This is a genomic window from Bacillus sp. CD3-5, from assembly GCF_006349665.1.
In the GTDB taxonomy this organism is placed as follows: Bacteria; Bacillota; Bacilli; order Bacillales; family Bacillaceae_G; genus Bacillus_A; species Bacillus_A paranthracis.
This window is the reverse complement of sequence record NZ_VEPX01000001.1, coordinates 461,372-519,042: the sequence shown is the minus strand read 5'-3', so window position 1 is coordinate 519,042 and position 57,671 is coordinate 461,372. Positions and strand designations below refer to the sequence as shown.

At 34.5% G+C, this 57,671-nt stretch carries 54 protein-coding genes and 3 pseudogenes (2 of these 57 running past the window's edge); 10 read left to right on the top strand and 47 right to left on the bottom strand.

The window, feature by feature from the left end:
• The 4 genes from FH036_RS02645 to FH036_RS02630 all read right to left on the bottom strand — a co-directional run.
• Positions 1 to 835, bottom strand: partial view of an RtcB family protein gene (locus FH036_RS02645; protein WP_139895288.1) — the 5' portion only. Its footprint begins 353 nt before the window's first position; only the first 835 of its 1,188 coding nucleotides appear in the window; its start codon is at positions 833 to 835; its stop codon lies off the left edge, out of view.
• A 274-nt stretch (positions 836 to 1,109) separates the two neighbouring features.
• Entirely contained in the window at positions 1,110 to 2,141 is a 1,032-nt protein-coding gene (gene desA / locus FH036_RS02640) for a Delta(5) desaturase DesA (RefSeq protein ID WP_000171515.1), read from the bottom strand.
• A gap of 272 nt (positions 2,142 to 2,413) precedes the next feature.
• Entirely contained in the window at positions 2,414 to 4,798 is a 2,385-nt protein-coding gene (locus FH036_RS02635) for an immune inhibitor A domain-containing protein (protein WP_044792880.1), read from the bottom strand.
• A 259-nt stretch (positions 4,799 to 5,057) separates the two neighbouring features.
• Entirely contained in the window at positions 5,058 to 6,731 is a 1,674-nt protein-coding gene (locus FH036_RS02630) for an alkaline phosphatase (RefSeq protein ID WP_044792881.1), read from the bottom strand.
• A 267-nt stretch (positions 6,732 to 6,998) separates the two neighbouring features.
• Here FH036_RS02630 and FH036_RS02625 point away from each other — a divergent pair, with 267 nt between their 5' ends.
• Both FH036_RS02625 and FH036_RS02620 read left to right on the top strand, forming a co-directional pair.
• A complete protein-coding gene (locus tag FH036_RS02625) occupies positions 6,999 to 7,481 on the top strand; it encodes a DUF2975 domain-containing protein (RefSeq protein ID WP_044792882.1) in 483 nt (160 codons plus the stop codon).
• 10 nt (positions 7,482 to 7,491) lie between these two features.
• Complete coding sequence (locus tag FH036_RS02620) at positions 7,492 to 7,707, top strand: helix-turn-helix domain-containing protein (protein ID WP_000974619.1); 216 nt, start codon at positions 7,492 to 7,494, stop codon at positions 7,705 to 7,707.
• A 40-nt stretch (positions 7,708 to 7,747) separates the two neighbouring features.
• Here the strand turns inward: FH036_RS02620 and FH036_RS02615 are convergent, their stop codons facing one another.
• The 8 genes from FH036_RS02615 to FH036_RS02580 all read right to left on the bottom strand — a co-directional run bounded on the left by FH036_RS02615 (position 7,748) and on the right by FH036_RS02580 (position 13,052).
• A complete protein-coding gene (locus FH036_RS02615; protein WP_000845972.1) occupies positions 7,748 to 8,059 on the bottom strand; it encodes a hypothetical protein in 312 nt (103 codons plus the stop codon).
• Between the two features lie 102 nt (positions 8,060 to 8,161).
• Positions 8,162 to 8,548, bottom strand: a complete 387-nt coding sequence (locus FH036_RS02610) for a DUF3887 domain-containing protein (protein WP_139895287.1) — start codon at positions 8,546 to 8,548, stop codon at positions 8,162 to 8,164.
• Entirely contained in the window at positions 8,545 to 9,228 is a 684-nt protein-coding gene (locus tag FH036_RS02605; protein ID WP_001013700.1) for a YhfC family intramembrane metalloprotease, read from the bottom strand. The genes FH036_RS02610 and FH036_RS02605 overlap by 4 nt, the downstream gene beginning before the upstream one ends.
• Before the next feature lie 89 nt (positions 9,229 to 9,317).
• Positions 9,318 to 10,634, bottom strand: a complete 1,317-nt coding sequence (locus tag FH036_RS02600) for a GHKL domain-containing protein (RefSeq protein ID WP_139895286.1) — start codon at positions 10,632 to 10,634, stop codon at positions 9,318 to 9,320.
• Entirely contained in the window at positions 10,634 to 11,368 is a 735-nt protein-coding gene (locus FH036_RS02595) for a LytR/AlgR family response regulator transcription factor (RefSeq protein ID WP_000021638.1), read from the bottom strand. The genes FH036_RS02600 and FH036_RS02595 overlap by 1 nt, the downstream gene beginning before the upstream one ends.
• 162 nt (positions 11,369 to 11,530) lie before the next feature.
• The gene (locus FH036_RS02590) at positions 11,531 to 12,112 is read right to left on the bottom strand and encodes a kinase (protein ID WP_139895285.1); all 582 of its coding nucleotides are present in this window, start codon (positions 12,110 to 12,112) and stop codon (positions 11,531 to 11,533) included.
• On the bottom strand, positions 12,112 to 12,654 hold the full coding sequence (locus FH036_RS02585) for a GNAT family N-acetyltransferase (RefSeq protein ID WP_139895284.1): 543 nt from the start codon (positions 12,652 to 12,654) through the stop codon (positions 12,112 to 12,114). Before FH036_RS02585 ends, FH036_RS02590 begins: the two co-directional genes overlap by 1 nt.
• Before the next feature lie 14 nt (positions 12,655 to 12,668).
• A complete protein-coding gene (locus FH036_RS02580; protein WP_139895283.1) occupies positions 12,669 to 13,052 on the bottom strand; it encodes a VOC family protein in 384 nt (127 codons plus the stop codon).
• A gap of 283 nt (positions 13,053 to 13,335) precedes the next feature.
• Between FH036_RS02580 and FH036_RS02575 the strand changes: the two genes are divergently transcribed.
• On the top strand, positions 13,336 to 13,581 hold the full coding sequence (locus FH036_RS02575) for a DNA alkylation repair protein (protein WP_098228209.1): 246 nt from the start codon (positions 13,336 to 13,338) through the stop codon (positions 13,579 to 13,581).
• 333 nt (positions 13,582 to 13,914) lie between these two features.
• On the opposite strand, the gene FH036_RS02570 is transcribed toward FH036_RS02575, so the two are convergent.
• Together FH036_RS02570 and FH036_RS02565 are read right to left on the bottom strand one after the other, a co-directional pair.
• Entirely contained in the window at positions 13,915 to 14,451 is a 537-nt protein-coding gene (locus FH036_RS02570; protein ID WP_139895282.1) for a DUF2812 domain-containing protein, read from the bottom strand.
• 7 nt (positions 14,452 to 14,458) lie between these two features.
• Positions 14,459 to 14,776 carry a PadR family transcriptional regulator gene (locus FH036_RS02565; protein WP_001092638.1) on the bottom strand — a complete coding sequence of 106 codons (318 nt, stop codon included), beginning with the start codon at positions 14,774 to 14,776 and terminating at the stop codon, positions 14,459 to 14,461.
• A gap of 206 nt (positions 14,777 to 14,982) precedes the next feature.
• On the opposite strand from FH036_RS02565, the gene FH036_RS02560 reads away from it, so the two are divergent.
• The 3 genes from FH036_RS02560 to FH036_RS02550 are packed head-to-tail and all read left to right on the top strand — an operon-like array spanning position 14,983 to position 18,156.
• Positions 14,983 to 15,912, top strand: coding sequence for an AAA family ATPase (locus FH036_RS02560; protein WP_000608763.1), 930 nt, complete (start codon positions 14,983 to 14,985; stop codon positions 15,910 to 15,912).
• Positions 15,909 to 17,072 (top strand): DUF58 domain-containing protein, encoded by a 1,164-nt coding sequence (locus tag FH036_RS02555; protein WP_001014361.1) that lies wholly within the window; start codon positions 15,909 to 15,911, stop codon positions 17,070 to 17,072. The genes FH036_RS02560 and FH036_RS02555 overlap by 4 nt, the downstream gene beginning before the upstream one ends.
• Positions 17,047 to 18,156 (top strand): DUF4018 domain-containing protein, encoded by a 1,110-nt coding sequence (locus FH036_RS02550; protein ID WP_139895281.1) that lies wholly within the window; start codon positions 17,047 to 17,049, stop codon positions 18,154 to 18,156. Before FH036_RS02555 ends, FH036_RS02550 begins: the two co-directional genes overlap by 26 nt.
• Before the next feature lie 56 nt (positions 18,157 to 18,212).
• On the opposite strand, the gene FH036_RS02545 is transcribed toward FH036_RS02550, so the two are convergent.
• The gene (locus FH036_RS02545; protein ID WP_001186943.1) at positions 18,213 to 19,670 is read right to left on the bottom strand and encodes an MFS transporter; all 1,458 of its coding nucleotides are present in this window, start codon (positions 19,668 to 19,670) and stop codon (positions 18,213 to 18,215) included.
• 403 nt (positions 19,671 to 20,073) lie between these two features.
• On the opposite strand from FH036_RS02545, the gene FH036_RS02540 reads away from it, so the two are divergent.
• Positions 20,074 to 20,334 carry a hypothetical protein gene (locus FH036_RS02540; protein ID WP_000889732.1) on the top strand — a complete coding sequence of 87 codons (261 nt, stop codon included), beginning with the start codon at positions 20,074 to 20,076 and terminating at the stop codon, positions 20,332 to 20,334.
• 87 nt (positions 20,335 to 20,421) lie between these two features.
• A complete protein-coding gene (locus FH036_RS02535; RefSeq protein WP_000335276.1) occupies positions 20,422 to 21,909 on the top strand; it encodes a glycosyltransferase in 1,488 nt (495 codons plus the stop codon).
• A 133-nt stretch (positions 21,910 to 22,042) separates the two neighbouring features.
• Here the strand turns inward: FH036_RS02535 and FH036_RS02530 are convergent, their stop codons facing one another.
• From FH036_RS02530 to FH036_RS02510, 5 genes are all read right to left on the bottom strand, one after another.
• Positions 22,043 to 22,285 carry a hypothetical protein gene (locus FH036_RS02530; RefSeq protein ID WP_000752185.1) on the bottom strand — a complete coding sequence of 81 codons (243 nt, stop codon included), beginning with the start codon at positions 22,283 to 22,285 and terminating at the stop codon, positions 22,043 to 22,045.
• A 324-nt stretch (positions 22,286 to 22,609) separates the two neighbouring features.
• Positions 22,610 to 25,000, bottom strand: coding sequence for a glycosyltransferase (locus tag FH036_RS02525; RefSeq protein WP_257469508.1), 2,391 nt, complete (start codon positions 24,998 to 25,000; stop codon positions 22,610 to 22,612).
• Entirely contained in the window at positions 24,984 to 26,501 is a 1,518-nt protein-coding gene (locus FH036_RS02520) for a glycosyltransferase family 2 protein (RefSeq protein WP_070806354.1), read from the bottom strand. The genes FH036_RS02525 and FH036_RS02520 overlap by 17 nt, the downstream gene beginning before the upstream one ends.
• A 485-nt stretch (positions 26,502 to 26,986) precedes the next feature.
• Positions 26,987 to 28,009, bottom strand: coding sequence for a hypothetical protein (locus FH036_RS02515; protein ID WP_000429618.1), 1,023 nt, complete (start codon positions 28,007 to 28,009; stop codon positions 26,987 to 26,989).
• A 297-nt stretch (positions 28,010 to 28,306) separates the two neighbouring features.
• Positions 28,307 to 29,524, bottom strand: coding sequence for an aspartate aminotransferase family protein (locus FH036_RS02510; RefSeq protein WP_139895279.1), 1,218 nt, complete (start codon positions 29,522 to 29,524; stop codon positions 28,307 to 28,309).
• Positions 29,525 to 29,796: 272 nt separating this feature from the next.
• Here FH036_RS02510 and FH036_RS02505 point away from each other — a divergent pair, with 272 nt between their 5' ends.
• The gene (locus FH036_RS02505) at positions 29,797 to 31,176 is read left to right on the top strand and encodes a catalase (RefSeq protein WP_001002148.1); all 1,380 of its coding nucleotides are present in this window, start codon (positions 29,797 to 29,799) and stop codon (positions 31,174 to 31,176) included.
• Between the two features lie 100 nt (positions 31,177 to 31,276).
• On the opposite strand, the pseudogene FH036_RS27330 reads toward FH036_RS02505, so the two are convergent.
• The 11 genes and pseudogenes from FH036_RS27330 to FH036_RS02440 form a co-directional block, all read right to left on the bottom strand.
• A pseudogene (locus FH036_RS27330) lies at positions 31,277 to 31,803 on the bottom strand (hypothetical protein).
• 113 nt (positions 31,804 to 31,916) lie between these two features.
• Entirely contained in the window at positions 31,917 to 33,671 is a 1,755-nt protein-coding gene (locus FH036_RS02490; RefSeq protein ID WP_139895276.1) for an adenine deaminase C-terminal domain-containing protein, read from the bottom strand.
• 297 nt (positions 33,672 to 33,968) lie between these two features.
• Positions 33,969 to 35,135, bottom strand: coding sequence for a serine hydrolase domain-containing protein (locus FH036_RS02485; protein ID WP_000710642.1), 1,167 nt, complete (start codon positions 35,133 to 35,135; stop codon positions 33,969 to 33,971).
• 202 nt (positions 35,136 to 35,337) lie between these two features.
• A complete protein-coding gene (locus tag FH036_RS02480; protein ID WP_000805741.1) occupies positions 35,338 to 35,844 on the bottom strand; it encodes a DUF3902 family protein in 507 nt (168 codons plus the stop codon).
• A 268-nt stretch (positions 35,845 to 36,112) separates the two neighbouring features.
• Positions 36,113 to 36,838 (bottom strand): hypothetical protein, encoded by a 726-nt coding sequence (locus FH036_RS02475; protein ID WP_001284488.1) that lies wholly within the window; start codon positions 36,836 to 36,838, stop codon positions 36,113 to 36,115.
• Between the two features lie 15 nt (positions 36,839 to 36,853).
• Positions 36,854 to 37,918, bottom strand: a complete 1,065-nt coding sequence (locus FH036_RS02470) for a DUF58 domain-containing protein (RefSeq protein ID WP_139895275.1) — start codon at positions 37,916 to 37,918, stop codon at positions 36,854 to 36,856.
• Between the two features lie 41 nt (positions 37,919 to 37,959).
• Positions 37,960 to 38,893 (bottom strand): annotated as a pseudogene (locus tag FH036_RS02465) (AAA family ATPase).
• A 148-nt stretch (positions 38,894 to 39,041) separates the two neighbouring features.
• Complete coding sequence (locus FH036_RS02460) at positions 39,042 to 39,335, bottom strand: putative quinol monooxygenase (protein ID WP_087964528.1); 294 nt, start codon at positions 39,333 to 39,335, stop codon at positions 39,042 to 39,044.
• Positions 39,336 to 39,373: 38 nt separating this feature from the next.
• Positions 39,374 to 40,012: a nitroreductase family protein gene (locus FH036_RS02455; protein WP_042875223.1), complete on the bottom strand. Its 639-nt coding sequence runs from the start codon at positions 40,010 to 40,012 to the stop codon at positions 39,374 to 39,376.
• 18 nt (positions 40,013 to 40,030) lie between these two features.
• Positions 40,031 to 40,459 carry a MarR family winged helix-turn-helix transcriptional regulator gene (locus tag FH036_RS02450; RefSeq protein WP_000204175.1) on the bottom strand — a complete coding sequence of 143 codons (429 nt, stop codon included), beginning with the start codon at positions 40,457 to 40,459 and terminating at the stop codon, positions 40,031 to 40,033.
• A gap of 389 nt (positions 40,460 to 40,848) precedes the next feature.
• On the bottom strand, positions 40,849 to 41,928 hold the full coding sequence (locus tag FH036_RS02440; RefSeq protein ID WP_139895274.1) for an RNA-guided endonuclease InsQ/TnpB family protein: 1,080 nt from the start codon (positions 41,926 to 41,928) through the stop codon (positions 40,849 to 40,851).
• A gap of 341 nt (positions 41,929 to 42,269) precedes the next feature.
• On the opposite strand from FH036_RS02440, the pseudogene FH036_RS27605 reads away from it, so the two are divergent.
• Positions 42,270 to 42,494, top strand: a pseudogene (locus FH036_RS27605) (GTP-binding protein); the annotation flags it as partial.
• A gap of 300 nt (positions 42,495 to 42,794) precedes the next feature.
• Here FH036_RS27605 and FH036_RS02425 read toward each other — a convergent pair.
• The 16 genes from FH036_RS02425 to FH036_RS02350 all read right to left on the bottom strand — a co-directional run.
• A complete protein-coding gene (locus FH036_RS02425; RefSeq protein ID WP_139895273.1) occupies positions 42,795 to 43,907 on the bottom strand; it encodes a cupin domain-containing protein in 1,113 nt (370 codons plus the stop codon).
• A 14-nt stretch (positions 43,908 to 43,921) separates the two neighbouring features.
• On the bottom strand, positions 43,922 to 44,422 hold the full coding sequence (locus FH036_RS02420; protein ID WP_044792918.1) for a DinB family protein: 501 nt from the start codon (positions 44,420 to 44,422) through the stop codon (positions 43,922 to 43,924).
• Entirely contained in the window at positions 44,419 to 45,363 is a 945-nt protein-coding gene (locus FH036_RS02415) for a fumarylacetoacetate hydrolase family protein (protein ID WP_044792920.1), read from the bottom strand. Before FH036_RS02415 ends, FH036_RS02420 begins: the two co-directional genes overlap by 4 nt.
• 75 nt (positions 45,364 to 45,438) lie before the next feature.
• Positions 45,439 to 45,996 (bottom strand): hypothetical protein, encoded by a 558-nt coding sequence (locus tag FH036_RS02410; RefSeq protein ID WP_044792922.1) that lies wholly within the window; start codon positions 45,994 to 45,996, stop codon positions 45,439 to 45,441.
• Positions 45,997 to 46,041: 45 nt separating this feature from the next.
• Positions 46,042 to 47,271, bottom strand: a complete 1,230-nt coding sequence (locus FH036_RS02405) for an FAD-dependent oxidoreductase (RefSeq protein ID WP_044792924.1) — start codon at positions 47,269 to 47,271, stop codon at positions 46,042 to 46,044.
• A 40-nt stretch (positions 47,272 to 47,311) separates the two neighbouring features.
• The gene (locus FH036_RS02400; protein ID WP_044792926.1) at positions 47,312 to 47,728 is read right to left on the bottom strand and encodes an acyl-CoA thioesterase; all 417 of its coding nucleotides are present in this window, start codon (positions 47,726 to 47,728) and stop codon (positions 47,312 to 47,314) included.
• 20 nt (positions 47,729 to 47,748) lie between these two features.
• A complete protein-coding gene (locus tag FH036_RS02395) occupies positions 47,749 to 49,305 on the bottom strand; it encodes a class I adenylate-forming enzyme family protein (RefSeq protein ID WP_044792927.1) in 1,557 nt (518 codons plus the stop codon).
• A 111-nt stretch (positions 49,306 to 49,416) separates the two neighbouring features.
• The gene (locus tag FH036_RS02390) at positions 49,417 to 50,595 is read right to left on the bottom strand and encodes an acetyl-CoA C-acetyltransferase (RefSeq protein ID WP_139895272.1); all 1,179 of its coding nucleotides are present in this window, start codon (positions 50,593 to 50,595) and stop codon (positions 49,417 to 49,419) included.
• A gap of 15 nt (positions 50,596 to 50,610) precedes the next feature.
• Positions 50,611 to 51,390, bottom strand: coding sequence for an enoyl-CoA hydratase/isomerase family protein (locus FH036_RS02385; protein ID WP_044792930.1), 780 nt, complete (start codon positions 51,388 to 51,390; stop codon positions 50,611 to 50,613).
• Between the two features lie 18 nt (positions 51,391 to 51,408).
• Positions 51,409 to 52,263, bottom strand: coding sequence for a 3-hydroxyacyl-CoA dehydrogenase family protein (locus FH036_RS02380; protein ID WP_044792932.1), 855 nt, complete (start codon positions 52,261 to 52,263; stop codon positions 51,409 to 51,411).
• Between the two features lie 246 nt (positions 52,264 to 52,509).
• On the bottom strand, positions 52,510 to 53,895 hold the full coding sequence (locus FH036_RS02375) for a glycoside hydrolase family 1 protein (RefSeq protein WP_139895271.1): 1,386 nt from the start codon (positions 53,893 to 53,895) through the stop codon (positions 52,510 to 52,512).
• 43 nt (positions 53,896 to 53,938) lie between these two features.
• A complete protein-coding gene (locus FH036_RS02370; protein WP_000437094.1) occupies positions 53,939 to 54,259 on the bottom strand; it encodes a PTS sugar transporter subunit IIA in 321 nt (106 codons plus the stop codon).
• Positions 54,260 to 54,373: 114 nt separating this feature from the next.
• The gene (locus FH036_RS02365; RefSeq protein ID WP_044792936.1) at positions 54,374 to 55,672 is read right to left on the bottom strand and encodes a PTS sugar transporter subunit IIC; all 1,299 of its coding nucleotides are present in this window, start codon (positions 55,670 to 55,672) and stop codon (positions 54,374 to 54,376) included.
• 33 nt (positions 55,673 to 55,705) lie between these two features.
• Positions 55,706 to 56,488, bottom strand: a complete 783-nt coding sequence (locus FH036_RS02360) for a histidine phosphatase family protein (protein ID WP_044792938.1) — start codon at positions 56,486 to 56,488, stop codon at positions 55,706 to 55,708.
• Positions 56,489 to 56,589: 101 nt separating this feature from the next.
• Entirely contained in the window at positions 56,590 to 56,892 is a 303-nt protein-coding gene (locus tag FH036_RS02355; protein ID WP_044792939.1) for a PTS sugar transporter subunit IIB, read from the bottom strand.
• Between the two features lie 226 nt (positions 56,893 to 57,118).
• Positions 57,119 to 57,671, bottom strand: partial view of a MerR family transcriptional regulator gene (locus tag FH036_RS02350; RefSeq protein ID WP_044792940.1) — the 3' portion only. 269 nt of this gene lie beyond the right edge of the window; the window shows 553 of its 822 coding nt (coding positions 270-822); its start codon lies beyond the right edge, outside the window — the gene reads right to left on this strand; it ends in the stop codon at positions 57,119 to 57,121.

The following is a 57,671-nucleotide window of genomic DNA, read 5'->3' as shown; positions in this document are numbered from 1 at the left end:
TTTCTATGTCTATATAGTTATGTATTGTAGTAAATTGATCGGTTACTTTCCAGTCCATTTTCGTAACAATTTCATCAATCATTGCTTTACGATTTAACCCAGCATACTTTTGAGCAATATTCATGTCATTCATATAATCTTTGAATCCCTGTCCTTCTAAATAAGCTAGTTCTTTACGAATCTTTGGCTTCTGAATTCCACGTAAAGTTTCTTGTATTTCTTTTGCTCTACCCTCTTCAGTTAATCTCTTAATAATCTCATCTTTCATTGATGTAACATCAATGAGTTGTTCATATGCGAAGTTTTGGTAATACTCTGCTATTTGTTTACCTAAATTACGAGAACCACTATGAATGACAATATATACATTCCCTTTATCGTCTTCATTTAGTTCGATGAAATGATTCCCTCCTCCAAGAGTACCTATACTTTTTTGAGCGCGTTGTAATGTAAATGGTGCTCTCACCCCATCAAAATCAATCATTTTTGAGAATCGATGTTCTTTATCTCGTATACGAAAACCACTTGGAACGAATTTACGAATTATTTCGTCTAAATAATCGAAATTAATTTCTTCTTTTTTCTTAGCAATTACAACAACTTCCATACCACACCCAATATCTACCCCTACAAGATTAGGAACGATTTTATCTTGTATTGTCATTGTTGTCCCAATCGTACACCCTGCTCCCGCATGTGTATCTGGCATAATACGAATTTGACTATCCTTTACAAATTCTTGGTTACAAAGATCAATAATCTGCCCTGTCGCAGTCTCATCAACGTTATTCGTAAATACTTTCGCTTCATTGTATTTTCCTTGTAACTTCAACATCTTTCATTTCCCCTTCCTTTTGAAAGAATTATTTTATTACGTTGTTTCTGTTCTCATCATTACTCTCATCCACCTTTTGCTTTCCATTATATATGTATGATATCCTTCAAAATAATAAAAAATAATGATGTTTTATCTTATTTACATAATATGATTATCGTATCCTTGAATTTATACCTACATATGAGTATTCCACGTCCTCAATATCCGTTATATATAACAAAAACTCCCCTTAAATCGAAAATGATTAAGGGGAGTTTAATAGCCGATGAAATTATAATTCCGATTTCACCCGAACAGAAACATTATTTTTAATTATATTTTTTACATCTTTAAAGCTAACAAAATTGTTACTTTTCTCATCCCAAAGACGGAAACGTAGTGATTGTAAGCTTGTAGCAAGTGTAATTGTTGGTACATTTTTTAACGGAAGCGTATTATTGTGTGCCTCTTCTAGCTTATAATTAGGTACTCTTGGGCTTAAATGGTGAACATGATGGAATCCAATATTACCAGTTAAGAATTGCAAGATTTTTGGAAGTTTATAAAATGAACTTCCTTCTACTGCCGCTTTTACATATTCCCAATCTTTATCCTCTTCAAAATAAGAATCCTCAAAAGTGTGCTGTACATAAAACAGCCAAATCCCTACTGAACCTGCTATTAAGAATATCGTACCGTGTACGAACAGAAACGATTGCCACCCTATTGCCCAGCAAAGTATTGCTACTACAGCAACGATAATAATATTCGTCAAATACGTATTCATACGTTCTTTCTGTCTTGCACCTTTTCGGTTAAATCTATTTTTAAGCAAGAAAACATAAATCGGACCTAATCCAAACATAACGAATGGATTGCGATATAAACGATATGCTAAACGAAGTCTAAATGGTGCAGCTACATATTCATCGACTGTAAGCGTCCAAATATCTCCTGTACCTCGCTTATCTAAATTACCACTTGTAGCGTGATGAATCGCATGCTCATGCCCCCATTGATCAAATGGGAATAACGTTAACACACCCATACATGTACCTACTATTCTATTTGCACGTCGACTTTTAAAGAATGAATAATGGGTACAATCATGAAAAATTATGAAAATTCGCGTCATAAAACCAGCAGCTAACAAAGATGGAACTAATGCTAACAGATAAGAAACAGACAAACTTTTATAAGCGAGATACCATAAAACAACAAATGGCACGACTGTGTTAATAAGTTGCCACACACTTTTTTTAATTGTTGATTTTTCATATGGAGCAACTTGTTTTTTTAAATTTTTAGTATTTTCTAATGTCATTTTACTAATTCCTTTCCTTTTTGTTGCTAATTCATATTATAGCATACTATTAGTATCAGGTGTTAAAAGTAGATGTAATAAATATTATATACTATAAAAATCTCTTTTTTCTTACTCAATACTTACAAATTACTTACTCCCCAAATAGCGCTATAATTGGACAAATGGAGCGTTTTATTTATAAAATGAACTTCTACAAACTTTTTCACAAGCAGAAAAGAGCTGCCATAAGTCAGTTTCACCGGCTTATGGCAGCTCCTCTTCATTTTATTTTATCGATGGATCCAAACTGCACCTGCAGACTTGTCTTCAGCTTGACCTACTACTTCAAACTTCAATCCTAGTTTAGGTAACTTACGTCCCGCATCTGGAATAACGCTGTTGATGTATTGCTTAGAATCATCAAATTTTGCAACTCCTGGTAATCCTTTATAGTCAAAGATACCGCGAGTTGGTGAATTTACTTTCCATGCTGGCGTTTGATCAAATGAGAATGCCGCATCGGCAATTTGATAACGTGTACTGCTCTTCACAGTAGGTTGTCCGTTTAATGTTCCTACGATTGCCTCTGGATGAGAATCTACTACTCCAAGGAACCCTTCACCTGGATGAACGCCTACCCAGTTATCTGTAAAGCTTTGATCCGCATACCATACAACCATTCCTGTATTAAATACTGGACCACGTGCATATTGTAATGCAGTATCAGACCCAGCGTAATTACGCCACTCGATATAGTAGTTATGTTTCTTCTGTTCAAATCCGTTAGACACAGTAAATCCTTTTAATGTCATTGCTGGCTGGCCTTCTGCGTCATCAGAGAAAACAACTTTTCCATCTACAGTTAATGCTGCATTGTCTAACGCAAACCCTTTATATGCTACTGCAATATCTGTTACATACTCAAATTGCAGTTTTACTTTCTTTCCTTTGAATTGATTTAAATCATATGATTTATCAATCCACTTACCATCCGTTGTATCTATACCGCCTTTTACATCTTTTTCGCCCATTCGATCAATGCGTGTCTTCGTTCCATCTTCTGCAATCGCATATACGTCAAGGAAATCATACTTCGCTTCCAGTTCGTAAAATGCCTTATAATCGAACTTAGCATCCATTGCAGTCGTTAAGTCAAATACTGGTGTCTCAAGTGTTGTATGAATGTCATTTCCTTTCGTGCTGTAATAAAACTTCTTACCAAATGCTGACTCAATATTTTTTATATCTTTGTCTGGCAAGTTAACACGAATGATTCCTGGTCGTTTTGATTTTGTCACACTTTGATCTAAATACGTTGCAGTACCGATTCCCGTGCGAAGTTTATCATAATCTACCTCAACAATATTCGCCCAGTTCCCCTTCATATTTTTTTGGAAAAACTCTTTATTTTGCGGTGAGAAACTTGTTGGCTCTGTACCTGCAATTTTTCCAGCCCAGCTACCGCCACTCATTAGAGACCATGATTCAACTGGTTCACCTTGTCCTGAATACTTTGTATCGTATTCATCTGGCAAGCCTAAATCATGACCATACTCATGTGCAAATACACCAACCGCTCCGTCTTCAGGCTCGATTGTATAATCGTATGCAGCCATCTTTCCGCCCCAGTTCGAAACAGAAGACTTTGTACCATCAATCGCATATGGCTTCGATCCTAGTTTTGAGCGATGAGACCAAATCGCATCGTCTTTCAATTTACCACCGCCAGCTTCTTGACCCACGCCTGCATGTACTACCATTAAATGATCGATGATTCCATCTGGCTCATTTTTATTTCCATCACCATCTTGATCGTATTGATCAAATTGGTCATAATCTGCTAAATTGATACCTTTGGCTACTGCTGCTTTCAATGCTTCTTTCACAAAATCTTTTGGGCCTAAAGGACCTTTGTTGTCATGACCAGTTCCCGCATCAGCACCATAATCTGACGCTTTTCCTGGAACAGTAAGCCATTCTGTTACAGTTCCATCAACTGTGTAGCTTCCGCCAGATTGTTCTTCATAATATTGTTTAAATGTATTAATCTTCGATCCATCAAATAACGTAAATGGCTCATCACCAAATAACATTTTTTGATAATGTTCACGATTAAAGTCCTTAGAATACATATACCCCGGTTCTTGATCGATATTATTATGCTTAAAATCGCTAAATTCTACGAGTAATACAAGTACTTTATCTTTTCGAACAGCCCCATTGTACTCAGCTTGCTTCGCTGGTGTAGTCGGTACTTTTCCATTTAATTTTCCTGGGTTCAATCCTGCACTTTGCCCAGCTACTGGTCCTACTTCGGATTGCTGCGCCTGTTCATTTTCCTTCATTTTTGCATCTTTTACTTTTTTCATAAAATCTGAAGCTTCTTGCGTAAGATTATCTCCTGTCAAGATTTCTTTTCCAGGGTTTTCCCCTTTCTTTTTCTCAACATATTTTTCGACAGCCTTTGATGTCTCAGCTTGTGATGCAGATTGATCGATTACTCCCCGTTGCTTCAGCGCTTCTGCCAAGCGTTCCTCTGGTATTAAATGCTCATCAATTGGTAGAGATGGTGGCGTATCAGCATACGCTGCATGACTTCCAAAAGCAAACGTACTACTTAGCACTGCTGCTGTTGTTAATACCGCTAAAGGTTTTAATTTCTTTTTCTTTCTCAATGTATTTCCTCCCCAGTGTCTGCAAATTATCGATTTTTGCCGATAGCAATATAATATTCGTTATAATACGAATATTCAATCTTTTTAAAGTACTAAAATGTTGAGAAATATTTTTTCTAGGATGAAAAACATAAAATAGGTAAATTTACAGGAAGTTCACTCTAGAATTTGTGGTTCTCTTTCCTCGTTTTTTCGAATGAAATCTCATCTATACAAAAAATGCCAATTCCTAAGTAGTAGCTAAGGAATTGGCATTTTTTTAACGAGAATGCTTTATGAATAAACGCCTTGCTTCTTCTGGTACATAGAACTTACCATTGCTTTCTACAACAACACTTCCTAGTTCATAATCTTTATTCTTAATACGAATTATATTTTTGTTAACAAATAATTGAGCTGTTACATTATTATGTTTTACTATGAGTACAGGATTCGCTACATCAGTTTTATCTATTGTTACAGTTGCACCATTCTGCTTAAAGGCTAATTCACTCTCTACAAATAATTTGTTTGTTACTTCTTCTAAATTAAAGCCCATCGCTTTCGCTATTGTCTTTGCAACGTCCGTGTTTTGAATCAAACCAACTGGCTTTTGAGGACCGTATGAATATAAAAATACATCCTCACCAGTATGACCTCCTGTTGTAAAGCCTATGTTCGCACGGTTAGCCAATAATGTAGTGAAAATTGGACCTACATCTATTTTCTTTTTAGCCGCTTGTAACCTCTCTTTTTCACCATAAGTTAAATGATCCAAGCCGTATAACTTAGCTACATCTTCTACATTTGATAAATCAGATTTCAAATTATTTATAGTCCCTTCAAGTGTCATTTTCGCTTTTTTCAATGGATCAATATATGTAGAGACTGGCGTAGTATTATAACCTTTTGTCGTATTCATATTGCCAATAGAAATACCGCTGTTACCATGGTCCGCTACGGCTATCAGCATCGTATTACCATCTTTTTTTGCAAATCTTAATACTTCTGCAACTGCATTATCAAATGCTAACACATCACTAATCATCCCAATTGGATCATTCACATGGGCTGCCCAGTCTGGTTTACTTCCTTCCACAAATAAAAAGAAGCCATCTTTATCTTTTGATAACGTTTGAATTGCTTTTTCCGTCATTTGAGAGAGTGTTGGTTGCTCTGGAGTTGTTGCTTCACGATCCATATCGAACGATAAAGCATTATGTGAGAAAGAGCCCCAAATTTTATTAGCTTTGGATTTCAATAATGCCTCTTTCGTTTCAATAAAGTCGTAGCCTTTATTTTGAATCACTTTTACTAAATCTTCACCATCTTTTCGAATCCCACTATCTCTCTCAGGTAAAAGTGCTGCTTTTCCCCCGCCTAATACGACATCTATATTTTGATACACTTGTTGCTCTGCAATTACGTCAAAATGCTTGCGGTTTACATGGTGAGCAGAGAACCCAGCAGGAGTAGCATGCTGAATTTCAGCTGTAGCAACAATTCCAGTTGCGCGACCAGTACGTTTCGCACCTTCTAAAACGTTGGCAACTGGACGTAACTTGTCCTCTTCTTTTATTGATTTTAAGCCAGGTGAACTCACAATAGTAGGTAATACCCCTACATATCCTGAATTCGATTTATTCCCCGTCGCTAAAGCTGTAGCTGCTGGAGCTGAGTCTGTTATAGCTGATTCCGCCGAATATGTACGAACTCCTCCTGTTACAATTTCATCTAATGCAAGTGGTTTCCCTTTATACAAGCGAGCTAATGTAGTTGCTGAAGAACTCGTTCCGTCCATAACCATTATGATTACATTTTTCGGTTGATGTTCTACTTTTTTCACTTTCGCTTCCACCGTATAATCATTCATCATACTTTCAGTACATAACATACTTAGTGTGATCGTTCCTACTAACAGTAACTTCTTCATCTTTAAACCCAATACAAACATGATTGCGCCTCCATTAGTTTCACATTCATTTACATACAAAATTCTGACTGCCTACATATGTTTTATTAGTTCCCAGTTTTTCTAAAGCTAACAATAGTAACTTTCTTATTCATTACATCTCGGTATAGTTCATCTATCTTATAAAGAAGATTTTTCATTATTAACTTGTTAAACAATAAATCCCCAATTGAATTAAATAAAAATTTATTGTTTAACAATAAATTTCGTGGTAAATTAATAAGATATTAAATAAATGAGGTGCTTTTTATGAAACAAGGATCAACACTCTTCCTAAAGACAGCTGTGATTCTAATGGGTATCCCTGTTCTTGCTATGTGCATTTTTTTAGTTCCTAAAATAGGAAACTTCGCCGCAGAACTTTATCCTGATATTGCATATATTAAATATCTTGTATTTATCAACTTATACGCAACAGCAATACCTTATTATTTTGCGCTGTATCAAACATTCAAACTTTTAAACTATATTGATAAAAACAACGCATTCTCTGAGCTGTCTGTTAAAGCTTTAAAAAATATTAAGTACAGCGCACTAGCCATTAGTGTATTATATGTATTCGGTATGCCACTTTTCTATCTTGTGGCAGAGAGAGATGACGCCCCTGGCATTATTATTATTGGAATGATTATGATTTTTGCTTCAATGGTAATCGCAGTCTTTGCTGCCGTTCTCCAAAGACTATTAAAAGATGCGATAGATATAAAATCAGAAAATGATTTAACGGTCTGAGGTGAATAATATGGCAATTATTATTAATATTGATGTAATGTTAGCGAAAAGAAAAATGAGTGTAACAGAGCTTTCGGAGAAGGTTGGAATTACAATGGCTAACCTTTCTATTTTGAAAAACGGAAAAGCAAAAGCAGTTCGGTTTTCAACTTTAGAAGCCATTTGTAAAGCATTAGAATGCCAACCTGGGGATATTTTAGAATATCAACCTGAAGATACCGAATAAAAAGAGTCCTTCACACGAGAAGGGCTCTTTTTATTTGGTATTACGGAGCAAAACTAACTCGACCAGTCAAAACTAAAATAATCGCGATGATCCAAAATATAAAGAATGATGAGGACAGTATGAATGAAAGAATAGCAATCCCCTTCTTCTCTGTTTTTTTCGTCATTGTAATGATAGAAAGTATGATACCTGCAACTGTCAGGGCAACTGTAATATAATCTCCCACTATATTACCTGCATTCGCTATCCTTGTTGGCGTTATAAAAACGAACAGAAAACATAAAATACCGATGAGTAAACATATGTAGCTTATTATACTGTACTTCTTTTTAGGAACTAGTTCAGTTTTCATACTAACTCACCCCTTCTCTATAGCTATGTGTTTATATTAGCATAAATACCCATAATTTGGTTATAAAAACAGGTGCAGTGGAAATTTCCACTGCACTTGTTTTTATTTAATAAATAAACCTGCTATTTCTTCTTTATCATTATAAGTTATAATAAATGTCCGTTGTTCCTTACTATATTTCGCTACAAGAATAACAGTATATAAACCATCTTTTTCTTCAATCGATTTCTTCTCAATTTTTTCAAACGTTCCGGCTTTCTCAATTACAGGTGTAAGATCTTTCATTTTTTCTTCTGGTAATCCAGCTTTCATTTTACTATCAAATTTTTCACGCACGTCTTTATACTTTGCCTCATGTAATAATGATACAATTTCTTCCGCTTTTGAAATAAATTTTTTAGACGTACTTTCATCTACTTTATTACCGGTACATGCTGCGAGCGCGAACGCCGCGATAGCACTTATAATAAGAAGTAACATTCTTCTCATTTTAATACACCCTTTCTTTTTAAAATGAAACTATAACTAAAAGTGAGTAACGCAAAAATTGCTATTGAAACTTCTGACATAATAATCCCGCTTTTCCCTGGCACATATAGCGATATAATGCCAGCTAATGCATTTACAGTCCCATGGATGAGAATTGCATATACAACATAACGAAATTTCTTTTGGACAACAGCTTGCAATACAATGAAAGAAAGCCCAACATGTAATACCATCGCAAAGATGCGCTCAATACCACCGAGATAATAACTGTCACCATTTTGAATGACTGTTTGTGATAATAATAGGGATATTACTGGGATACCGACTATCAACACCGCCTCAATACCACCATGCCCTGCTCCAAATAAAAAACCAGACTGCCAATCTCGTTGCTTCATAAAATAACGCATTGCGATAAAACGAGCTATCTCTTCAAAAATTCCAGCTGATATACTAAGCAAAACTGCAAATAGTATAGGCTGCATAACAGAAAACATTTGAAAATCTGTGCTAGTTCCATTTAAATAATTTAGCATTGGTATGCGAATCAATATTTGTGATACAACAAAAGCCAATATACCTAACATATATGGAATATAGCGTTTCTTCCAAAAAGCATATAAAAGTGCTATAAGCGGTAAACCAAAGCTAATCATTGTTGTAAAAATAAGACCATTCATCTCGCTTCACCTCTTACTTAAAGTGTATAAAATTGAGTGAAGAAAGTATGTAGTTATTTCTTATTCGGTTTCCTTTTCATCATAGATGGTCATTTCATCTCATTTAATATAAATGTTTGTGTGAAATAAGGACTTACATAAGTTGTTTCTAACGTCGCATTATTTGTTTTATTTATGATTCGTTTTAACGAAAATAGCCCGTACCCTCTAGCACCTTCTTTACTTGAATGGTTTTTCTCATAAATTTTTTGTAAATCAATCGCTTCACCCTTTGAACTATTACGCACGATAAAATATTGTCGTGAATCCATTTCAAAGAATGCGATTTGTAATATCTTTTCCTCACTACATACTGCTTCCTCAATTGCATTATCTACTAAAACTGAAATGATACGAATAAATGAAATAATCGTCATCGAAACACTTTCAATGTTCTCTGGTATATCAAGCATTACTTTTATTTGTTGCTGCTGGGCAGTACCGACTTTCGCTCTTAATACACTCCTTACTTCAGGAATTTGTATGCGAGATAATTTTGCGATATCAAGTTCATGATCATTTATTGTTTTTAATGTGGGAGCAATAACATCGTAGTACACTTGCTCAATTTCTTTCACATTTTTTGTACGTATTCCTTCTTCTAACGATAGTAATACATTCATATAATCATGACGAAAACTAGCAAGCTCATCATGCATATCCTCTAATTTCTCCACATAATCTAATAACTCTTTATCTAAACGTTTTTCATGCTCTTCTCGTAACTTTTCTTTCGATAAATGTGAGCTTATTAGTACGATGATTAGTAATAATAAAAAAATAATAATCGCTGAATTATAACTTACTTCACTGTATTGTTGATTTATTTTTGCTAAAAACTCAGTTGACGGCTGAGTTAAAATTAGTTCAATAATAAACCCGATAATTAATAATATGTAAGTTATATAATATAACGGACTACCTACTATATATTGAGCGATTTTTTGAATTCTTTTACGCGCTACTAAAATACCGATAAAAGTAAGGATTGATACGATAAGATGAATCATACTACCTGTCCATAAATATAAATTGAATGGCGTTAACATAAAGATTTTCATCCCTAAATCTAATAGCAACATTTTCACTAACGTTATAATCACCATACTCACCAGTGCAAAATATAAATTATGCTTAAATTTCAATTCATTTTGCATTAATCCTAAACTTATTAAAAATAACACAATCGTACTATTCAATTCTGGATATCTCGTTACTGTTACAACAATAGCAAGTAAAATAATGAATACCGCACTTAAAGCTATTAACATTTTATATGATAATCTATTGTACCGGATTAATTGTATGTATAAAAACGTGTGACACATACTAGTAAGCAGTATTGCAAATAAATCATAAATATACATTACATCTCACCCTTTAACATGTTACGTACTTTACTCACTAAACGCCGTGACACTGGAATGCGTTTTCCGCTTTTTAAAACTATCATTTTTTGCTTCGCATCGTAAGAAGACATTTGCTTCGTATTCACGATATATGATTGATGACAACGCAATAAACGTTCATCGATTATTTCAATTTCCTTTAAGGTTCCATAAAAATAAACGATTCGATCTAACGTCACTAATGCTAACCGGTGCGGTTCATCAGTCATAACATATTCAACTTCATAAAAAGGAACCCGCACAGTGGCATTACTATTTTCAACGATAAAGTCATCGGACGGAATAATATGCTTATTTCTTGCTTCATATTGAAGTAAACATTGTTCAAAAACTTTATATCTCTCCTCATATGACAACCCTTTATCAATAAAAGTTAATGCTGATACCATATATTGATATGAAATAGGTGCAAATTCAGAATGTGTCGTTACAAACACAATAATTCCTTGCGTATCATACTTTCGTATTTCTTGCGCCACGTGTAACCCTTTTCGCTCTTCTCTTTTTATCTCTATATCTAAAAAATAGATTGGGACATACTTCGCCTTTGGAATATTAGTAATAATGTTTTCACTTTTACTAGTCACCTCAATAAAATCAAAAGGCAACCTATACTTCTCACAAATCTCTTCAACTAGCCGCTTCATTTGCTGTGCTTGTATGACATCGTCTTCTAAAATGAAAATACTCATGTAATCACTCGCTTTATTGAAATCTTTTCATCTATAGATTTATCTATAAATATATAATTCAAATTATAATAATATTCTCCTTCTCATTAATTGAAATAATTAATCTGCTATTACATAGAGAAACCTCAACTTTTCAAACAAAAAGTTGAGGTTTTCTTCAAATCAATTTATAACTAAATCCGCCCTATCCTTCGGCAATTCCATTTCTAAGTAATAATCCTCTGCTTTCCAATACCTATTCTCAAACTTTGAAAGGTTTTTCTGTGTTTTCTTACTCTCGCGTAGAAATCTTGTCTCTCTTGGACAATCCAAGTACACCATATAATGAAAGAAATCTCTCCATTCTTTTCGTTGTAGAAAAACGCCTTCAATTACAATTACACCTACTATGGGGATCTGTACTTTTTTCATTTCGCACGAGTCTGTCTTATCATTATAGAACGGTAATTTTAGTTTTGTTTCATTTTGTAACTTTCGAAAAAATTTCTGCCGAAGCCACTCAATATCCCATTGCAAATAATAATACTCATACCATTCTTCAAATCCGGTATCATAGCGTTTATTACGCTCCACTATATGATCATCAATATGAAAAATATGAAACGGAATGCTTTCCTGTTTCATATTTTCCTTTAAATTTGCAACGAATGTTGTTTTTCCCGAACGACTTAAACCATCTATACCTAAAATAAATTTATTTTCCCTATGCTTCTTCATAATAGTTATAAGTTCGTTTGTACTCATTACTTCTTCCACTCTTCTTTTAATAAAGAATATAAAATGGTATCATGCGCAACTCCATTTTGAATCATATGTTTTCGAAGTAATCCTTCTTCTTGAAATCCTGCTTTACTTAATAATTTTTGAGAAGCTTTATTTTCTACATATACAACAGCAGCAATTCTTATAAGTTGCAGCATTTCAAACCCGTAAGTTAAAATCGCCTGTAACGCTTCCGATGCGTATCCTTGTCCCCAATATGTATCATCTAATTCATAACCAATTTCAGCTCGCTTATGATGATGATTAATTAAATGAAATCCGCACGTTCCGATCAATTGACCTGTCCCTTTTTTCTCTATTCCCCAGCGAAATACACTTCCCTCTTCATAACGATTTTTAAACGTTTGAATCGTTGTTTTCGCTTGCTCAATATTTTCGAAAGAATCTATTCCGAAATAACGTATAACCGATTCTTTTGAAAAATAACGGAACATCGTTTCTGCATCTAACAGCGTTAATTCTCTTAATTGTAAACGTTCTGTTTCTAGTTTCGGAAACCCCATCTCTTTTTCTCCTTCTATTCTAATGAACTGCAAATTTCAATATAATTCCCATCTGGATCGGCAATATATGCAATGGTTTGCCCCCATGGCTTTACAATTGGTTCAACTAAAACCGTAATACCTTGTTCTCTAAATTGCTCAATCGTTTCTTGTACATTTTCAACAACGAATCCTAATTCAAAATGAGAAGATTGTAACTCGCCTTCTGTAAGTGGTAATCCTGTTAATTCTTTCACATCTTGCCGCGTATTCATTGCTAATATTGTAGATCCCGTATTAAATTCAATATATGTACCGTGCTCTGATTTTATAGGTAACTGTAAAATATCTTTATAGAATTTTAAACATTCCTCAAACTTTTCTACGTATAAAATGATGTACTTCATTTTTAAATTCATTTTACATCCCCCTTTATATCCATCCCTAAAATTTCGACAAAAGTCTCATAAAAACCTTGTTTCCTATAGTAACGAGCACAAAAAAATGAGGCCGATTTCTCGGCCTCCCAGCTTATTGGCATAAAACAGGAGATTTGGTTTGGACATAACCAGTTCGTACTCTTATTATATTTTATTTTTTCTGAATTTTAAATACATTAAACACCTATTTATATTGAGAAAGTTTTTTTGCTTGCATAAAATTAATGAGTTTAAGAAATGCTACAAATGGAGGTGTATACATATGGAACCAATGCTATGTCCAAGTTGTAAAACGAACCGCACTCGCTTTAATATTCTTGAGCAACAAGTAAAACCAGTCAAATTAAATCCACAAACTGGTCAAGTAGAAGAAGAATACACAAATGAAACGATGAATGCTTTTCATTTGGCTTATCAAGGACCTACTTATCGTGTCCAATGTGCTGTATGCGGACTTGTTGAAAATCCTGAACAATTTATTAAACCTGCTCAAAATCAGTCTTTCTAATAAAAACATGATTATCCCTTGTAGAAATAGATTTTTCTATAGGGGATTTTTTCGTTTTATACTTTAATAAAAAACGTGTTTCTTCCTTATTATAAGTTACACCCCACATCTTTTTAGTCATCTTTTATTTTTTGATCCTCAATATGAATCTTTTTTCTTCATTTATTGTTTTCAGGGTATTGGGCTTTGATATTGTTAATTTTGTGCCTTCATATAGATTTTTATTATATAAAAAAGAGTGAGCAAAAATACGATTATATAGAAACAAAAGAAGTTGATTCCCATATTAATTACCTCTTTACAAAATCAACTTCTTTTAAACTCCACTTTTTATTATAATATTTCACTTTTTAATTTCTTAATTTTCCAAGTGAGTCTTATAAAGAAGTATATCCACATACAACCTGAAAGACCTGTTATAACTTTCGCCCAAATTGGCACTCTTGATTCCATCGGACTTATAAATAGATTATACATCGATGGTAATATAGCTGCTAACATAATAACAAAGAATACTAATAACTCATTTAATTTTTGTATCCTCGTCTCCTTTTCCGAGTAAATATCAGGCAATTCATTTACCTCTTCTACTTCTTTACAAAAATAATTCCATCTTGTGAAACTTGTTACGCGTTTCCAACCTGACATTTCGTATATTTCGAAATACTCTTGTTGTTGTTCTTTCGAATCTCTATAAACCAATCTAAAATCAGCTTTGTATATTACATCTTTTGGCTCCGTTTTCTGAAACGTATACATTAAATTATATTTTTGTAATGCCCAACCTTGCTGATGCATCTTTCGTAAAAAAGCTTCTTCTTTTTCTAAATTCCATGCCGTAAAAAACTTAAATACCCTTTTTGTCTCCATCTCTCATTCACTCCCCTAATATACTATTTCCATTCCTTACAGATCTCTGCAACCTGTTATACTCTAGCTCTAATACTTCTTTACCAAGTGGCGTTAACTCATAGCACTTCTTTCTATCTGTTGAGGCAACTTCAATAATTAATTTCTCTTTTAATAACTTCGTCGTATTCCCGTATAAAGTTCCAGGACCGAGTTTTACTTCTCCATTTGTCATCTCTTCTACCATTTGCATAATTCCATATCCGTGCATTGGTTTCACTAGGGATAACAATATGTAATATGTCGCCTCAGTTAACGGAATATATTTTCTCGCTTTCGTATTCATTATAACCACCTCCGATACATCGCTTCATGATATATCGACTTACGATACATCGTATACCGATATTATATATTCACACTCCAAAATATGCAAGAGTATAATTTAATAATTGAATATTTATTTCTTCGAATTGAAAAATCATATAAATTTTCTGAATAATTTGTTAAAATATAGAAATACCCGTTTATATTTTGAAAGGAATGATATATATGATAAATAAATTGAAGGAAAATATAGGATCAGTTTTTGTAGGTAAAGAAAATGTTATAGATCTATTAATCGTTTCCTTGCTTGCTGACGGTCATGTACTTCTTGAGGATGTACCTGGTACTGGGAAAACGTTACTTGCGAAAACACTTTCAAAAAGTATTGGTGGTAATTTTTCTCGCGTTCAATTTACACCGGATGTACTTCCGAGTGATGTGACAGGTATTGAATATTTCAATCCGAAAACGAGCGAATTCGAGTTAAGACTCGGACCAGTCGTGGCAAACATTCTACTGGCAGATGAAATTAACCGTGCAATGCCGAGAACACAGTCTAGTTTATTAGAAGCGATGGAAGAACGACAAGTGACGCTTGAAAAGCAGTCAACTCCTCTTCCAAAACCGTTCTTTGTTATTGCGACGCAAAATCCAATTGAATCACAAGGAACGTTCCCTCTTCCAGATGCACAGCTTGATCGCTTTTTAATGACAATTTCTATAGGTTATCCAAATCCTGAAGATGAACTACAAATGATGCGACGTTTTCGTAACGATGCACCACTAGAAAGTGTCACATCTGTTATTACTTTAGATGATATTTTAGATGCACAGAAACAAGTAAAAGAAATTTTCGTATCAGAACCGTTAGAACATTACATCATTAAACTTGCTCACGCTACAAGAAATCATGATTACATCGCTAACGGTGTAAGTCCACGTGCCACACTTGCTTTAGTACGTGCAGTTCAAGCGCTAGCCTTTTTACGCGGGAGAGAATATTGCACACCAGAAGATATACAATTGTTAGTTCCTTCTGTTTGGAATCACCGTATCGTCTTATCAATGGAAGGCGCATTACGTACGACAAAAAATGAAATGATGCAAAAGATTTTAAAAGAAGTGGACGTACCTGTGGAGATTGAGCAAGCATGAATGGACAGCGCGTTGTAACTGTACCTTTATTTTTCCAACTTCATATTATTCAACTATCTGTTCCAGGCGCTATACTATTTACGTTTTTTATGCCACAACGAATCATTATGTTTTTCTTTTTCTTTTATTATTTATTTGCGATTTTCATTTATAAATATGTCGCTTACATAGAGAAAAAATTTCAAGTGATAAATGAGAAACAAACAACACGTTTATTCCCAGATGAATCTGGACAGTTTTTTATTCATTTAAAAAACGGAGCAAACATACCACTCGTTAATGGTGTTTGTTATTTTCATTTAGACACGTCCCTACTACCGCATAAAGATCAAGGAATTGAACAAATATCAAAAACACTATTCTCTTTCCCATTTTCACAACCTGCCCATTCAGCACAAAAATGGGATTTATCATTAACTGCAACGAAGCGCGGTGTGTTTCAAATTGAACAGTTCGAATGTGTTTTGAAAGATCCTTTTCATTTATTATCTGTACATTTACCTGTATTTGATAAATTAAGAACTGAAATTATTGTGTATCCATCCCCTAAAGAAGTAGCAGGTTTGCAAGAACTTCAGCAACTTTTAAATGGATCTTATCGAACGAATTTTTCTTTTTACAATGATGAAACATCTATTATCGGTGTGAAACGGTACGAACGTGAATCTTTCCGCTCCATTCATTGGAAAGCATCTGCAAAAATGCAGGAATTACAGGCAAAGCAATATGAACCTGTTAAAAATTATAGTTGGACAATTTGCCTTTCATTAGCTGCTAATCGCGGGTTTGGTTGGAAAGATAATATAGAAGATCTCATTTCATTTGCAACATACATTTGTCAATATGCTACGAAGCATCAAATACCGTTTGAATTATTTATTAGTGTATTAGCTGAAGGTGGCCCTCTGCACTTACCATTAAATGAAGGACAAACACATTACGCAAAAGCTTTAGAGGAATTGGCACGTATTTCAGACGATAGCACACTAATTCCGAAACAAGGATTTCTCCATTATACAAATAGAAAAGGAGAACGATCGTCTACAATGATTTACATTGGCTTGCAGAAGAATGACCTCTCTCTTCTATCGCAACCTACGTTTCTCATAAATAACGAAGGGATGGTGGAAAAGCTTGAAAACTTGGCTCTATCACGTTAATGACTTTATTCTGCTGCTCCTCCTTTCGTTATTAACAGAAAGGGACGAACTTATAGCTATTACTATATTTTTAGCAACGAGCTATATTGCCGTATTTCTTATTCATAAATTAATGAAGAAAAAAACGACTGGATTTGTCATACTGTTAATGACTCAAATAATCGGTTGTTCTATCTTTCTCCCTTTCTCTCTATTTGGCACAATTATGTTACCACTTTTCTTCTTTATCGTACATGTAGTCGGACCAGGATACCCAGTTCAAAAATTGTTAGGTGGTATTGTTTGGTTTGGTGTTTCAGCTATATTTTATGCGCCTTTTCCACCACTCGGGAAACTATTACTATTAGTTATACACATTATGATTACATTTTGGTTAACTGGAGCAAATCGTAATCAACAGTTATTACGTTTCGCTTCTATCATTACGATTGGTGTAATGAGTATATTAATTGTTCAAGTTTTTCCTTTTATTCGAGTTATTTTTAGTTTTATCATAGAAATAGTCGCATTAGGGGTCGGTTATATTATAAATCCGTTTCTCATAGCAGCTGAATTGAAAGATACTGAAGGAGTTTGGGCGAGTAAAGGTCATCTCTTAAAACCACAAATTGAAGATGGAAAAACACCTCCTGATTTTGATCCAACTCTTATAAATAGCATGACCATAATTGCTTGTACAACTATCGCTATTTACGTCGTTTGGAAAATAATCAAAAAACGAAAACAATTAATTTTACCAAATATGCCTGCTTTCGAATCTACTATCATCACTGATAAAGAAGGAATGAGCCAAAAACGTTTGAAACGAAACAAACCGCCACATAACGAAATTCGAAAAGAGATTTTTAAGCTTGAGAGTAAGTTAATTCCTCCTTTAAATAGAAATCGCGGAGAAACTGTTGAAGCATGGTTAGGAAGAATAAATAGTGAAGAAAATGTAAATATTGAGACTCATATTATTATAAATGCTTATAATACAGTGCGTTATTCTAATGAGGAAAACACCGTACTTTTGTATGAATTTAAGGAAGAGATTCATAAGCTTTATATGTATCAGAAGAGTTTAAAGAAAAGGAAGAAGTAACACAATAAAAAGACTCCTATTTTCATAGGAGTCTTTTTATACTTCTACGTTACTTTTTAAATTGAGGCGTTTTTTCCTGCTTCAATCTCTAATGACTCTTCATGCCACCAAAGTGTTTCTTCAGGGTCTTCTTTAGCGATTTGGTGTGCTTCTTTCTTCGTTTCTACTGTAGGATATGAACCTTTTAGCGCACGTCCTGATGTTGTAACGAATAGTACACTAAATACAACTAATCCAATAATACTTACACCTGTTAAATAAAATGCTGGTGCAAGCGGGTTACCGGTTGCATGAACTAAGTATGAACATACAAGTGGTGTTGTACCACCAAATATCGATACAGAAATATTAAATGAGATTGAAAGTGCTCGATAACGTACATCAGTGAAAAAGAGTGATGGTAATAATGAAGGTAATGTTCCTTCATATACACTTAGGAAGAAACCTAATACGAAAATACCTGCAAATATAGCTGCAATATGCCCGTTACCTATTAGTAAAAATGCTGGAATTGCAAATACAGTTAAACCAAGTAAACCAATTTGCACGACGCGTTTATTACCAATTTTATCACTTAATTTACCGAAATATAGTGCTAGTGGAATCATAAGTGCCATCGTAATAGAAATAATTAGTAAGCCTGTTGTTTCTTCGACTTTAAGTACTTGAGTTAGATAAGAAGGAATATACGAAAGAATCATATAATTTGTAATATTAAAGAAGGCGACAATTACTGTGCTTAATAAGAAGTCTTTTTTGTGATATTTCATAATATCCATAAATGAAAATTGTTCATTGTCTTCAGATTCCTCTTGTGCTTTTTCCATCTCTTCAAAGATGGGAGATTCATCTAAATGACGGCGTAAGTATAAACCGACCAAACCAATTGGTGCAGCAATTAAGAAAGGAATACGCCAGCCCCAGCTGAGCATTTGTTCATCTGTTAACAATAACGTCAAAATGGTAACAATTACCGATGCAGCAATGTAACCTGAGAGTGTTCCAATTTCAAGACCACTACCGAGTATACCACGCTTTTTATCTGGAGAAGATTCTGCGATATAAACCATTGCTCCTGAATATTCGCCGCCTGTAGAGAAGCCTTGAATCATTCGGGCAACTAAAAGTAGTATTGGTGCCCATACACCAATTTGTTCATAGGTTGGTAGTAATGCGATGAATAATGTAGAAAGTGCCATTAAAATAATAGTAGTACTTAACACAATTTTTCGGCCGTACTTATCTCCTATTCTACCAAAGAATACACCTCCGATTGGTCGAACGAGGAAGGCCGCTGCAAATGTACCGAATGTAAGTACAAGTTGCAAGCCACTATTATCAACACCTGAGAAGAATAATTGACTTAAAATTACCGCTAAATACGCGTATAATCCGAAGTCAAACCACTCCATTGCGTTCCCAATACCAGTAGCAACTACTGCTTTCCTGGCTTGTTTAGGATTAACAATATTAACGTCTTGAGGTTCAAAATTTAAATCATTATTTTGTTGCATATAATAAAACAGCTCCTTATTTAATTTAACTTCTTTAAGCACACCTTCTCTTATTGAATAAAATTAATTCGAAGCACTTAAGGAAAAACAACGTCTCCTTTTCTGTTATTATTATTTCATATAATTAATTATTTGTCCAATTAAATGCTCTTTTTATATAAATTTACACCCTATTGAACTTGTTATAAAATGACGTTTAGCTTATATAATACATACCTTTACACTACAAATAAAACTTTAATTTATTTATATTTATAGCGTTTCTATAATTGCTTCCTTTAACCTAGAAATCAGTAACTTTTACTAAAGATTTGCATATATTTAAAAAGTGAACTCATTAGCTCGAATTTTGTCTTATGACATTCAACTATAATATTATTATAGGTTTAAAGGAGGCTATTTTATGTTGGAAATAATACTTTTATTTGCTACTGTTTCTTTTCTCTTAATTATTTCTGGATTTTTCATTACCTTAAAACAATATAAAGAAATTAAAAATATAAAGACTATATTAACTACAAAAAAAGAAAATGAGAAAACTACATCCGAAAACTCAATCCCTATGCAATTAGACCTTAGCGTTCTCAATAATTTACTCGCTTCTGGAATAAATAAAAGTTCTAATTCAAGTAATGAAAATTGTGAGTCTGATAAAAATAAATGATTGTTATGTTTATAACAAGAAGAAAATTTATCTCCTATTTTATCTAATCTTATTAACAACTACCTCTGATTAAAAAGGAGACTGCTTATGTGTAAAAATTCAATTTCTATTATTATCCCTATACGACATAAAATAAAAAATTTACCTAGAATTTTGGAAGCATGTGAACAACTACAACCTTTAGAAATTATCCTTACTATTAACGGAGATATCCAGGATTCAATTGAGAGTGCAGATCCCTACAATTTTGAAATCATTACACTAGAAGAACCGATAGATTCTACTAATCTTTATGTAATTGGTGCAAAAAAAGCAAAGGGGCAGTATCTCTTATTTTTAGATGAAAATTACATGGTTCCTCCCCCCTTACTTATACAATTTCTTCAACCATTACAAAATGGATCTACTGACGTCGTATTAAATAATTTAGACGATTTTTTTTATCAAAAACAACAGCCAAATATAGCAATGATTTGGCAACAAGTTACGAATCATTTTTTTCATCGCCCAGATTTACATGTTAACTCCTTATTATTTCCTCCCTATGCAATGACAAAAGAAGTGCTTGACGTAATTACTCCAAATAGTTTATCAAATCCAATATTGGCTCAAATGAAAATTATTGAACATAAATTTCGGATTTGCGATCAATTCAACATTTCTATCCCTCAAGTTCCCTCTTTTCCTTCAACTCAACTCATTCATTATCATCTTGAAGCTATTGCAAATTGGATCAATATAGAGCAAAATCCACGAGGAAACTATACCGATAATAATCGAAGACGGGATATTATTTTGGAACTTCAAAACGGCGAACAAAGAGCTATACCCAAAATAATTACAGGTAAAGAGTTTTATTCGAATACTTATGGAAATAAACAATTATCCATCATTATCCCTGTTCAAAATGAAGAAAAAACGATAGAATCTATCATTTTTGAGGTGCAAAAATTAAAACCTTTTGAAATTATCGTTATTGTTAATGGATCAACAGATAAAACAGAAGAATTGGCGAAGGGTTGCGGTGCAACAGTTATAAGTTACGAAGAAGCACTCGGCATTGATACCGGACGTGCCGTTGGTGCATATTTTGCAAAAGGTGATATATTATTATTTATCGATGGTGATTTCTTAATTCCTAGTTCTGATTTATTACCATTTGTACAATCTATTCAAAACGGAGCCGATTTAGCTTTAAATAAACTAGAGCACTACTACATGTATCGCCTTCCTTATACTATCGTCACCGCATGTAAGTATGCTGTTAATTTAGCATGTAATCGAAAAGATTTAGGTATGGGATCCACAACTGCTGTCCCTCATGCTTTTAGTCGAAAATGCATTGATACAATTGGATTTGATTCCCTTCTTTCACCAACTTTAAGTCAAGTGAAAACAATTTTAGCAGGCTTTCATGTACAAAATGTCCATTCTGTCGACGTTGATAAATTGAATCGTGTTCGACCTGAAAAACACTTCTCTAAGGAAGGTTGCCTTTCATTAGCAACACAACAAATCATTGGTGATCATATAGAAGCAATTTCTTACCTGATCGAACAAAAAGAATACTTTTAATTCTACATCCTGCCTACTAAGTAATATGTTATCTCATTTTTAATATATGACAGAATAAAAAAGATGGTTTGTAACCATCTTTTTTATTTTTACATCAACTCAAAAGAAAAGTAGAAGGTAGGCTTTTCATTTCTTAAGAAGTTTGAAAAGAGAGGCTTGTTAATGAAGATTCAACACTTAAATCATCATTTAGTGCAATTGAGAAACATGCAACTAATGGTAAAGTAATAACAATGGATCCACTAGGATTAATTACAATTGTAGGACTTGTCCCACATGTGTCCCCACAATCTACTTCTGCATCAATTCCACTACCAGGGGTAATTGTAATTTTAAGACATACATCTAAACAAACATTATTCGTAATACATGCCATAACTCTCCCTCCTTTCCTTTAACAATATATGCAATTAATTAAATTCGGACACGACTCTCGTACTAAATTTTATAAATTAAATGTTATTTTACTATTCCTTTAATAGGAAATTAACGTTTGATTAAACTACCTAAAGCAACTAAGAAACTCAAGTCATCTTTTACTGAAATATAAAAAAAGTAAAAACCTCTTCATGTATTTGAAGAAGTTTTCACTTATACCTGAACCAAAAGAGTAACTTTTTTAAAATTTTGTTTCATTCCAATACTCAACTTATACTCTATCCGTTGCTATTCTACGCTTATTAGTAAAGTATCTTCCAAATTAAAATAAATCTTTAAAATCCCTATTCTTTAGTAAATAAGAAAGCCCTTCTACATGATCGCCGGTAATTCTCAATACAGCTGGTGGATGTCCTACTGTTGCAAAGTGCTCATTTGGACGAATACGATTTGGTTTCATTACATCTACAAAATGGACACATTCGACTTTATATCCTTCTAATATTGCCTTTACTTGCGCAACACATGCTGTGTGAAGAGTGTCCCACCCGATTCCCTCTAAACATTTTCTACTAATAGCGTGGGGAACAGCAATTGTGGATCCCACACCTAAATCTTTACGGTTACAAGCAATATTCAACATATATTTATATAAACTTACAATATATAGAGGAAATCTAAGATTTAAATTTAAATCATTTAAAACCATATCAACACCATCCGCAACAGCCTGCGTTAACGGATGAAGGTCTTTTGCTGGAATAGCAAAATCAGCATCAATAAAGAGAAGTATATCCCCTGTGGCTTCTTGTGCACCAATTGCCCGTCCTACATCATGCCCTAATCTTTCTTGATAAACAATTACTGTTGCCCCTAATTGCTTAGCGATTACTTCTGTCTGATCTGTTGACCCATTAATGACAACAATTATTTCTTTCGGTTCAACTTTTCTTGCCTCAAGAATAACTTCTTTAATCGTTGATTCTTCATTTTGTGCTGGTATAATAATTGATAACTGCTTTCCATTATAAATTGATGAGTTCATCCCCCAACCTTTATAGAAACGCGAATAATTTTTTTGTTTTTTTAATTGCTCTATAATTTCTCTTTTTCTTCCTCCATCTGTATAGTTACCTCTGTCATCTTTTCGGTGTAACCAACGTTCCAAAGCTTTTATATTCTCTTTAATTTCACATACTTCTAATTTAGTTAATTCATTTTTATAGAAAGAGGTTTTGTTTGCGGGTATATCATTTAAAGAGGTTTTAGTTATAGCTGATGAGGAATGTAGTCGCCACCCTTTCTCAATAAGAGTTATTTGAGATAGAACGGGATTTTGCAAAGTGTCATATCCAATGTCTTCAATTGCTTTTTTAGTAATAGCATATGGCATAGATAACATCGAATCATATTTTAAATCCATACGCCCCAATACATCGTTTACTATTTTTCTATACACCATAGCAATACTTGGCCATTCTACACTCATCTTTTCAAAACAGACAGAGTCTATGTTATTCAAAATTACATCCTGTTCCTTTTTTAGTAGTGGTTCTATAAATCGTTCTAATTCTACCGAAAAAATAACATCTTCTCCATTTAAAAATAAAATTACATCTCCATTAGCGATTTTCGCCCCATGAACCGGTGCTTTCCATTTATTTTTCTCTTCAATAACAACAACATTACTCTCAACAAATGTAGGTATAGCTTGTATTGCACTCATTCTATCATCAGCTACAATTATAATTTCTAGTGGTTTTATATGCTGCACTTTGCTTAAAATTTGATTCAATTTCGATTTTTCTTCTCCTAAAACTATAACGACTGACAAATCCACTTCTTCTTGTTCTTCTTTCATAGTCGGATTAGGCCTTACTTTTTTTATATATTCAATTGTTTCATACTTTCCTACAGCTGCATGCCCTGCTTTTTTATCGAAATATAAATCTATTACAATTTGATTTATTTCCGTATCTTTATCCAGTTGTTCTAACTCAGAAATGAATGGTAGTAAATGATTTTGCACATCAAATTCACATGCGAAATTTTGCAAAAAATAAATATTCGGTACATATTTAATGTGATTAAAAAATTTCACAACATTAATTCTTTCCCCAAATTTCTCCTCAACTTCTTCTCTTGATAAACCTGGATAAGACAAATCGAAAACTAGATTTATTGGTACAGGTATCCATTTTAATAAATTTGTTTGAGGATTATTAATGAAAGCTGTGGAGCCCTTAACGAATCCAGCTAAAATTAAAGACATAAACCCTCCCCCGGAACTGCCATAAAACAACACATTTTTCGAATCAATTTTTAACTTTGTAAATACTATTTCTAAAATATTTGCTATATCTTGCAAGTAAAATCTATCTAACTCCCCCTGTCCCCAACCTAAAGATAATTTTCCGAGATATAATGTAGGATCATTATAATATATAACAGTATCTTCAAATTCATCCATCCATGAATGTCGATGAAAAATAGGCGGACCAATTGGCTGTTCTTGAAATCCACCTGCTCCAGATCCAAAAACAATAGTGTTGGAAGCATTAGGCTTAATACGAATTAAAAATTCATACGTTACTTTATCCCAATCAACCTTGAGTATAAATGGTTCCGTAGTTTGAAAATCTAATTGCCATAATTCTTCATATGAAATGTTAATTTTTTTGTACTGGTCTAACAGTTTAATCACCCTTTCCATCCATTTTAAGATGTTTTATTAAGTAAGAGAGAGCTTCAACGTGATCACCAATTATTCTTAATACTGCCGGAGGATGTCCATTGTGACTTACATTCTCCATTAAACGAATTCTATTCGGTTTTACAACATCAACGTAATGCACACATTCTACTCTATACCCTTGTAATATAGCTTTTACTTGTGCAAGACTAGGGCATAGTAAACTTTCCCAGCCTATTGCATCTAAGCATGATCTACTCATAGCATGTGGAATGGCTACTAATGAGCCATTACTTAATTCTGGACGAGCATATGCTAAATTAAGCATATACTTTACGACGTCTACAACATAAAACGGAGGATGTAACATCGGATTCAAATCATTTAATGCTATGTCTACACCAGCTGAAACTGCTTTTGTAAAATGATGCAAATTACTTCCTGAAACACTAAAATCACCATCAATAAATAAAAGAATATCTCCTGTAGCTTCAAGCGCTCCAATAGCACGTCCAACATTATGACCAAGTCGTTCGTTATATTCAATAATAGTAGCACCAAGTCTTTTAGCGATACTGGCCGTTTGATCTGTCGAACCATTTACAACGACAATTATTTCTAGCGGTTCTATTTTTCTTGTCTCAAGTATTACTTGTTCTATAGTTTCTTCTTCATTTTGCACTGGTATAATGACAGAAAGTTGCTTCCCGTCATAAATTGAAGAATGCATTCCCCAGCCTCGATGATAAAAAGGATATTGCTTGCTTTCACCTAATCTTTGAATAATATCTCTTCTTTTTCCTGCATCAGTAAACCCTACTCTTCTTCCCTTTTTCTCTATCCATTTAGAAATACCGATTAAATATTTTTCCACTTTCTCTTTTTCATTTTCTAACAATTCTTTTTTAACTAAATACCCTTCTTCTTGTAATGTCTCATCTCTAGATAACGTTTTTATTGCATATCGATCGTTAATCCGCCAGCCTTGATTCACTATATTCATATGAGCTAGAACGATATTTTTCATATAATCAAAGCCGATATTTACTACTACTTCCTTCGTAAGTGCATATGGTAATGAAAGTATTGAATTACTTTTTAAATCTGGTCGACTTAAAATTTCATTTAACATTTTTCTCCATACAATATCCATATTTGGACATTTACCAACTTCTACAAATTTATCTATTTTGTTTAATACTACATCAGCCTGATTTGTAACAACTGGTTCAATAAATTTCTTCATCTCATTTGTAGATATTGAAAAATTACTATCTACAAATAACAAAACATCTCCTTTTGCTTCCTTTACAGAAGCTTCATACCCCTCATAATACGTACTATATTTATCTATCAAAACAATCTGGCATTTATTTTTTTTTGCTATTTCATACAAATTACTTCTATCGTTAGGAACTAAAATTATAATTTCAAGAGGATTTAGCTTCCATATAGATTGAATTGACTCTTCTAATATCTGCTCTCTTTCACTATACAAAATAATAACCGTTAACGATTTCATTACACGCCCCCTTTACACATCATGTGACATAAAGTGAAACTTTAATCAGTGGGGTTTTCTTCGTCCCCCACTGATTATTAACCCTCGCCAATCGGACTTTAATGGGCAGCCCGCTCCCCCTAAATTCTTTGCTTTCGCTGAATTTTGAGGTGGGGGTCTTACTGCCCATTAAAGCGGGATAAAATATTAAGTATTACCATTTCCTATGAATTTGCTACTTTATTAACATATTCAAAAGTGAATTATACTGTGTAAAAACAATCGTCTATTTTTGAAAATATAAGTTCTGAACTTACCTCCTTCCTCTTATCATTGTTTCTTACAACTCTCACCATAAAAAGTACAAAAAAGAGGCTGTCTCATAAGTCTCTTTAGAAGTAAAATCACATGAAATCAAAAAGGAAGAAACGTTATGAAATCAACGTTTCTTCCTTTTACTTTCTATTTATTTTTGGATAAAAAGCACCTTTTGGGACAGCCCTCTTTTAAATAAATTTATTAATATTATTAATTTTATATACTACCTTTTTCCATGTTATACCGCGATCTTTTGTAGTAAATATTTCTTTTTTATTACACGCCCAACCTTTACGCCGATTAAAAAAATGTAAACAAAATACATTTTTTAATAATGGATTACTTGATACTTTAATCCATTTTGCTCCTTTTTTTATTATTTGATACACACCTCCATTTTCACTATTTATCACCCAGCCATAATAGGAACTAAAAAATGAAACAGCCACTTTACTCGTATTTATTGTTTTATTTGAAATATGCCATGAATTCCCTTTATCAAATGAATAATTCATTAAAAATACATCATCATTCATTTTAGTTGGTATTACTAACAAATTATTTTTATAGATTGCTTTATAAGCCATAGTAGTCCCATTGTTCATTCCTTCAAGACTTGGAATATCTTTTATAGGATGCCAACTTTCCCCACCATTTATTGTTTTAAATACCACCGATGTTTCATATTGTTTTTGTAATGAAATAAACCCAATTAGATCATTTATAAATGTTATCCCTGAAATACTATCACGAATACTTATATTTTTTATTACTTTCCATACTTTCCCTTTCGTTTTCAAATAGTATAAATTATGTTCAAATTTATTTGATGCAAGCTTTCTAGATAGTACAATCCATATACGATCCATATTCGTGGCATGCAATTGTACTTGAACATCAGTCGATTTCTCCCATTCTTCTTCAACCGGTAAAATAAACTCACTCCATCTTTCCCCTCTATTAACTGTATAAAATATAGCTGGCAATAAATCGTCATTCGTTTTTGTTAAACCATATGCCCAAGAGCTTCGAGCGTTTATTGGATATGCAAATAACACAATTGAATTTAGAGGATTAACAACATCCCATTCTACTCCTCCGTTTCGAGTATATAAGATGGCTTGCTTTTTATTTGTATATTGAATACTAGCCCAACCATATTTATCCGTTCTCATTTGTAAAGAAGTAAATTGAATATCATTATTTTCCAATATATCACCTCATTCTTATTATTTATATATTCGTATGCTATTATTTTTAAAACGTTCTATCATTAGTTGTTAGTACCACTCGTTTTATCTACTATCTTTACACATTTACTTTCTCTTTTCCTCACCAACTAAATATCAATATATAATGTATCAAATCTAATAAAATTTTTTCTATTTTTTCATTATCATTTAATAACGACTGTATTTCACAAAATTCTACTATAAAAAATGCACCCCAATTGCAAAACTATTTTTAACAATTAGAGTGCACTTTATATAAAATTTAGCTTTTAACTTTTAAGCACTTACTACAGCAGCAACTTTATCCATACAAGAAATAAATTGAGTAATAAATGCATCAATTTCTTCTTTTGTAATTATATACGGCGGAAGTAATCGAATAATATTCCCTTGTGTTACATCGACTAACATTCCTTTATTCATTAACTCAATCTGTAATTTCTTCACATTTTCATTCGTGTCATTCACACTTATCCCAAACATCATCCCCGCATGACGCACTTCCTGAATATAATACGAATTTTCTTTCTGAATGTCTTGCAGTTTTTCATTCAAATATAGTGACGTTTCATAAGCTTCTTGCATTAACCCATCATCAAGCAATGTATTTAATACAGTTAATCCTAAAGCCGTTCCCATTGATGAATGAGCAAACGTTGTACCGTGATCTCCAGGTGCAAATACATCACATAACTTTTCACCTACAATAATTCCACCTAGTGGTATCCCGCCTCCTGCTCCTTTACCAATTTGAATAATATCTGGTGTAATATTGCAATTTTGATAGGCAAATAGTTTCCCTGTTCTCCCCATACCACTTTGAACTTCATCGACGATAAGTAGTACATTGTATTTCTCACATAAGTTTTGAACACCATGTAAATATTCACGCGATAAAGGATAAATACCCCCGCTACCTAATACAGGCTCTAGCATAATCGCAATTGGATTTTCATGAATAATCGTTTCTTCTAATTGCTCAATATTCTCGCGCTCTACTTCATATACCGGAATCGATGTTTTAGGGAAATTTTGATATACACTTTCTTGTCTCGTAAAATGAAGTGCCCCTAACGTACGCCCGTGGAAACTATTCTTCAACACTACAATTCCTTCACGTTCCTCATGCATATTAGCTCTATATTTATCAATTAATTTCAACGTTGTTTCTGTCGCTTCCGTACCAGAGTTTGTAAAAAAGACCTTTCCGTTTTTTAATGAGCAATCCACTAATTTCTTTGCATATTCAATCGCAACTGGATTTAAAAAATGAAACGGTAGATGCAACGATTTCGTAACTTGATCCATTGTTGTTTGTACGATTTTCGGGTGATTGTATCCTAATACATTTACTCCGACACCAGAAAATAAATCTATATACTCTTTACCATCCACATCATACAGCTTACACCCTTCTCCTCTTTCTATCGCAAGCTTTGTACGACAGTACGTTGACATCATATACTCTTTATCTAATTGAAACCAATCTGACATGTTACATTCCTCCTAGTTATTTTCCCTGTTTTATTTATGTTCATTTTCTATAAAGTCATGTATAAATTCATTTTTAAGATTGAAATTTTAATAGTAATGTTCTTCCCGATATTCATTTTTCCATAATTTCTTCTATTTCAACAGGTCCACTACATACGCGTTTTTCTCATCTAGCGGTCTGTTACTATTTTGAGCTTTGCGTGTTATACATAATCAAGGCAATAAAATCATATTTAGTAACAATGGACGAAAAAGATTTGGAGGCTATATTGATGAATGAACACTATGATAAACAGAGACAATCTTTACTAAGGAAAGACTTTAATGATAATGGAGAACGTAATGAACAAGCTATACTTCACTCTCAAACAGTTGGTTCACGTGGACCTGTTCTAGAGCAAGATAGTGTGCTTCACGAGGCGTTACAACAATTTATTCACGAAAAAATTTTAGAAAGACCTGTTCATGTAAAAGGATTTGGTGCGTTCGGTTATTTTCAAACAATCTATCCAATGCCCGAACATACGAAACTAAATTTCCTACAAAATGCTAATGAGAAAGTTCCCGTTATGGTGAGATTTTCATTAGCTGTTAGCACGAAAGGAACACCTGATACTTCTAGAAATGTACGCGGTTTTTCTACAAAATTTTATACTAAAGAAGGTATTTTCGATCTATTATGTAATCACATTCCTGTCTTTTCTGTACGCGATCCGATGCGTTTCCCTGAAACCATTCAAGCGTTGTCACCTTCACCTAAAAATAACTTAATAGACCCTAATAGATTTTGGAGCTTTGTCGCTAGAGCACCTGAATCCATACATTTCGTTGTCCGTTTGTACTCTGATAATGGTACGGCCAAAAGCCTTCGCCACATCCCAGGACATAGTGTAAATACATATGTTTGGAGAAATGCAGAAGGCAATCGAAAGTATGTAAAGTATCATTGGTACCCATTTGAAGGTGTACAATTCATTACTAGCGAGGAAGCAAATAAACTGGCTGCCGAAAACCCAGATTATAGCGGTAAAGATTTATATGATGCAATTGTAAACGGTAAACCAGTGGAATATGGTTTATATGTCCAGCTCATGGACCCGAAAGATGAAGCGCATCTTTCTTATGATCCTCTAGATGATACAAAAGTATGGGATGAAAAGGTGTATCCTCTTATACCAGTAGGCAAAATGGTATTAAATAAAAACCCTGAAAATTATATGGAACAAGTAGAAAAAGTCGCTTTCTCCCCTTCTAATTTACTAGACGGCGCAGAATTATCAGATGATAAAATGTTGCAGGGACGTGCAAACATTTATAGTGATTCTCAAAGAAGAAGAATTGGTCCTGAATTTCGTAAATTAGCAATTAACCAACAGCAAGATTGGACACCTGCTAATCAAATAACGAGCGGTGACGGAAGGTACGTTGAAGGTAAACTTGAGAGAACTTCTATACCGAAACAAGATGACTTTACACAGGCTGGTGAATTTTATGCGAAGTTAAAACCGATAGAAAAAGAACATCTTGCTGAAAACTTAGCTAGTGATTTGAAAGTTATATCCGATGATATTAGAAAGGTCGTTTTAGGGTATTTTCATAACGTGTCTGCTGATTTGGTGAAAAAGATTGAAAGTGCGATGCAAAAGCTTTGAGAATATAAAAAAACGTCATTTTTAATCATTAAAATGACGTTTTTTTATGGCGAAATTACAAGTATTAACGAAATTTTTCTCCTTCAAAATTCCCGTTATTTCATTTTAGATTATGGTACTCATTTCTCTTTTTCAAATAATCTTTTTCACATTGTAACGGCTTAAATTTCACTTTTTTCCCTTTCTTCTTTTTCGTTTTTATAACGAGCCATTCCCCTTTTTCAACATCTAGTTTTAGGCGTTTCATTACATTGATATTATCTTTTTCTTTATAAAGTAAAAATGCTTCTTGAGCCCTCACAAATAAGCTAGGCTGCTCGCTAAATCCACCACTATCATAAATTTTAGTTAGCGAATTATAATAAGAATCATTTTCTCTTCCACCATACATCAAATGGGCGCATCTAGGTCTCTTTTACTTACTTCCCAAAAACTATGTTCATCAATTTTTAAATTAAATGTGGATTTAATATCACTTATTATATTCTTCACATGCTTGTCATCTCGAATTTTCCTTTTTTCAAGACAATCAGAAGATATCTCTGGTGCATCTGTTTGAGAATGTACAACTTGTTGAATAGATACACATAATATAAATATAGTTAAAATATACAATATTTTTTTCATACTTATGTTTCACCTCAAGTAATTTAGATACTTATATTATTTGAGGCTCACAATATTCTTATGCTAACAATGTAAAAGGCCCTATAAATTGGACTTTTATAGAGCCTTTCATTTTAATATTGCTTTATCAAATTCACCGGTGAAGCAATTACCTTTCCACTTTTTACATCATATAGCCCTATAGGCGTTACCCGTATAAAAGGTAAGTGCGTCGCAGAAAAGAATAAAATGGTAAATGCCGGATCGTCATACACGTAACCACGCTCTTTTAGTAGTTTCACCATCTGTTTCTCTTCCTGTATTAATTCACTCATTTTTAAATTAGACATAATCCCGAGTAATGGTAATGCGATTTCGTGTAATACTTCATTCTTTTCAGCCATTACCATTCCTCCGCCAATCTCTTTCACTCTATGAAAAGCTGTAAGCATATCTTCTTTATTCTTCCCAATAAGAATGATGTCGCCGGTACCAGAATAAGAGCTAGCAAGGCCTCCTAATTTATTTGCAAAGCCTTTTACAACTGTATTCACTCGCCACGTACCATCACGAGCAATCATCATAAGAAAACACTCATCATGATTTAGAGAAAGTTCATCACAGTTTAAATCAATTTCGGTCGTGTATGGTTTAGTAATAACGTTATTCAATAAATGTATACCCATTTTATGAGAAAAAATCATATCCTCTTTTTCTATGGACCAGTCTAATAGCAATGGTGTTACTTTGAATTGACTCCAGTCTATTTGTAATAATTCATTTTTATTTATTCCGTCACGCTTCACCCATTTCCCTTTTGCTATTACACTTATTGGAACTGGGTTTTCTTTACTTTCCAAAATATTAATATTAGCAATTCTACCTGTCGCAATTGAACCATGTAGATCTTCCATATTGTAATAACGAGCGATATTATAGCTTGCCATATGATAAGCATCTATTACTGGCACTCCTTGTTTTATCGCGGTAGATATCATTACATTTGTCATTCCATTTTCATAAAACGAAGGATGTGAGCCGTCTGTCGTAAGAATAAATCTATCAAACTGCTTTACTCCTAGTTCCAACAATTCTTTCAGTAACACTTCTAAATCTGGACGGATTGAAGAATTCCTAAGAGAAACTGTGTAACCTTGCATAAGACGGGCAAAAGCTTCCTGCCCTGTCATCGCTTCATGATCACAATCTGTACCTAAAAGCTTTAACTTTGCTAAAGTCGTTTCAGATGCTCCTGGAAAATGCCCTTCCACTTTTTTATGTAATCGTTTCGTTTCCTGTACCCAATGTAACATTTCATCATCGCCATGTAATAACTTTGGCCACGCTGTTAGCTCGCCGCCTTGAAGAACTGCGTCACGCTTAAGCCACTCTATTATTTCTTCACGATTAAATAAAGATTCCCCGTTTTGCAATTCAGTTTGTCCATCAAAACGACACCACCAATACATACTAGCTGGAATCTTTGTAAATTCATCTAATAAATGAAATGATTTTTCACGCTTTAATGTGAAAAATAAAGTTAAATTATCATTAATAAAAGTCGTCGTTCCAAATTGCATCGCATAATTTGCTAACGTTTCTGGATTATATAATTGATATGGATGTGCATGCGGTTCTATGTAACCGGGTATGACATACTTTCCTTCGCAATCAACAACTTCACACTCCGTTAATTGCCCTGGCAGCTGCTCCCCTACGTATACAATTCGATCATTATATATCCAAATGTGCGCTGTCATCCACTCGCGCATATAGGAATTTAAATAAGTTGCATTCTTCAATAAAATGTGCGGACTTCTTGTGCCATCTATTACTTCAACATGTTCTCTTAATTGCTTGTTACTCCATCTAAACTGATTTTCTCCCAATGTATTTCACTCCACATCAATTTACTTTTATTTATTAAAATAAAAACAATTAACAAACTAAAGTATTCTCATTCATAACTCCCCTGTATAACCCCTATACCCTTCATTATATGGAACGATACTAAAAATAACAATTTTCAAAATTCAAAACATACTTCTTTGATTCTCAATAAAAAAGGATGTCGTGTAACCGACATCCTTTTTTATACTAAACTATACGATTGAATTACACTTGATGTCATACTATGAATGCTAATACTGTCCTTTAAAGCAGTATTCCATTCACATTCTTTTCATTTATTTCTTAAATTCAATTTGCATCATTTTATTAAATTGTGGAACAATATCGATCCCACCTATAGAGTTAACACTGATAGCCAATGTATGTTTGCCTCCCATTACTCCACCAGCAAAAGTTGTAAATCCAGGAATTCCTCCTCCGTGCCCCCAAACTGATACACCGTTAGGAAGTTTAGTCTCATAGATACCAAGGCCATATCCATCCCCAACCTCTTTTCCTTCTACAGGAACTGTAGTAAGCATTTCTTTTAGCTCGCGTTGCTTTAGTAACTTACCACCGAGTAAAGATGAAAAGAACTTATTTAAATCGTCCGCATTAGAAATCATATCTCCCGCTGCATTAGCTAAACTTGGATTATAATCAGTCATGTCTTTCAACTTACTTTCCCCGTCAATTTTCACATATCCCCGAGCATGATTCTTTCCTGGGATGACGGGTGAATTACCTGGTAAAAACGTATTTGATAGGTCCAAAGGCTCAATAATGCGCTTTTCAATTTCTTCTGCATAACTATTACCAGTTATTTTTTCAATTAGCATTCCTAGTATTACGTATCCTGTGTTTGAATACGACCAACCTTTACCTGGCGAAAAATCTGGAGGTAGAGCGAGTCCTATCTTTACTATTTCTTCTGCTACATACATTTTCTTTGAATTCATTATGTCAGCGTCTTTTGATTTTAAGTATTCAGCTATACCACTCGTATGATTCAAAAGTTGACGTATCGTAATTTGATTGCCATCATACCCATTTCCTTGAATGAGGCCTGGTAGCCACTTTTCAATTGAATCGTCAAGTTGCAAACGATTTTCACCTACTAATTGAAGAACAGTCGTGGCAGTAAAAGTCTTCGTCACACTACCAATCCGAAAGCGATAGTCCGATTTCATCGGTTTCTTTGTACTTAAATCTGCAACGCCAGCAGTGTAACTACTAGTTTTTCCGTTATTATACGCCTTAGCTAGTATCCCTGTAGCGCCAAGCTGTACTGTTTCCTCCATCACTCGTTTCAAACTATTTCGATTCTTTTGATCGTGCACTTGTGATGGACTAGAAATATTTTGAGCTGAATCTGCCTTCAAAGTAAAACCAGGTGCGAATATAGTAGTACCCGCTAATAAAACTGTCAAACTTGCTAACTTAATTGAATTACATTTTTTCATAATCTTCTCTCCTCTATTCATATCGTATTGATTCAAGTTATACTTTCATGCTAAATAATAAAACTCTCTTTTTTCTTATCCATTCCTTACGAAATACTTACTTTTAAAATTTGACGACCAGATGAGAAAAAATTATGTATGGAAATAAAAAAAGAACGTGTTTTCATTTATAAACACGTTCTTTTAAGCACTCTATTAACTTTTACCATCCTGCACTAGCGTTCATGCCATTTCCGATAATAGTAAGTAGTAATGGCCACAGCACTGGTGCTAACGTAAGAAATAGATTAAGCAGTATAAGTATTCTATATGTCCCAGGAATATTATAATTTTTACGATTAACAAATACTAAAATTACTAATAATATTATGGTCGTTACAAATAAAAGTAACACTAACAACCAATACCAAACCATTAAACTGAGACTCCATGGTTGTAATAGCTCATGTACAATACCAAAGGTGATTCCCAATACTGCAAAACTAAAAGTAGTAACCGTTGCTTTAATAAACAATTCACTTAATTTTTTATCGTATGTATACTTACAATATAAATCTATTAACGTATATAAAGATAAAAATGCCATTAATACACTTACCCAAGACAATAACCAGTCTCCGCCTCCTTTAACTAACATAAATAGAAACCAACACATCCCTGCTGCAGAAAAAATAAAGGAAAGAAGTATGTTTTTCAATACTGGTTTCATTCTATTTTCACACCCTTACAAAAATTTAAAAATAAATTATAATTTTTTATTTACATGCTACTCGTTATTGGTTAAATCTTATTACATCTCTTATTCATTCTATATTAATGAAAAAAATATAATCTCATAAAATATTTAACGAGCAATACTCTACAAGGCAACCTCTTTCCATTGGTAGAGATATAAAAAAGTAAGTATACATTACCACGTAATTAAGTATAAGTAAATAAAATTAATTTACAGTTAATTTCATTTACTTATACTAACGTCACCCTTTCCCGTCTCGCTCTATCCATCGTACAGTCTTCTCTATATCTAACTCTGTATATGTCTTTTCTCCATAACGGACAGACTCATATATCGGAATAATATCTCTCGTTCTACAAATTCTCGTTAACCATTGTTGCATCGTTTCATAAGACCTTCTCTGTTCGTGAAATGGTAAAGTTCTTTCCCATTCCACTAACGTTTTTCTTATCGTATCTTTAGGTAACGGCTGTTCAAACTGCTGCTTCACTTTCTTGTTCTTTTCGGTTCTATCCGTATTTTCTTTTGTTATCGATTGTTTATCCTGTTCTATTTCTGATTTCTTTGCCTTTTTCCTCGTTAATTTATAAAAAGCATATAGAATAACTACTGCAATAATTACATAAAAAACGACACTAATCCATGCATTTGAAAGAACAGAGAATATGTCTCCCCATGAACTTTTCTTTTCGAAACCTTTAAATTTTTTACCCGTTGTCGTTCTCTCACCATTATCTCCTACTTTTTTCTTTTCTATAGGTGTTCCATACTCTTCAGTATCACCGTAATTTATAGTTTCCTCATAAACTTTTTCAGATTTCTTTTCAGTAAAAAAACGCTCTTTTACTATGTCTTGCACATGCACAACACCTTGTGATAACGTTATCGCACTAACCGTGAATAAAAGTATGATGAAAACTCTAACACTCCAAATCTTCACTTTCACATGTCGCCCTTTATTAGCCATGACATAAACCCCTTCTTATTCTTTTATTACAACCCATTTATTCGTTCTTCTATATTTTCTTGGGGAAGTACCAAGAATTAAAGGAACTGCATCCAATTCTTTTCGACGAAAGCCTGCTGTGTAAAAATAAGTAGAAGATACAGGGGTATCTTGATCCGATATTGAGGCAAGTACTTTTAATACATTTTGCAAATGTTTCCGGTTATGACCGTTCTTAATATGCAATAATCCATTGTCTTTTACGCTATTAATCCATACTTCAAATGAACAGTTTTGTATGAGCAATTGTTTACATATGCCTGCTGTTAATTCAATTAGTTCCTCTGTATCATTTCGCAAAGAAATACCACTTTTATTTTGCAAGTTGAGGTAAATCGCGTATTTATCTGATTGCGTTCGCTCGTACTTTTTCGCGGTTATCGTCCCTGTTTTCGCTGTTGCACTCCAGTGGATGGAACGAAAATCTTCGTTTTCATAAGACTTCACTCCCATTACTTTCGTTTCATCATATAACGGTGAAGACATCGCTTTTCGAAATCCTCGTGACCATTCTTGTAATTCAGGAACTTGTATTTTCGGAACAGCAGGTAAAACTAAATAAGACGGCGTATCAACTTGACTATATGTTATATGGTTCGTTATAAATCCAAAGAAATCGGTAATAACAATTTCAACTTCTTCCCATTTCACAATTCCTCTTTTTAACGCTACAGCTTGCAAATCAAATGAAACTGACTCCCTTCCTTTTACATTAAAGTTCATATAATAATTTGAACCTGTACTATGATTTTTGTTTATTTCATCATGATTCCAAGTTAGCTTATTTTCACATTTAAATCGAAATACGATATTAAGAATAGGAAATATCGACTTGTTTGAAATTTTAATTTTGCACATATTCGTTTCACCTATAAAAACGTTCGAATTCCCTTGACTGTATTCCCATTCAACACGAGAAACTTTACGCATGTACACATACATACCACCCATTAAAATTACATACAAAAATACGAGAGATAAAAGCAGTAGATTACTTGAAAATACACATAAAATAACGGCTACAACTGACATAACTCCCATTACGAAAGGCTACGCTAAAGGTGTATACACAAGTTGTTGATTCATCGTACATTCTCCACCGGCACATTAATCGTATGAAGAATTTCTTTCATGATTTGTTCTTTCGTTGTTTTCATCTCCCCCTCAATCGTTAACGTTAAACGATGAGCGCAAATAGATGCAGCAAGTATCTTTATATCATCTGGTGTACAGTAATCTCTTTCATATAATATAGCCCGTGCTTGAATCGCTCTCATAAATGCCAACGTCCCCCGCGGGCTTACACCAATTTCAATTAACTCATGTTTACGAGTTGCCTCAATAATTTCAAGAAGATAATCTTGCACATCATTTCCTACTAATACTTCTCTTGCACGCTTTTGCATCATAATAATTTCTTCACTTGAAATAATAGAGTGTAACTTTTCTAACGGATCATTCATTTGAAACCGATTCATCATTTCCTTTTCAGCTTCTCTCGTCGGATAACCTTGTCGAATCGTAAGTAAAAACCGGTCTAATTGAGCATCTGGTAACGGAAATGTGCCCGCGGATTCGAGTGGATTTTGTGTTGCAATTACTAAAAAAGGTTCTGGTAATAAATGTGTCTGTTTCGCAATCGTAACCGTACGTTCTTCCATCACTTCGAGTAACGAAGATTGTGTTCTCGGTACAAGCACGATTAATTTCATCCACTACTACTATACTGGCAAAAATAGGACCTAACCTCGTTTTAAATTCCGATTCCTTCACATCAAAATATTCAAGACCAATAACATCTCCGGGCAAAGTATCCGCTGTAAATTGTATTCTTTGAAATTTTGCGTCCACGCTTTTAGCCAAACTTTTCGCTAGTGTTGTTTTTCCTGTCCCCGGTACATCTTCTAATAAAATATGTCCTTTTGCTATGAGAGCTATAGCTGCAAGTTCTATGGATTCATCTTTTCCTATAATAACTTTCGAAATATTATTAGTGATTTTCTTTAATATATTCATATATTTATCCCCCGTCTTTATTTATTCAGAAAATTAAGAATTATTATTTTCCAAATTATAACACATCTCGATAAAAGTAAATATATTCCTATCAAAATAAAAAAGATGACCTTAGCACTATAAGCTAAAGTCATCTTTTTTTATCTCATTATTTTACTAACTCTCCATTATAAGCTTTTATATCAAGAGGAGCAGTTAAAAACTGTGCTGCTTTACTAACGAAAGATGTGAAGTGTTCACTCTTATTATGACTCGCAACGGATGCTTCATCTTTCCATACTTCTACCATCGTATATACATTTTCTTTTTCCGTATCTTTATAAAGATCATAAGATACATTTCCACTTTCTTCTCTTGAACCATGAAGTAATGGCTGAATTTCTTCTAAAAATGATTGTTCTTTCGCTGGATCTACTTGAAATATTGCGTGAATAATAATCATGGTGTTTCCCCTTTCATATTCCACTTATTTCTTTAAAATTACTTCCACTCTGCAACTTTTTCAATTGGAAGACGTACTGATTGGTAACCACTGTCAGCAGCTTTTCCGATTGAAATTAACATAACTGGTACGTGACGGTCTTTATCTAGTCCGAAAGCTTCTGCGATTTGATCTTTCTCAAAACCACCAATTGGACAAGTGTCATAGCCGTGAGCACGAGCTGCTAGCATAAATTGCATTGCTACAAGACCACCGTCAATAAGTACAGTATCTTTCATTACTTCTGGTGTAACCATTGAGAAGTAAGCTGAAAGTTTTTTCATTTGGTCTTCTTTTACTTCTGCCGGCATGAAACCGCGCTCTACTGCTGTTCCGTAAATTTCTTCTGCGTTATCGAAGTTGTTTAAATCACCAAATAAAGCAATCATTGCTGAAGATGTTTCTACTTGAGATTGATTGAATTTCGCAAGTGGCGCAAGTGTTGCTTTCGCTTCGTCACTTTCAATCACTAAAAATCTCCATGGTTGCATGTTTACAGATGATGGTGCAAGTGTTGCTTCTGTAAGAATTTCTGTCATTTCTTCTTTGCTAATTTTCACTGATGTGTCGTATTTACGAATTGAACGACGTCCTGTTAAAATTTCGTTAAAATCATTTGTTTTTACTGAGTTAGTCATAGTTGTATTCTCCCTTTTTTATAATTCTTTTATATTTTCTTGAATGTGATTTAACATATTTAAAAGATTATCACGCTGTTCTTCACTTAATCCTTTAAATGCTGAAGCTGCAAAACGTTCTTTTTCCTCTTGAAACGCCTGAATTTTATTTCGTCCCTCTTCAGTAAGAGAAACTAACGTAATTCTGTTATCGTCTGGATTTTTACGTCTTACTATCATTTCATTTGCCTCAAGCTGCTTTAAATGCCTCGTTATCGCAGCATTATCAATATTCACTTCTTGTTGAAGTGCTTTTTGACTAATTTCCCCTACTTCATATAACTGAAGTATAAGCTCTAATCGAGATTGGCTCATACCCGTACACCCTTCAAATTTCGAACTTACTTCTTTATTTAGAAAGTGTAATTTATATAAAATAATCGCTTCTTTTGAGCATGAACTTGTCAAACTATCCCTCCTTTACACGCAAAACAAAAAACGTTTGATGTATCAATAGTTGATATGTCAATTAATATAATCTATATCGATTTAGAATGCAAGCATTTTGTTTTTCCTGTTTATTTTTTTAATGTTTGCCTATTAATATTTTTCCAAAAATAGGGACTTTATCACATTACAAAAAGTGTTAATTACATGATAACGATGATAACGATAATAACTTAAAATGACTGGAGAGTGATTTTGAGACTCCCACGACTAAAGTCGCAAGCCCGAATCCTGACAGATTTACAGGTGGGATCCTTGAATGACTAAGCGTTCGCAGTCCATTTCTGTTTTGAACAGCCTTCAAGATCAGGGCATCTCATTGCCCTTCCTAAACCAGACCATATAGGTGCTTAGGCTGATTGACTGTTACCATCAATCACAGTTGCGTAGCGAATATTCATCGCTCCAACGATATCACGATGTGTCTTAAACCCACATGGACACTTGTACTTTCTGTCTTGTGCCCTGTTCTTTTCAGCGCATTTTGGACAACTTTGACTTGTATAAGCTGGATTCACATATTCAACCTGAATACCAGCTAACATTGCTTTATACGCAATAAATCGTGACAAACGATAGAATGACCAAGTGTGTAGATTTTTTTCGTTTTTACGGCTTGTTCTTGCCGTCTGTCTTATATTCGTTAGCTGTTCTAATCGAATGACAGAAATATGATTATCAATCGCAAAATCAATGATTTCACGACTTATTTTGTGATCTTTATCTTGCATCCATCTTTTTTCTTTATCATCCAATCGTCGGATGGCATTCACCTTTTTGTCTTTTCCTAGCTTATTACGAACACTCCGAAACTTACGCTTCCTATATTTGTTTTGCCTACCATTCCCAAAGAAACGAACCTTGTCATCGTCTGTGATCGCTACCGCAGGGACTTTGAGACCTAAGTCTACTCCTAAAATTTTCGTCCCAGCTTTTTCATTTGTAGTAAGCGTGATAGATATTTGGGCGATCCACTTATTCGATTTCTTTGTGATACGAAGTGTACCTAATTTATGTTTTAACAAATTCAAATTGCGATTGTTTTTATCGATTAATAAAGCGCGGACCTTTAAACGAGTGGACTTTCCATTTATCTTAAACGGGATTGAAATATGAGTGGCATCAAATGAGTAATTTTGATTGTTCCATACACAAACAGGTCTCTTTAAAACCGGAATGATTTTATACTTGCTTTTCTTTACTTTTGTAGCGAACAAACTTTTCGAGTCTTTAATCGCCTGATTCTTCACCGCACTTGGGATATTTGCTTCAATATCTTTTGTGCTTTTTTTCGTACTTTCTTTTGCTTCAACCATTTCCGATATAAGTGTATTTATAACTTTGATATATTCTTGACTACTTTCTTCTAATAAACGGATTTGTCCTTTTGTTGGAATCAATTTCACTTTCACTGTTAGGGTCTGTGACATACGTTTCATCCCCTTGTTTTTTGATTTTCAACATCGTATTCATTTGATACATTTCTAGCAATAATAACAAAACCAGAACGTGCTTATAAACTTTACAACTGCATGAAATAAAGAGATTTCCCTATCAAACACTTTGAAATATTCCTCTATCATCATTTATTTTAGTTATATCATTTATCTTTGGAAAATTCCAATAAATACACCCAAAGAAAAGCTCCCTATAATTTAGATACTTTAAGTACCACGAGCCTTGTGATTTTTAGTGGTACGCCATATCCAACCTCACTTTCATCTTATGCCAAAGACGATAGACTTTCTCGTTCGGGGAAGGGCTGTAATGTGGGAATACGCAAACGGACTCAATGGAGTTAGAGAGACAAAGCGGAATTACGATTAAAGCTTCTGTCGTTTCTTTCTGTATCAATGAATTAATAGTAAATGTCATTGATACACCTGGACATACTGATTTTATCGCTCAATTGGAGCCATCATTCCGCGTTTTAGACAGTGCAATTTTAGTTATTTCTGCCTTGGAAGGTGTGCAAGCACAAATAAAAATTTTGATGTAAACATTCCAGTAACTTTTAGCGAGCCTATATTACACAATAATTCTTACCATTTAACAGGATCGTTACCTGTTTCAAAAACAAAGTATTTTAAGCGAATGCTTCATTCACTGAAGGAGAAGGTATATTTACAACGAAGCCATCTGGTTACACAAAACTGAAGGCTCCCTTCCCTACTCGAAAACGTGTTGATAATAATCCGCTGAATCGTAAGGATTATTTACTTCATGTGCTTAGGGCTTATTAATAACAAAAAGCGTCCACTAGTATGAAATGTGGGCGCTTTTTTTATAAACCATATTAAGGTAACGCTGGTTCAAATTCTCCAGTGATCGTTTGATTTCCGTTGTTATTCTCATATTCCTGTTTCCGCTCTAATCCGAATTTCTCTAAAATCGGAAGGTCATTTGTTGAAAATACATAACTATTTTCTAGCGTAACATGTTCATGCCATGCCCAGTTCGGTACAACAAAGAAGTCCCCTTTAGACCAGTCGAAGCGAACACCATTTATTATCGTATATCCTGACCCTTCATGCACATGATAGATCGATGCGTGTGTATGACGATGCGCTTTTCCTTTGAAACCTTTCGGCAGTTTTTGCATCCATGCCGCAATCGTTGGACACGCTGTTTCACCATTCGATGGATTTATATATTCAACCGCATAACCATCAAATGCATCGGGTTCAAAACGACTTAATCCGTTAAGCGCTGCTTCCGTCCCTGCCCATTTGTAGGAACTAAGTGGCGCTTTCTTTGTATATCGGTCCGAAATTGGTCGAACCATTCCGCCTTCATAACGCTGAGCAGTATAATTGTCCGGCACATTTGGCTGTTCAATTTTTTCTGGATATGGCTCAAAGAACGTACCGCCAAGATAATAAATGGTCGGAATATCAAGACAATCCATCCAAACCATGGGCTCGTCACCAGTGTGACCATGTCCATGCCACAGTCCGTTTGGAGTTGTTAAGAAGTCTCCACGTTCCATGAAAATACGCTCTCCTTGCACAATTGAGTAAGCCCCTTCTCCTTCCATTACAAAACGTAATGCATTTTGAACGTGACGATGTGACGGAGCAGTTTCTCCAGGTTGTATCAATTGAACCGCTGCATATAACGTTTGTGTAGTCGATGCCCATCCCCAAGGTTTTCTATAATTAAGTCCAGGATTTTGTAAGTATATGGCACGGCGCTCTCCTCCGCGATCTGGTGTAAAGATTTGCGTCGCTTCTGTTAATTTTTTTTGGAGCAATTCCGATTTCCACAGATATGCCTGTGCATGAGGATCAGGTGTATGTTTCATTAAATCTGGAATTGCGTTCCAAAGTGGTCCGAGATGATATTGTTCTATATCACGATTGAAATCTTGTACGAGTGCACTTTCAAAAAAAGCATTTTTTTCCGCCATTTTATTCGCCTCCTTTATTGCCCATTAAATTTAAGTACATTCCGTTCAATTTGGTTATAATGCTTTTCTGTATGTTCTACGATGAGGTGATTCACGATAAAATCAATCGACTTATTACTAAAACGAGGATTGCGACTTGGAGCTTGAATTTGTAGCTCTTCGTCAGTTAATGTGTTCAGTACATTTTCTATAGTAATTGGGATAGTAGAGAGCTGCTCTATGACTTCTTCTACAGATTTTCCATTTATATTTTCTTCTGAAACTGCTTGTAGACGCACTTCATCTGTTAAACCGCGGCCCCATAAGTTTTCATGATTTACTTTAATATTGCTAATTTCTTTTGCCCAATACGGAATAGCTTCTGCTACATGTGTAATAATTTGCATAATTGACCATTCATCTTCTGAAGGCTTCCAGTAGATGATTTCCTCTGGTAACGATTTAACAATCGTCTTAATCTTATTGATCGATTCATTAACAGACTCGGCTGCATGGATTTGTAAGTTTTTCATCATAGTACGGGCACCTCTACTGTTTGACTTACTCTATTTTCAAGTACACCTACTCCATCAACCTCAATGCGTACGATATCGCCATCTTTCAGAAATACTTGCGGATTACGCGCAACTCCTACCCCACCTGGCGTGCCTGTTAAAATGATATCCCCTGGCTCTAGCGTCATTAGACCGGATAAAAACGAAACGAGATATTGTACCGAGAATACTAAATTAGCAGTATTAGATTGTTGACGTTTCTCTCCATTTACTGTTAAGACGATGTCTAAGCCCGATGGGTTCGTTAATTCATCTGAAGTAATTAACCACGGTCCCATTGGGGCACTTCCTTCAACTGTCTTACCTTGAAGCCATTGAATCGTACGGCGCTGAATATCGCGATACGTAATATCATTCACAATTGTGTAACCTGCTACATATTGGAGGGCATCTTCTTCTGAAATATTTCGGGCACGCTTTCCGATTACAAAAGCAAATTCAGCTTCATAATCTAGTTGTTCAGAAATCGGATAATATGGAATATCATCTTGTGGACCCACTACTGTATTCGCAAACTTCGCAAAGATCACCGGAAATGCAGGTAATTCTCGTTTCATTTCCAAAATATGTTCTCGATAATTGTGGCCTACACATATTATTTTCCCTGGAGCCGGTACTGGGGCTTCTATTTTCACTTCTCCTTCTTCAAATACCAATTTATCTTTATGTTTTTTCATACGCGCATAACCGATAGCCTCTTTTGCTAAATTCATACTTTCTGTTCCACCTTGTAGAAACCCATTCATATCCTTTGGAATATACGCCTCTGCAATTTGAGTGGCCCGAAGGTTTCCTTGGCTTGTCAGTTTCGCTTTATAAGCTGCATGCAAATCAACCAAAGTCCCGTTTTCTAAAGCAGCAATTCTCGTTTCTCCATTATGTGTAAAAGTAACAAGTTTCATAGTAATCTCCCTTTCATTGAATGAAAATTCTATCCTGATCGATTGTAGCGCATAACTTTTCATCCCTAATTTTTGTTATAAAAGATAAACGGTATTTCCCTCTGGGCCAATTGGTATATGTCCCAATTCTATTAACTCCACTAATTGTAAAAACAGATTGTTTTCTTCAGCTAATTCAGCAGCACATGCAATAACACTTATGTACATTGCATGCCCAACGAGAAATTTCACTACTTTTTCCTCTTCGAAATGTTTGAACGCTTCTTTATAAACACCATGAAAAATTGCTTCTGGTACTTTATCTACAATATCTGTTAGAAGGTTTTCGTTACCGACGCTCACAATTTTTTCTTTCAATCTATCAGGCACTTCTGCAAGTGCCCCCCATAAAGCATTATCTTCAAAGGAAATTCGTTCAATTACCTCATATAATTGATTTCTTGAAATCCATTTGATTTCATATTCACTAATGTTTAGAGAACTCATAAATTGATTTATTTTCTTCTCAGCCTCTACATTTTGCTGTCCAATGTTGCTATACCAGTTCATCTTCATGAACCGCTCAATCATTCCATTTGTAGAACGGGCATGAGAACCATACTTTTCTTCATTTATGAATTGAGACAAAGCCATTTTTTATCGCTCCTTTCACATTACTTATCTAGTTTTTTTATCATTTTAATATTTTGTTGTCAGTTCAGGAGGTCCAAATTTCGGTCCGTACGGTCCTTCATCAAGCCATCTTCCTAGTCTTGGTACGATAGATACTAATGAAGCAGCAACGTCTCGTTTCATGTTCATTTCAGGAGAGTTCCCCTGAAGATGATGAAGTGCTGTAGTTGAAGCATCCCTGTTCCACTGCGCTGCAATTCGGCGTTCTTTTGCAGCAGATTCAATTGATTTCACTCGCTCTTCTTCAGTACGTGATTGTAGTGCCTTCTCAATACCTCTCGCGGCAAGAATAGCATCTGGAATTCCAGAATTTAATCCACGAGCCCCGAACGGAGCGAATAAGTGTGCTGCTTCTCCAGCTAGAAGAACACGACGTTTTTCGTCAGTAAAAGAATTTGCCACTACTTGATGGAAACGATAGGAAGACACCCACGTAATTCTCTCAGCGTACTTAGCATCCATGACTTTCGGCAACCATTTCTTAACACTTTCCATATTTGTATAATCGTCTGGATTATCTGACTCAAGCAATTGTAAATCGATACGCCATCCGCCTTTAAACGGAACAAACATTACGTTTCTTCCCTCCATAGCTGGATGCTGATAATGAAATATTCTTTCTAAAGGTAGCGGATCTGTTTCATCTTCTTTCGCATCAACAACGATAAAAGTATCGGCTGTACGCGGACCTTCAAACGTTAATCCTGCTTGCTCTCTTACGATTGAACGTGCTCCATCACATCCAATTACATACTGCGCCTTTAAAATTTCGTCATTTGTGATTGTTAGTTCTACTCCAGCGTCTGTAATGTGTAACTTTTTAACTGGAGCATCCCAAAGGAATTCAACGCCTGCTTTTATACACGCCTCATACATATGCTTTTCGATTTCATCTTGATGAAGCGCTGTGAAATGAGGCAATCTATTGTACTTAAGGTTTTCATCCTTACCATAATTTCTTACATATACTTCTTTTCCTTTATAAAACGTTCGTTTTACAGGCCAAATGATTCCGTTATGTGCAAGTGCGAAACCGAGACCTTCTGAAGTCTCTTCCAATAGTTTTAATGAAGCACTATGCAAATAAATTGCTCTGCTTCCTGGGCGTGGTCTTCCGAATGAATCTGCCTCTATTACTAATGTAGATATTCCCTTCTTTTGTAATGCAAGTCCTGCTACAAGTCCGACCGGGCCAGCACCAACAACAATGGCATCATAATTTTTTTCATTTCCCATAAATATCTCCCCTTTATTAACAATTTCATGTTATTCTCTTTTAACTCTCTACAGTTTTTATCTCTGGCATCATCTTCTGCCGAATATATTCAGGTATTGGTTGCGCTTTTACTTTTTCTTTAAAAGAAGTCCATGCACGAGTTTCATATCCTTCTGCCACAACCCGTTCCCCTTTTACAAAAACATGCTGAATTGTAAAAACTTTATTATGCAATTCGTTCACTTTGCTTTTCACAACTACTTGATCTTCAAAACGAAGAGGTGACTTAAATTGGCATTTTGCTTCTAGTAATGGCAAACCAATTTGTTGTTCTTCATAAAGTTCGAACGAGGGAAAACCAATTTTTTTAAAATATTCATGTGTTGCTTCATCCATCCATTTATAAAAATTAGGATAATATACAATGCCCGCCGCATCTGTATCTCCCCATCTTACTTGAAAAGAATACTCTTCCATTTTCCCTTTCCTCCTATCTATTAAACTGTTGGACTAATATTAGAAGATACTTGTTCTTTCAGTTTCAACTTTTGAATTTTCCCGCTTGCTGTCACAGGAAATTCATTAGTAAATATCACTTTCTCTGGTAGTTTATAAATTGCCATTTTCTCTTTCAGATAGATTTTTATTTCTTCTTCTGTACTTACTTCACCATTCTTTAACCGGATGACCGCACAAGCAACTTCCCCTAGCACCTTATCTGGAAGGCCAATAACTGCTGCTTCGATTACTTTCGGATGTTTCATAATGACTGCTTCAATTTCCTGAGGATAAACGTTAAGTCCACCTCTTATGATCATCTCTTTCTTTCGTCCTACGAACCTTAAATACCCTTCGGAATCAAGGGTGCCTAAATCCCCTGAATAATACCAATTTTCATTATCCAAAACCTGCTTTGTCTGTTCAGGCATATTATAATAACCTTTCATTACGCCAAATCCCTTAATCGCAATTTCTCCTACTTCTCCGGGCGGTAGTGCTACTCTATTTTCATCTACAATTTTTAATGTTACTCCTGGAATCGCCTTTCCTAGAGTTTCTGTTATGTTTTGCTTTGTATCATCATACGAGGTCATCGTAATAGAAACCGTTTCAGTTATCCCAAATGATTGGCAAAGGTTAATGCCCATCCGTTCTCGTATTTCCGTCACTGTTTTTGCTGGAATAGGTGCGGCACCAACTAATCCGGCGCGCAGTGAAGATAAATCATATTGATCGAAGTCCCCTAATTCAAGTTCTTTTATAAACATGGTTGGTACGCCTTTTTGGATGGTTACCTTTTCTTGTTCAATTAATTGTAAAGTTTCTCGCGGATGGAATTTTTCTTGTAATATGATCCGTCCCCCCATCGCTACTGCACAAAGCATATTAATTGCCATACCGAAAATATGAAACAGTGGTGCTGAAATAATAAATACATCCTCTTCTGTACAATGCAGCTCTGTTCCTATCGTTTGTGCAGATTGTACAACAGCGCGATGCGTAACCATAACACCTTTTGGGGTTCCCGTCGTTCCTGACGTGTATAATATGCAAAACAAATCTTCATTTACATTTATATTTACTGGTTCCATATCCATTATTTCTGTACGCATTAACTCCTCATACGTACTAACATTCTCTCTCGCAAACCTCACTGTAATTACTTTTTGCACCATATGAAGTGCTTCTTCAAAACCAAAATTTTTATCAAATTCTCCTGAAGCTATTAATAATGTTGGAGCTGCCCCTTTCAATATATACTCAATTTCAAATGACTTATATTTTGGATTAAAAGGAACGAGTATTGCACCTAGTTTTGCTGCTGCAAAATAGATTACTACTGTTTCGGACCAGTTTGGAAGAGATACAGCGATACGGTCTCCTTTACTTACTCCTAACTTTTGAAATGCAGTAGCCAAACAATCTACTTCACTTTTCAATTGTTTGTATGTAATTCGTCTCGTTAAATCGTATATTGCTTCTTTTTTACCGTAAGATGAAGTTACAGTCTCTAAAAGTTCATACACCGCTAATATGTTCCTATTTTTTTTCATTCTCTCACTCACTTTCTATCGTTTTACCAACTAGCCTGAGTTTTTATCGTTTATGAATAGCCGGATGAACGATGTAGGAAAACCAGGAAGGTCTCTCCCTGGTTTCTCTCCCTAGTACAACGCTTCCCAAATTGCTGCAATTCCTTGTCCCCCGCCAATACAAACAGCGGATACTCCATACTTTTTATTTCTTCTTCTTAATTCGTAAACTAAAGATAGAGAAATTCTCGTTCCACTCGCAGCAAGTGGGTGCCCAATCGCAATTGCTCCCCCATTTACATTCGCTTTATTAAGATCGAACCCTAATTCTTTTTGACAAGCTAAGTATTGTGCTGAAAATGCTTCATTAATTTCAATCAAATCTAAGTCGGCCAATGTTAAATTTGCTTTTTCTAATGCACTTTGAATTGCTGGAACTGGACCAATTCCCATATACTTCGGTTCAACTCCTACAACAGCCCAAGAAACGAGCTTTGCAATCGGATTTAATCCTCTATCATTTGCAAAATTACTTGATGCTAACACAACGGCCGCTGCACCATCCACCATTCCGCTTGCACTACCAGGAGTTACAACACCATTTTCCACAAAACGTGGTTTTAACTTTGCCAGTTTTTCTAGGCTCGTATGACGGATATGCTCATCTTCTTCAATGACCTGTTCTCCTTTTCTTCCTTTCACTGTTACTGGAACAATCTCTTCTTTGAAATACCCTTTCTCCCTTGCTAAAAGAGCTCGTTCATGACTCGATAGTGCATGCTGATCTACTTCTTCTCTCGTTACATTATATTTTGCAGCTAAGTTTTCAGCCGTTTCTCCCATCGTACATTTACCATACGTATCATACAGACCATCCCATAACCAATCTTCTATTACTGGACCGCCAAGTGGACTTCCCCATCTCATGCCAGGAATTACGTGTGGTACTTGGCTCATATTCTCCGTCCCTCCGGCAAGTGCAACTTCTGCTTCCCCGCTAAGAATATAACGAGCTGCTGTTAAAATAGATTCAACACCAGTTCCGCATAGACGATTGATTGTTAAAGCTGGGACATGAATAGGTGCTCCAGCTTTTAAACCAACATGCCTTGCTAATAAATGTGCATCTTTACTAGACTGCTGAACGTTACCAAATACAACTTGATTAATATCTTCTGCAGATATAGAAGCTTTTCGTATCGCTTCCTTTGCGGCGATCGCCCCTAATTCTGTTGCATTTACTCCTCGAAATGCTCCTGAAATTTCAGCAAATGGCGTCCGCGCTCCCTCTAATAAAACAATTTCATTCATATCCCATTCACCTCATTACTTTCCTAAATAAACTGGCTTTCTTTTTTCAACGAATGCTTGTAATCCTTCTTTACGATCGTCTGTAGCGAAAGCATTACCAAAACAAGTACTTTCAATGATTAAGCCTGTTTCAAGGTCCGCATTACTGCCTACATTGACCGCCGTTTTTAACATTTGAAGTGCAACTGGTGGTTTTTGAGCCAATTTATACGCCCATTCCTTTGCAAATTCAAATAACTCTTCTGCAGGTACTACTTTGTTGATAATATGTAAATCGAACGCACGCTGCGCATCAAACATATCTCCGAAATAGAGTAATTCTTTCGCTATACCTTGGCCGACAATCTTTTGTAGACGCTGTGTACCTCCGCCTCCAGGAATAATTCCAAGTCCCACTTCTGGAAAAGCGAATTTTGCTTGATCCGAACTAATGCGTAAATCACAAGCTAGCGCGAGTTCAAATCCACCGCCAAGAGCTAATCCATTGATCGCAGCAATAACTGGTTTTGACATATTTTCAATTTTGCTAAATACCGTTCGTGAAGTCTTATTCATTTTGTTTACACCGACAAGATCAAGTGCTGCCATTTCATTAATATCAGCGCCTGCGACAAATGCTTTCCTTCCGCTTCCTGTCAGAACGATTACTCGTACGTCTTCATTTTCCTCTAGTTCACCAAACAGTCGGGAAAGTTCATGAAACACTTGTGTATTTAGCGGATTTACAGGTGGCCGATTAATCGTAACGATCGCAACTCTATTTTCAATTTCACAAATTAAAAACTCATAATTCATAACTGAATCCCCCATTCTTTATTCATAATCATAAAAACCTGCGCCTGTTTTTTTACCATATCTACCTGCTCTAACTAACTGTTTTAACAGAAGCGGCGGCGCGTATTGATCATTATTTAACTCTTCTTTGAAGTACTCCATCACATGATATCCGATGTCTACACCCGCAAAATCCTGGAGTGCAAATGGTCCCATCGGATAATTAAGACCGAGTGTAACAGCCTTATCAATATCTTCTGCTGAGGCTACACCATCTTCTAACAATTTAATCGCCTCTATAAATTGCGGAATCATAATTCGATTTACAATAAACCCCGGTGAATCTTTTTTCACTTCAACTGATTCTTTCAAAAGTTTTTTAGATAACGCTTTCAATTCTTCGACTGTTTCATCACTCGTTCGATAACCACGAACAACTTCTACAAGTTTCATAAGTTGTGCGGGATTAAAGAAATGCATACCTGCTACACGTTCTGGGCGATTCGTTGCGGAAGCAATTTCTGTTATCGACATAGATGAAGTATTTGTTGCCAGTATAACCCCTTCTGGAACGATTCGATCCAGAGCTGCAAACACTTCTCTCTTCAAATCTAACTTCTCTAACACAGCTTCAATAACTACATCCGCATCTTTCATATCTTCTAATGATGTAGTGAGTCGAATGCGGCCAAGCGCCTTTTCTTTCTCTTCGTCCGTCATTTTTCCTCTCGTAACACTTTTTGTCATAAAACCATTCATACGTTGCACGGCATGATCTAAATAACGCTCTTCAATATCATGTAAAATAACTGTAAATCCATGTAATGCAGCTAAATTTGCAATGCCAGAACCCATAGATCCTGCACCGACAATACCAATTGTTTGAATTGACATTTTACTACCCCCTCAAGTAACTTTTTTAATATTCTGTAAATAAATTATATCTATATCCAAAAAGTTTTTGTATATACATAGTGTAGGAAATACATATATTTCTTTCATACTTTTTGAGGGTATGTATTTCGATTCCAAATGCTTTATTGTAAGGTACAGTTATTCTTCATAGAAAAAGTGCGCACCTCAAAGTAAATAATTTTTCTTGAGGTACGCACTCTATGATGTGAATTTTGAATCTATATGTTATCGTTCTTTTCCATTTGATGAAATAACTTCTTTATACCAATAGAAGCTCTGTTTTTTTATTCTTTTTAAATCTTTTAAATCGTCTTCGTCACGATTTATATAAATAAAACCATATCTTTTTCTGAAACCTTGATGCGTAGAAATTAAATCAATTGCCGCCCATGGACAGTAACCAATTACATCCACTCCATCTGCAATTGCCAATTCCATCTGTTCAATATGTTTTTTCAAATAATCAATTCGGTAATGATCTTGTACAGATCCATCTTCATTGACTTTGTCGTATGCGCCTATCCCATTCTCTGTAACGATAATTGGCAAGTTATAACGATCATTCACTTCTCTTAATGTAACTCGGAAGCCAATCGGGTCAATCTCCCAACCAAAATCAGTTAATTCTAGATGTTCGTTATCGTCACCCATGAAGAACCCTTCTTCACCTACTTCAATTTGTTGATCAGCAGCTTCATCCATTACAAAGTTCTCATCGTATTCGCTAACAGTAATAGAAGAATAATAGTTAAACGCAATATAATCTGGTTTGGAACTAGCTAAAATCTCCATATCTCCATCTAAAATGACTGGCTCGATATTTTTGCTCTTCATGAAATTCCACGCAATAGTGTTATATCTACCATATACAGCCATATCGAGATATAGCCAGTTACGAATTGCGTTACAATTTTGAGCTGCAATGATATCATTTGGCTTACATGTTTTCGGATACACATAACTAATATTTGGTGCTGGGCCAATTTTCGCATCACATATCATCTCGTGACATAAGTTTGTTACCTTTGCCTCTGCTAAAAGCATATGATGATTTTGTTGATATAGCTCTTTTTGAGATACTATCGATGTCCCGACAGCCTGTCCATGTAGTATCATCATGTTCTGTTCATTAATTGTTAACCAATTCTTTACTCGATCTCCAAAACGTTCAAACAGGATTTCACAATATGTAACAAATGCATTAATGGTAGCACGGTTACTCCATCCACCCTTTTTCTCTAATTCATACGGTAAATCAAAATGATACATCGTTACTAACGGTACGATATCATGCTTCAGCAATTCATCAATAAGATTGCTATAGAATGTAATCCCTTTTTCATTTACTTCTCCTGTACCATTTGGAAGAATACGAGTCCAAGCTATTGAAAAACGATATACTTTTAACCCTAATTCAGAAAAAAGTTTCACATCTTCTTTAAAATGATGATAATGATCACTGCAAACTTTAAAATCTGACGTACCTTCTGGAATAACTTTCACATCTTGAACAGAAAGGCCTTTTCCATCCTCATTATAGGCGCCTTCTACTTGGTAAGCACTTGTGGAAGCTCCCCATAAAAAGTCTTTTTTAAATGTACTATTGAGCATTTTTACCATTCCTTCTCAAAAATAGTATTATAGTTTGTTTCTATTAAGCTTGTTTCACTAAAAATGTTTCATAAACACTTATTAACTCTTCCGCGATAATTTTAAATCCTTCTGCACTCATTAATTGATCTTCTGCATGTGCTAACAATAAACTTACTTCCACTTTTTCACCCGCTGCTTCTCTACTAATTAATCCAGCATGTGCTCTATGGCCTTCAATGAAAGTTTCACTACCCTCATTCATTAATTGCCTTGCTTGTTCAAAGTTACCCATTTTAGCTTCTTGAATTGCTTCAATATAGGAAGATCGTGCACTACCTACCGCTGATATAATTTGAAATACTACTAATTCATTTTGTTCCATTACAATTCTCCTAACATTATTTTATTTTTATAAATCAAAATAACAATCAGTGGAGTTTTGTTCATTCCCACTGATTACTAATCCGCAATAACCAGACTTTTGAGGGATACATTATTATTGCTGTTGTGCAGCTTGTTCTGCCTCATAAGCTTTCTTATCCCCCATTTTAAAGAACGGATAGTATAGTATAATTTGAGAGATAATAATTAAAACAGTCATGATGAATAGTAACCAACCACCAGAAATATAAGCCGCAAATGGCGCTGGTGTTACCCATGGTAATTCAATAAGTGGATTAAAGCTAGATAAGATCCCCGTGATTTTAAGGAATACGATACCAATTAACCCGCCGACTATTGAAGATGCTACTAATGGAATAAAGTAAATTGGATTCAGTACAAGCGGTAATCCAAATACAATCGGCTCATTAATATTAAAGATATTTGGGACAATACCGATTTTCCCAAGTGATTTATATTGCTCTGATTTCGCAAATAACAGGTTTATTGCTAAACCTAACGTATTTCCTGTTCCACCAATAACGACTGCAAAATGCATTAACGTAAATGCTAAATAAGGAATTTCTGAAAAAGGTGTTCCTGAAGCGAAAGCTGTAATTGCTGCTGTAAATAATGGAGCCGTCGCACTATACCATACATTTATAATTGGTGCTGGATGTAAACCGAAGAACCAACATATATTCATGAATGTAAAGATCGCAATTACTGACCATACAGACGATCCAATTACTTTTACAGGTAACGAGATTACTTGACTTACAAAGTTAAAAATATTTTCATAAGGAGTGTAGCCAAATATTACTCTAATAAAGAAGATGATCGTGAAAATGATAATAGAAATAAATACAGGGTTAATCGCATCAGCTACCATTGGTGGTACCGATTCTGGTAATTTCACTCCAATATTTTTTCTTTTTAATGCACAGTACAATTTACCGGTGAATACGCCGACAAACATGGCAACGAATATACCATCACTACCTAGGTATTGATTCAAAATAGCTGGAATTTGTTCTTCTCCAACCTTAATGGACATCGGCATTAAGCATAAGAAACTTCCTAATGCTATAACAGCAGCTGTCATTCCGTTCATGCCTTCTTCTTTCACGTAAGAATAAGCGATAATAACAACCATATATACTGCTAACAAGCTAAGCGTCGCACTAATCATGTCTTGCATATGCGTATATAAACCGATTTGAATTAAAAATTCTTTCCACCCTTTAAATGGTAGATTACCTAAAATAGCAAACAATGTAACACCGATCGTAACAGGAATTGTCATCATCATCCCTGATGTAATAGCATTCACTACTTTACTATTTCCGAGATAATTTGTTAGTGGTGTGATGATTCGTTCTAGTCCGTTTTTAGTCCCTTCTAACAAGTTCATAATTACCTCCAATATTTCTGACTTTTAATAGATTTACTTTTTTCCTTTTTCTACGTAGCTCATATCATTTACAGATTCAACTTTATATTTCCCATCTTTATATACAACTTTTGAAACACTTGCATTTCCTAATCCTTCTTCCACTTCATTTAAGGATTCAGGTGATATGGAATATAACAGGTCCATTAAAGATATACCATGTGATACGACAAGAACTTTACCACCGCCATCTTCTGCTACTTCTTCTGCAATTTGATTAACTTCTTTTTTCATTCTCTTTGTGACTGTTTCAGTATCTTCAGCCTGTTTACTTTGATCGATATTCGCTGCAGTTTTTTGCATCATATCAATATCAAAATTATCCATAAATTGTTCATAGGTCATATTATTTGCTTGTGCGAGTTTTTCTCGGAACGTATGATTTAACTCCCCTTCAAACTCACCGAAACACACTTCACGCAAATCTTTACTTTGTTTGACATTCCTATCTTTATTTCCACTTTGATCTAATACAATTTTCGCTGTTTCAACAGCACGTCCACTATCGCTACTATATGCTTTTTCAAACTTAACACCTTTCAAACCTTTTCCAAGGTACTCTGCCACTGCAACGCCATCCTTTGTAAGCGGTGCATCAGCCCAACCTTGTACTCTATCAGTCGTATTTAGCATGGTTTTTCCATGTCTTACTAAATAAAACTCAACCGGCTTTTCTTCTTTTTTCTCTTTCACTTTTTGGTCTTCATTTGCTGAACATCCAATTAATGAAGTTGTTAAAGAAGCTACTAAGCAAAACGATACCATTTTTTTATTCATCGTAGGATCTCCTTATGGGGCATTTCTTAAATGAATTATGTATCAAGTTTTTTGACTGATTGAACATCAAGTGCCACTTCAATCAGTCAAAATGTTGTTTGTCAGTCTCCTAAAATATCTTTTACTCGCTCCATTACTTTTTTCCCATCTAACATGCCGTAAGCCGCCATATCAATTACTTCAATATGCTTTTCTGGCAATTGGCTTTTCACCGTATTTAACGCATATCGAACTTGTGGTCCTAATAAGATTACATCAGCTGTCGGTCCAACATTTTTCGCTTCCGTTAATGCATAAGCATTAATTTCACAGTTATAACCCGCTGACTCTGCATATCCTCTCATTTTATTCATTAACATACTTGTAGACATACCTGCATTACATAAAAGTACGATGTTTCTCATAATAAAAACCTCCAATAATTGTTTTAAGCACTTTGCATATGTTTCATTCCTGCAAACGCTTTCTTTATAGGTTCAATATAAACTATGGTCTAAGACTAGGGTCAATAGCTTAATTTAATTAATTCATTCATTTATTTTGTTTCATAAAAAAATGCATGTAACTGTAGACTGTGTCTAACAATTACATGCATTCTTTCATTTCCTTCTCGACTTCACATTTACGAAATCACTTTATACCATTTAATTTCATAATAGGTATCATAATAATATAATGTTCAACTGTTTTGTCTTGACTCTTTGTTTCACAAACGTATCGACATAAAATATCTCCATTAAGTGAGTATCCCTGTTCCTGCATAATTTGGAATGCTTCATCTAATATTAACGATGATAACGGTTCGTTTACATCTTTTTCATATAAATAATGCAAGCACTCTCCCATTTCTATTTGAAAAACTGAATCATCGATTGGTAATTGGCACTCTTTCATCTTTAATTCAGATATTGCCATTACCCAATAACTGTTTTCTATATATTTCATTTTATATTCTTCAAGTGGAATACACAGCGCTGTGGAAACTGTTGGCAAATAATTTAACCATTGTTTTAATAGTGGATTTTCACATAATGCCCCTTCATTTAGGTGAACATGTTTGAGAAAATAATATGTCCCAGTTTGCTTTATTACCCATCGTTTATCTTCTTGTTTATATTCTTGTAATAAGTTTATAAATTCATTTATTTGTTTTGTTTCTATCTCTAACTGTTTTATCGCTTCA

Excerpts from the sequence above, each read along its gene's own strand:
- FH036_RS02470 (WP_139895275.1), bottom strand. The coding sequence starts at position 37,918 with ATGGGAGTTATGTCAGTTGTAGCCGTTATTTTATGTGTATTTTCAAGT.
- FH036_RS02615 (WP_000845972.1), bottom strand. The coding sequence starts at position 8,059 with ATGAAAACTGAACTAGTTCCTAAAAAGAAGTACAGTATAATAAGCTAC.
- FH036_RS02610 (WP_139895287.1), bottom strand. The coding sequence starts at position 8,548 with ATGAGAAGAATGTTACTTCTTATTATAAGTGCTATCGCGGCGTTCGCG.
- FH036_RS02375 (WP_139895271.1), bottom strand. The coding sequence starts at position 53,895 with ATGCTCAATAGTACATTTAAAAAAGACTTTTTATGGGGAGCTTCCACA.
- FH036_RS02535 (WP_000335276.1), top strand. The coding sequence starts at position 20,422 with ATGTGTAAAAATTCAATTTCTATTATTATCCCTATACGACATAAAATA.
- FH036_RS02480 (WP_000805741.1), bottom strand. The coding sequence starts at position 35,844 with ATGAAACCAGTATTGAAAAACATACTTCTTTCCTTTATTTTTTCTGCA.
- FH036_RS02505 (WP_001002148.1), top strand. The coding sequence starts at position 29,797 with ATGAATGAACACTATGATAAACAGAGACAATCTTTACTAAGGAAAGAC.
- FH036_RS02475 (WP_001284488.1), bottom strand. The coding sequence starts at position 36,838 with ATGGCTAATAAAGGGCGACATGTGAAAGTGAAGATTTGGAGTGTTAGA.
- FH036_RS02460 (WP_087964528.1), bottom strand. The coding sequence starts at position 39,335 with ATGATTATTATTCACGCAATATTTCAAGTAGATCCAGCGAAAGAACAA.
- FH036_RS02545 (WP_001186943.1), bottom strand. The coding sequence starts at position 19,670 with ATGCAACAAAATAATGATTTAAATTTTGAACCTCAAGACGTTAATATT.
- FH036_RS02560 (WP_000608763.1), top strand. The coding sequence starts at position 14,983 with ATGATAAATAAATTGAAGGAAAATATAGGATCAGTTTTTGTAGGTAAA.
- FH036_RS02440 (WP_139895274.1), bottom strand. The coding sequence starts at position 41,928 with ATGTCACAGACCCTAACAGTGAAAGTGAAATTGATTCCAACAAAAGGA.
- FH036_RS02415 (WP_044792920.1), bottom strand. The coding sequence starts at position 45,363 with ATGAAACTTGTTACTTTTACACATAATGGAGAAACGAGAATTGCTGCT.
- FH036_RS02570 (WP_139895282.1), bottom strand. The coding sequence starts at position 14,451 with ATGGAGACAAAAAGGGTATTTAAGTTTTTTACGGCATGGAATTTAGAA.
- FH036_RS02455 (WP_042875223.1), bottom strand. The coding sequence starts at position 40,012 with ATGACTAACTCAGTAAAAACAAATGATTTTAACGAAATTTTAACAGGA.
- FH036_RS02555 (WP_001014361.1), top strand. The coding sequence starts at position 15,909 with ATGAATGGACAGCGCGTTGTAACTGTACCTTTATTTTTCCAACTTCAT.
- FH036_RS02620 (WP_000974619.1), top strand. The coding sequence starts at position 7,492 with ATGGCAATTATTATTAATATTGATGTAATGTTAGCGAAAAGAAAAATG.
- FH036_RS02400 (WP_044792926.1), bottom strand. The coding sequence starts at position 47,728 with ATGGAAGAGTATTCTTTTCAAGTAAGATGGGGAGATACAGATGCGGCG.
- FH036_RS02520 (WP_070806354.1), bottom strand. The coding sequence starts at position 26,501 with ATGAAATCGTTAACGGTTATTATTTTGTATAGTGAAAGAGAGCAGATA.
- FH036_RS02355 (WP_044792939.1), bottom strand. The coding sequence starts at position 56,892 with ATGAGAAACATCGTACTTTTATGTAATGCAGGTATGTCTACAAGTATG.
- FH036_RS02425 (WP_139895273.1), bottom strand. The coding sequence starts at position 43,907 with ATGGCGGAAAAAAATGCTTTTTTTGAAAGTGCACTCGTACAAGATTTC.
- FH036_RS02390 (WP_139895272.1), bottom strand. The coding sequence starts at position 50,595 with ATGAATGAAATTGTTTTATTAGAGGGAGCGCGGACGCCATTTGCTGAA.
- FH036_RS02540 (WP_000889732.1), top strand. The coding sequence starts at position 20,074 with ATGTTGGAAATAATACTTTTATTTGCTACTGTTTCTTTTCTCTTAATT.
- FH036_RS02420 (WP_044792918.1), bottom strand. The coding sequence starts at position 44,422 with ATGATGAAAAACTTACAAATCCATGCAGCCGAGTCTGTTAATGAATCG.
- FH036_RS02485 (WP_000710642.1), bottom strand. The coding sequence starts at position 35,135 with ATGAAAAAATGTAATTCAATTAAGTTAGCAAGTTTGACAGTTTTATTA.
- FH036_RS02575 (WP_098228209.1), top strand. The coding sequence starts at position 13,336 with ATGGAACCAATGCTATGTCCAAGTTGTAAAACGAACCGCACTCGCTTT.
- desA (WP_000171515.1), bottom strand. The coding sequence starts at position 2,141 with ATGACATTAGAAAATACTAAAAATTTAAAAAAACAAGTTGCTCCATAT.
- FH036_RS02595 (WP_000021638.1), bottom strand. The coding sequence starts at position 11,368 with ATGAGTATTTTCATTTTAGAAGACGATGTCATACAAGCACAGCAAATG.
- FH036_RS02605 (WP_001013700.1), bottom strand. The coding sequence starts at position 9,228 with ATGAATGGTCTTATTTTTACAACAATGATTAGCTTTGGTTTACCGCTT.
- FH036_RS02525 (WP_257469508.1), bottom strand. The coding sequence starts at position 25,000 with ATGGAAAGGGTGATTAAACTGTTAGACCAGTACAAAAAAATTAACATT.
- FH036_RS02410 (WP_044792922.1), bottom strand. The coding sequence starts at position 45,996 with ATGGCTTTGTCTCAATTCATAAATGAAGAAAAGTATGGTTCTCATGCC.
- FH036_RS02580 (WP_139895283.1), bottom strand. The coding sequence starts at position 13,052 with ATGAATTTAAAAATGAAGTACATCATTTTATACGTAGAAAAGTTTGAG.
- FH036_RS02600 (WP_139895286.1), bottom strand. The coding sequence starts at position 10,634 with ATGTATATTTATGATTTATTTGCAATACTGCTTACTAGTATGTGTCAC.
- FH036_RS02365 (WP_044792936.1), bottom strand. The coding sequence starts at position 55,672 with ATGAACTTGTTAGAAGGGACTAAAAACGGACTAGAACGAATCATCACA.
- FH036_RS02530 (WP_000752185.1), bottom strand. The coding sequence starts at position 22,285 with ATGGCATGTATTACGAATAATGTTTGTTTAGATGTATGTCTTAAAATT.
- FH036_RS02405 (WP_044792924.1), bottom strand. The coding sequence starts at position 47,271 with ATGGGAAATGAAAAAAATTATGATGCCATTGTTGTTGGTGCTGGCCCG.
- FH036_RS02370 (WP_000437094.1), bottom strand. The coding sequence starts at position 54,259 with ATGGAACAAAATGAATTAGTAGTATTTCAAATTATATCAGCGGTAGGT.
- FH036_RS02510 (WP_139895279.1), bottom strand. The coding sequence starts at position 29,524 with ATGTCAGATTGGTTTCAATTAGATAAAGAGTATATGATGTCAACGTAC.
- FH036_RS02625 (WP_044792882.1), top strand. The coding sequence starts at position 6,999 with ATGAAACAAGGATCAACACTCTTCCTAAAGACAGCTGTGATTCTAATG.
- FH036_RS02585 (WP_139895284.1), bottom strand. The coding sequence starts at position 12,654 with ATGGGGTTTCCGAAACTAGAAACAGAACGTTTACAATTAAGAGAATTA.
- FH036_RS02630 (WP_044792881.1), bottom strand. The coding sequence starts at position 6,731 with ATGTTTGTATTGGGTTTAAAGATGAAGAAGTTACTGTTAGTAGGAACG.
- FH036_RS02385 (WP_044792930.1), bottom strand. The coding sequence starts at position 51,390 with ATGAATTATGAGTTTTTAATTTGTGAAATTGAAAATAGAGTTGCGATC.
- FH036_RS02565 (WP_001092638.1), bottom strand. The coding sequence starts at position 14,776 with ATGAATACGAAAGCGAGAAAATATATTCCGTTAACTGAGGCGACATAT.
- FH036_RS02590 (WP_139895285.1), bottom strand. The coding sequence starts at position 12,112 with ATGAGTACAAACGAACTTATAACTATTATGAAGAAGCATAGGGAAAAT.
- FH036_RS02360 (WP_044792938.1), bottom strand. The coding sequence starts at position 56,488 with ATGAATAAAAAAATGGTATCGTTTTGCTTAGTAGCTTCTTTAACAACT.
- FH036_RS02395 (WP_044792927.1), bottom strand. The coding sequence starts at position 49,305 with ATGAAAAAAAATAGGAACATATTAGCGGTGTATGAACTTTTAGAGACT.
- FH036_RS02380 (WP_044792932.1), bottom strand. The coding sequence starts at position 52,263 with ATGTCAATTCAAACAATTGGTATTGTCGGTGCAGGATCTATGGGTTCT.